Raw genomic sequence first — 43,145 nt, forward strand, 5'->3', positions numbered from 1 at the left:
CCGGAGTTCTCCTCCGGGGGCCGCCGCCCAACTGCCTTGGTACCTCTGTGTAGTTCCTGCTGTTCCTGCAGTTCCTTCCGTGCCTGCCGTGTCTGCTGTTCCGGCCTCAGACCTCGCCGCGCCAGGCGCCCGTGGACCGGCCGTCCCTGGCCTCGATGAAGGTGCGGAACCGGTCCAGGTCCCCGCGGACCTTGCGAGTGATGAAGCCGAGCTTGTCCCCCACGGTCTCCGCGATGCCCTCGGGATCGTGCTCGAGTTGCAGCATGATCCGCGTGTGGCTCTCGTCCAGGCGGTGGAACGTCACCACACCGCCCTGGTCGGGGCCGGAGCGGCTGCGCCAGGCGATGCGCTCGTCGGGGATCTGCTCCGTGATCTCGGCGTCGAACTCCCGCTCGATACCGGCGATCCGGGTGACCCAGTGGGTGCTCGTCGCGTCGACCTGGTCGACCCGCTCGACCCCTTCCATGAACCTGGGGAAGTCGCGGAACTGCGTCCACTGGTCGTACGCGGACCGCACCGGTACCGCGACATCCACCGACTGCTCGATCGTCGTCATAGGCTGCTTCTCTCCTCTGGGACTTCTGCCGACGGGAGTTCAGTCACGACCGCTCAGGCGCTCGCGCTCCTCGTCGGTCCATTTGCGGGTGTCTCGCGGGCGTGCGTACGGCTCGGCGTCCTTGGGGAGCCCGTCCTCGACGATCGCGCGTTCGCGGACCAGTTCGGCGTCGAGTTCCAGACCGAGCAGGATCGCCAGATTCGTGATCCAAAGCCAGGTGAGGAAGATGATGACGCCCGCGAGGGTGCCATACGTTTTGTTGTACGAGGCGAAGTTGGCCACGTAGACCGCGAATCCGCCCGATGCCAGCATCCATATGGCCAGCGCCAGAACGCTGCCCGGAGTGACCCATCGGAAACCACGCCCTTTCGCATTCGGCGTGGCCCAGTAGAGAATCGCGATCATCGCCATGACGATGACCACCAGAATGGGCCATTTCACCACCGACCACACGGTCATGACGTGGTCGCCTATCCCCAGCGCGGTGCCGACCTTTTCGGCGATGCCGCCGGTCAGGACGACGATGAAGGCGCTGGTCGCGGCGAGGACCATCAGGACCATGGTCACCACGAGCCGCAGCGGGGTGGTCTTCCACAGCGGCCGGCCCTCGGGTACGTCGAAGACCACGTTGGACGCCCGGATGAACGCCCCGACGTACCCGGACGCCGACCACATCGCCAGCGCCAGGCCGATCATCGCGACCGTGGACCCGGTGCCGCTCCCGGAACGCAGTTGCGTGACCGCGTCGCTGAGCACGTCACGGGCCGAACCGGGAGCCAGTTGTTGGAGGTTGGTGAGGATCTCGCGCGCCGCCGCCTCGCCGACGATGCCGATCACCGAGACCAGCACGAGCAGTGCGGGGAAGAGCGAGAGTATGCCGTAGTAGGTCAACGCGGCGGCGCGGTCACCGAGTTCGTCGTCCTTGAACTCCGTGACAGTGCGCCGCAGTACCGCCCACCACGACCGCTTCGGCGAATCCGCGGGCCCGCTCATCGGCGGTGCGGGACTACCAGCGGTACCACCGGCGGCGACCGCCGCCGGTGCCCGCGCCCCGGAAAAGGAAGCCGAGCAGCCACACCACGATCACGATGAGGGCGAGCCACCACAGCACCTTGAGCGCGAAACCGGCGCCGAAAAGGATGAGGGCCAGGAGGAGTACGAGTATGAGAGGTATCATGCTCAACCGCTGCCCCGAATTCCCGGTTCAACTCCGATGCCTTTGGGGGGCGGAGTACTCGATTGTTTCCGGTCGTCCCGGACCCGGTTGTCACCGCCGTCATACGTCGTACTCGCTTTCCTCCGGCCTTCTCGGTGCTTTGTGCGGGCCGGTGTTTGCCGTTTCCGACCGAGGGCAGCCTCGCGCATGCGAGACCGGTACGGTCCCGTCGCCGCGACGCGACCGGGAGACATCCGACCGAGAGACACCGGACCCAAGAAAGACGAAAGCAGGTGGCATCCCATGGCAGCGGCACTCGACGGACGCAAGATCGCGTTCCTCGTCGCGCCCGAAGGCTTCGAGCAGGTCGAGCTGACCTCGCCGTGGCAGGCGGTCGAGGGGGCCGGCGGCACACCGAAGCTCGTGTCGACCAAGGGCGGCAAGGCGCAGGGCTTCGACCATCTGGACCGGTCGGACCTGTTCACCGTGGACGCAACGGTGGCCGACACGTCCGCGGACGATTTCGACGCCCTCGTCCTACCCGGTGGCGTGGCGAACCCGGACTTCCTGCGTACCCATGAGGGCGCGGTGGCCTTCGCCAAGGCGTTCTTCGACCAGGGCAAGCCGGTCGCGGTGATCTGCCACGGTCCGTGGACGCTGGTCGAGGCCGGTGTGCTGCGTGGCCGACGGGTGACCTCGTGGCCGAGCCTCGCCACCGACATCCGCAACGCGGGCGGGGACTGGGTCGACGAAGAGGTGGTGGTCTGCAAGGACGGGCCGAACACCCTTGTCAGCAGCCGCAAGCCGGCCGACCTCCCGGCGTTCGACAACGCCCTCGTCCAGGCCGTCGCCGCCGGCTGAGCCCGGCGTCCGCGGCGTGTGCGCTGCCGAAGACGTGCCGCCCTCCAACCGCGAGAACAGCGAAAGGCCCCCTGATGTTTGAGGACAGCAAGGCGTTCAGCGGCTTCGCCGTGCGGGACGTCGCCGCCGCCAAGGAGTTCTACGACCGCCTGCTCGGCGTGTCCACGATCGAGCGGAACGGTCTGCTCGAACTCCACCTGCCGGGCGGCACCACGGTCATGGCCTATCCCAAGGACGACCACACCCCGGCGACGTTCACCATTTTGAACTTCCCGGTGTCGGACATCGACAAGGCGGTCGACGAACTCACCGCCCGCGGTGTGACGATGCAGCGGTACGAGGGGTTCGAGGCCGACGACAAGGGCATCTGCCGCGACCCGGCCGGACCGCCGATCGCGTGGTTCACCGACCCGTCGGGCAACATCCTGTCCGTGCTGCAGGTCGACTGAGCCCCGTGGCGTCGTTGTCGGCGGCTCCGCGCCGCCGCCCTACCGAACGGCCCCGGAAGTCCTGAGCCTCCGGTCAGGCGACCCCGACAGCCTCGTCGGGGTCGCCTGAAGTTCGGTGGGTGCAGCGGGAGACGTACTCCCGATCCGCCTACCCCATCTCGGCGGCAAGCCGGTCGAGGCACTGCCGCCATCCGGCCGCGACCCCTTCGGCGTTGCTCGTGTCGGTCGGCACGTGCGTGAGGACGACGACGCTGCCGCCGCCCTCCCCCGCCCGGACCTCGACGCGCACGTGGTCGTCGAACTCCCGTTCGCTACCGCCGAGGTCGTGCTCGTCGAAGGCGAACACCCGCCGCTTGGGGTCGAAATCGGTGAGCGTCGCCTCGATGACGCCGCCTTCGTAGTCGAACGCGAGGCGGCCGCCGACCCGGGCCTCGAACGCCGCGACCGGGAAGGGGTACCAGCGGCCCAGTCGATCGGCGGTGCTGACCACGGCCCACACCTGCTCGGGATCGTGCGGCAGGCGGCGTTCGAGACGCAGTGCGGAGCGGCCGTTGACGACAACAGTGGACACCATGGGCAGCTCCTTCGACGACGGGTAAGGACGTTCTCATTGTCCGACCGGCAATACCCGCAAACCCGGCCACACCGGATCCCCGCGCGTGTCGCCTCAGTGGCCGGGCGTCCGCGTACCGAATCTGCGCACGTACCGTTTCTGCCAGGGCGTCTCGACCGCACGTTTGGCGTAGTGGGCCCGCACGTAGGAGACCGCTTCGTCGGCGGCGACGCCGTCGAGCACGGCCAGGCAGGCGAGCGCGGTGCCGGTACGCCCGACCCCGCCCCCGCAGGCGACCTCGACCCGTTCGTCGGCGGCCCGCTCCCACGTCTCGCGCAGCGCGTCGACGGCGTCCACCCGGTCGGCCGGCAGGCGGAAGTCGGGCCAGCGGAGCCAGCGGCTGTCCCAGTCCACGGGCGGCGGTTCGTGGCCGAGCAGGTACAGCCCGAATCCGGGGCGCGGGCCGTCCGGGAGCGGGCGCCGCAGGCCGCGTCCGCGGATCCGGCGACCGGAGGGAAGCCGCAGTACACCGTGGGTTTCGGGGTCCCAAGAGGCAGTCATGCGGCCACCCTAGAGGCGCACCGGAGGCGGGTCGGCCGAAGTGCGCGGAAAGATCGCCGAAAACGGATCATTCGCCCGTGATCGGGTAGCCGAAAAGTATGAGGACTCAAGAACTTGCCGCGAGCTTGGCGGTACCGCTGACTCTTGCGTTCATCGCCGCCGTGATTGTGGCGGGCTTGCTCATCTGGCCGGTCGTGAACGGCGTCCGGCAGCGCAGACGTCCGCCCCCGGACAATGCCCGCGAGGTCGCCTGGACCGCGCACGACGACAACGTGAGCCATGCCCGTGAACCCAACGAGATGCCGCGCGACGGACGTCGGCGGCTCCCGCACGAGATCGCCGGGTTCGGGACCTTGAGTTCCCGCCCGCGCCCCGACGAGCCGGCCCCGCCGACCCAGTCTGCCCAGCCGCCGCCCGCGGACGGCGGGTCCACCCGCGAGTCCGCCCCGCGGCCGCCCGAATAGCGGGCGGTCAGCGCACCGACGCGTCCTGAATGCCCACGGTCAGCGAATCGAGCACCGCTTTCAGGTCTTCCTCGCCGCCGTCTTCCTGTCCGCCGAACCGGATCGCGACCGAGTCCTCGGCCGTGAAGGTGTGCAGGTCCTCGAAGGCGACGACGACATCCACGTCGTAGGCGTCCGCTTTCGGCTCGCTGGTGACAGTGCACTCGGCGTGCACACCGGGGATCCGGACGCGGACGTCATCGCGCGCGACTTCGTGCCCCGCCCGCAGGCCGATCAGCAGCTGCGTACCGGTGAGCGGCCCGCCTTCGCCCTCGATCCGGCGCAGTTCCAGTCCTCGGGCCGCCGACCCGCGGCCCTGCTCGCGATCCGGATTCTGATCCGGGCCGATGATCCGCCCCTCGAATCGGGCGGGCCGGACCTCGAAATGCTCTTGTCCCGTGGGCATGTGCCTGTGAACCCTTCTCCCCGAGTTCTCGGTGCGCCGTCCATACGGCGACGCCGGCCGGCCGAGCACGCTCGGACCGGGAGGTGTGTGAGGGTTGCGCGCTACCCACTGGGACGGGGGTGAAGCGGCCTGACCGGCGCAATTTGCGGCGCCCCCGCAAGAAAACGTCGTTGCCGCAGCAAACGGCATCAAACTCCGGCAAAGAGCCGACAATGGGTGGCAGTACCCGGGTAGTCGAGGCCGGGCGATCACGCGCACCGCCCCGGTGGAGTCCAGGAGGCCGCGCGATGCCGCCCACAGCCGATCGCTACGCCGTCACCCTCACGGGCGGCAGCGGCGGACCGCACACGCCACCGACGGTGCTGACCGTGCACCGCACCGAACTCCACGGTCCGGAGGGCCTCCCCGTCTACGCCGACGCAAGCGGGCTGTTCCGCGTCCAGATCGCCGGCGACATCGCGCGGCCGTTGACGGGGACGGACTCCTTCGGGCACAAGCTGCTGCACGCCGTACCGCTTCCGTGAGCGGCCGACACGGCGCGGCGCCATGTGCGGCTCTCCCGGCAAAGGATCACTTGGCCGCATCGGTCCGCCCGACACGGGTAGCCCCGTGGCAAGGCACGCTGTGCGCAGGACTCCGGAAATTCGGAAAGGAGCCACCGATGTCGGACCAGGAACGGGGCGACGACGTCTACCAGCCCGCGAACTCGGACGCGGGGAATCCCCCGAACGACGACCTCGACCTGCAGAACGCCCTGGGCGAACGGACCCTCGACGACACACTGGACGAGGGCTACTCGCCGCCCGAACGCCCTCTCGCGGTCGAGGACTACGGCACGACCCAGGGCGAGCAGGAGGCGGGCGAGTCGTTGGACCGGCGCCTCTCGCGCGAGCAGCCCGAGGTGACACCGGATCCCGGCGACGGCATCGGCGACCTGGCGGGGGGCAACGGCGAGCCGGTCGACGGGCAGGTGGGCGACGAGCGCACCGGACGACTGGCCGACGACGAGGCGGCGTCGCAATACGGATACCGGGGGCTCGGGCACGACGTGGGTATCGACGGCGGCGCGGCGACCGCAGAGGAAGCGGCAGTTCACACGATCCCCGACGAGCCGGGTGCATAGCTGCGTGATCGCACAACTGACCTGCGTGCGTGTGCCACGCAGATGAAGTACCGCTGGCTGCAAGGGTTTTGCGGCGTCTGACCGGGCCGCTCGAGCTGCCGCGGGCCCGGTTTGCCCGATGCCGTCTGCGCCGCTCGCCGAACGGGTCCGCGGGCGCGGCGGGGCGGCGCAGCACCGACTGTCCGCACCGGAGGACGCGCGTGGACCGGGACGCGAGGAGATTCCGCGGCGGGTCCGGGGTGTTTCAGGGGCCTCCGAGGGAGAAGACTCCTGATGCCGGGAGACGCCCTGGGTGCTCCGAGACCACGTCCCAGCAGGTCGGGAGCAGGTCGGAAGCAGGTCGGAAGCAGGTCGGAAGCAGGTTTGACACAGGTCGGAAGCAGGTCCGAAGCAGGTCGGTAGCCGCGCTCTCCACCGAGCCGCCGACGGTCGTCTTGCGCGCACGGTCCCCGACGAAGGGTAGGTCCGAGTACATGCTCGACGAGTCGGCTCCGCCGTGGGACGCGACCCTCGGCGTCGAGGAGGAGTTCCTCATCGCGGACCCGGTGCGGCTCGAACCGGTGGCGGCGGTACCCGACATCCTGCACACCCTTGAAGGGCAGGCCGTGGCCGCGGACCTGAAGCCGGAGTTGCTGGCCTCCCAGGTCGAGGCGGCGACCGGCGTGTGCGGCACGCTGGCGGCGCTGCGGGCCCAACTCGCGCAGTCCCGCCAAGTGCTCGCGGAAGCCGCCGGGGTCCACGGGGCCGTCGTGCTGTCCACGGGCTTCGCGCCTGACTCGCCGGACGGTGCCGCGCACGAGGTGTCCGCGGGTGAGCGCTATCAGAAGGTGGGCGACCTCTACCAGGCCGTGGCCACCGACTATTCGGCCTGCGGATGCCACGTGCACGTGGGCATAGGCGACCGCGAGACGGCGGTCGCCGTCGTGAACCATTTGCGGCCGTGGCTGCCGACACTGCTGGCGCTGTCGGCGAACTCCCCGTTCGCGGGCGGGCGCGACACGGGGTACGCGTCATGGCGCGCGGTGACGCAGTGCCGGTTCCCGGGCTTCGGCGTACCGCCGTGGTTCGCCGATCTGGCGGCGTACGAAGAGGCGTTGGCGCGGCGCTCGGACCTCGGCATCACGGTGGACTCGCGGATGACGTTCTGGTGCGCGCGGCCGTCCGAACATGTGCCGACCGTCGAAGTGCGGGTCGCGGACGCCCTCGCGACGGTCGACGAGACCGTCTTGCAGGCGGGCCTGGTACGGGCGTTGGTGGTCCGGGCGCAACTGGACCTGAAGGCGGGCCGGGAAGCGCAGCCGGGCGACCCCTTCGTCGCGGAGGCCGCGATGTGGTCGGCGGCTCGGTACGGGCTGGACGGTCCGGGCGTCGACCCGCTGTCCGAACGCCGGGTGCCTGCAGACCAGTTGGTGGACGACCTGCTCGCCCACGTCGAGGACGCGCTGACCGAAACCGGCGACCGCGATGAGGTGTTTGACCTCGTCGCGGCGGTGCGGTCGGCCGGGAACGGCGCGCGGCGGCAACGGGACGCGGCGCGGGCGGGCGGCGTACGGCGGGCCGCGGACCTGGTGACGCTCAGGGCCGAACCGGGCGACACCGACGGCTGGTTGAGGTAAGGGTCTCGGGACGCCGCCGCCTCCGAAGTTGCGCGTCCGCGGGTGGACCGGCCAGACGTAGGCGTCAGACGTCGCAGAGTTGCGGGGCAAGCGTGGCGTACATCCACTCCTCCCAGTCCCGCGGCGTCCAGCCGCGTTCGCGCACGAAGAGCAGGTACAACTCCGTGCTGAGCATGGCGTAGAGCAGGTCGGCGGCGTGCGCCGGCGGGACGTCGGGCCGCGCGCCGGGCTTGGCGGTGAGCGCCTCGGCCGCCGCGGACTGCACGATGAAGCGCGGGTCGGTGCCGGCGGGCCACAGGGCCGCCACGTCGGGGTCGGTCGCGACAGCGGCGGCGAGCATCTCGGTGATGGGCGCGACCCGTTGCAGGACCGCGCGGGTCCCGGCGATGTGTGCGCGCAGGTGCGCGGTGGCGGTCGGGGCGGCGAGCGCGTCGCGGAACCACGCGCGGTCCATGGTCGCCACGGGTTCGTCGTCACCGGCGATGGTGACGTCGACCAGTTCCTTGAGCAGCGTGCGCTTGTTGCCGAAGACGAAGTAGATGGTCTGGACGGCGACGCCGGCCTCCTTCGCCACCTCTTGCAGCGTCGTCGCCCCGTAGCCCTGGGCGGTGAAGAGGCGGTGCGCCGCGTCGATGATCCTGCGCCGCGTCTGCCGCGCCTTCTCGGCCTGCTTCGCGCGGCCGCCCTTGACTGGAGTCATGGCTGGAGTGTAGCTCTAGAGCATCCACTAGAGTTCAACTCTAGATATAACCACTAGACACGAGAACTAGCTGTGAGCACTAGTTGTGAGCACTACTTGCAGCCGCCAGAGATGGAGCCCAGTCACCATGAGCGTTGTCCGCATCGTGCGCTTCAAGGCCGACCCCGCCGACACCGAGGAGATGCTGACCCGGCGCGCGGCCATGGTCGACGTCGTCCGCGCCAAAGTCCCCGGCCTCGTCGAGGCCCGGCTCTCCCGCCTCGAGGACGGGACCTGGATGGACCAGTGGCACTACCGCACCCCCGAGGACGCCGCCGCGGCAGTCGCGGACGCCGACCGGCTCCCCGAGGTACGGGCCGCGTTCGCCCTCGTCACCGAGCCGGTCGGCGAAATGGCCGAGATCGTCGACGTCCGCTGACGCAGCGGACACACGGGATTTCAACGGGACCTCAACCGACGCAAAGCGACAAGAAGGGACCGGGGGGAACCGCGCGATGAAGGTTCTTGTGCTCGGCGGCTACGGGGCCGTCGGCCGACACGTGGTGGCGGCGCTGCGCGAGGCGGGCGACACGGCGTACACCGCGGGCCGCGACACCGACCGCGCCGACCGCGTCGTCGATCTGCGGCACGGCGATCTGCCGCCCGCGGCCCTCGACGGCATCGACGTCGTGGTCAACGCCGCGGGCGTGGAGTTGCCCGGGCTGGTCGCGCAGGCAACCGACGCCGGCGCCGCGTTCGTCGACATGACCGCCTCCACCGGCTACGTGTACGCGGTGGAGGCGATGTCCCCAGCGGCGCCCGTCGTGCTGAGCGTCGGGCTGGCGCCGGGGCTGACGACGCTGCTGGCCGCCGCGGCGTACGCCGACTCCCCCGGCCCGGTCGACATCGCCCTCGTCCTCGGCGCGGGCGAGAAGCACGGCCCGGCCGCGACCGCGTGGAGCTACGACCTGCTCGGCCGTCGGTTCCCGGACACCGGCGGCGGTCCGCCCGTACGCAACTACACGCGCGGCCGGCCGTTCGCGCTGCCCGGCCTGGGGCGACGGCGGCTCTACCGGGCGGACTTCTCCGATCAGCACACGCTCACGCGTGACCTGGGCGCTCCGGTCCGCACGTACTTCGGTATGGACTCGCGCGCCGCGACGGCGGCGCTCGCGCTGCTGACGCGCGTGCCGGGCGGCTCGCGGGCCCCGCGCGGGCTGCATCTGCCAGGAAGCGACCGGTGGTTGGCGTACGCCCGCACTGCCACCGGTCGCGCCTGCTGGGCCCAGGGCCGCTCGCAGTCGCGCGCCACCGCCGTCGTCACCGTGCGGGCCGCGCGCCGGGCCGTCGGGCTCGACGCCGGCGTCCACCACGTGACCGGGATCCTGTCCCTCGCGGAACTGGCCGCCGGGGACGAAGGCATCGCGATCCACACCCCGGCTGACTGACTCCCCTGGGGCCGGCCCCGCGGCAACAGCGCCGCGCGGTCGGGCTGCGGCATCAGGTAACCGCGCGTGCCGCGCCTCGGCTCACTCGGGCCAGTCCGAACCTTCGATGACCTCCACGAAGTCGATGCGCCGGAACCCCGGGACGAAGTGCGCCAGCACATCCGCCTTGACGTTCCCGAAGGTCGTCACCGGGCGGTGCGCAATGCCATCGGTGAACGCCGCGAGGATGCGCTTCTTGAAGTCCGGGCGCGGGTGCGCGGCCACGACGGCGTCGCGCGTGGCCGCAGGCAGGTCGGCGTACCCGATGCCGAGCACGTCGAGCTCCACGCCCGCGGTGACCAGCGCGACTTCGGGGGCCATCCAGTGCGGCACCTCCGGGGTCGTGTGAAGGGCGATCGCCTCCCAGACGAGGCGCACCGAGTCCTCCGGTACGCCATGCGACCGCAGGAACGCGGCGGCCTCTTCGGCGCCGTCGATCTCGAAGCGGCGGTCGTCGGTGCGGTACGCGGGGGTCAGCCCGAGGTCGTGGAACATCGCGCCCACGTAGAGGAGTTCGGGATCGAACGCCAGTTCCTTCCGGGTGCCCTGCCAGGCGCCGAACAAGTAGACGCGGCGGGAGTGGTCGTACAGCAGGTCGTCGGTGACGTCGCGGACCAGCGCCGTGGCCTCGGCGGCGATACGGCTGTCGGGGATGGCGATGTCGGCGATGCGCGTCATGGGAGCTCCTCGGTTCGGTTGCGGTTGCGGTTGCGGCTGCGGCTGCGGCTGCGGCTGCGGCTGCGGCTGCGGCAGGGTTTGCGGCAGGGTTTGCGGCTTCGGCCCCGGCCGGGCCGCGGCTTCTGCCGCCGTACGTTCCACCCTGCGCTCCCGCTGCTTCGCACGCGATGTCCGTACGGCCACATATCCCTCGGATCAGGCCATCCCCGCGGCGTAGGCTCGCACCATGACCGCACAACCGCGCCACATCGTCTTCCTCGCTTTCGACGGCGTGCGGCAGCTCGACGTCACCGGTCCGCTCGAAGTGTTCGCGACCGCGCGTGAGTTGGGGGCGCCGTACCGCTGGACGGTCTGCTCGGCGGACGGGGCGGACGTGACCACAGCCTCCGGGCGCCTTGCCGTGGACTCCCGCGCGGACGCCGTCCTGCTCGGCCCGATCGACACCGTGGTGGTCCCCGGATCCGCGGAGCTCGCCACCGGCCCGGCACCACGCGCGCTGGCGGCGCCGTTGGCCGAACTCGCCCCCGCCGCCGGGCGCGTCGCCTCCGTGTGCACGGGAGCATTCGCCCTCGCCGAGGCCGGCCTGCTGGACGGGCGGCGCGCCACCACCCACTGGCGCCACGCGGCGGCGCTGGCGGGCCGGTTCCCGCGGGTACGCGTCGAGCCCGACGCGATCCACGTACGGGACGGGCGGGTCCTGACCTCGGCCGGCGTCACGGCCGGCATCGATCTCGCGCTGGCCCTGGTCGAGGCCGACGCGGGTGCCGCCCTCGCCCGCGACGTGGCCCGCGACCTGGTGGTTTTCATGCAGCGGCCGGGCGGCCAGTCGCAGTTCTCGGCCGCGCTGCGGGGCCCGGCGCCGCGGCATGACGCCTTGCGGGCGGTCCTGGACGCGGTGTCCGCGGACCCCGCCGGGGACCACTCCGTACCGGCGATGGCGGCTCGGTCGGGTTTGAGCGTGCGGCACCTGACCCGGTTGTTCCGGGACCGGCTCGGCGAGTCCCCGGCCGGGTACGTCGAGGCCGTCCGGGTCGAGGCCGCGCAGGCGCTGCTCGCCGACGGCGAGGCCGTGACGGCGGCGGCGCTGCGCAGCGGGTTCGGCGGGGACGAGTCGATGCGGCGGGCGTTCGGGCGGCGCTTGGGGGTGACCCCGTCGGCCTACCGGGCGCGGTTCCGCACAACGGCGACAGGCGCAACCGCCGAGACGGCCGCGGCAGCCGCGGCTGCCGAGACGCCGCCTATCGGCGCGGACCGGGCGACCCGTTGACCGTCCTGCCCCCGAGCCCCGCGTCCCCCGGCCCCGCTGTTCCCGAACCTGGTTCACCAGAACCCGGTTCACCGGGATTCGCGTCGCCAGGACGACCCCCGTCTCCCGGCCCGGAACCGCCGTCCACCGCCGTGCCGTCGCCCGTTACCCGGGTCCCCGGGTGGAACAGGCAGGCCACGAAGCTCAGCACGAGTGCGGCGGCCATCCCGTAGAAGACGGCCTGCGTCGCCTCCGCGTAGTCCTTCTGGATCGCCGGCCAGACGCGCTGCACGAGTTCCGCGGTGGGTCCGCTGCCGGTGTGGTCGCCGCCACCCGCGCCCGTGATGCTGTCGCCGATCGAGTCGCCGACCGCACGGGCCTCGGTGCCCGGGAGCCCCTGGTCCCGCAGCGTGTCGGTGATGCGGTTGGCGGTGGAGTGCACGAGGAGTGTGCCGAGCGCGGCCATGCCGAGGGCGGAGGAGAAGTTGCGTACCGTCTGGGTGATCCCGGTGACCTCGCCGTACGACGCCCCGATCGACCGGTTGACCGCGTCCGTCGACGCGGGGCCGAGCAGCAGCCCGATCCCGGCTCCGGCCATGACGATGTAGATCCACTGCGCGCCGAGCGACAGGTCGGTGGCCTTGTGCCCCCACAGCGCGAACCCGGCCGCGCTGAGGAGTGTTCCGGCGAGCATGGCGGGCTTGGCGCCGCGTTTGTCGAGGATGCGTCCGCCGACCTGTGCCGCGGGTCCGAAGCCGGCGAAGAAGATCAGCAGGTACAGCCCGGCCTCGGAGGCGGACGAGCCCAGCGCGACCTGCGAGTACACCGACGCGAAGAAGAAGACCGGGACGAACGCGATCATCGCGAAGAACAGCACCGCGTTGTCGGCGGCGAAGGCGCGGTCCTTGAAGACGCGCACCTTGATCAGCGGGACCTCGGTGCGCAGTTCGACCACCACGAACACGGCGAGCAGCACCAGCCCGCCGATGATGCACGCCCAGGTGCCGGCGCTCCCCCAGCCCCAGGACTGGGCCTGCTGAAGTCCCAGCACCGCGAGCGCCATTCCGGCCGCCACCAGCGCTGCGCCCGGCAGGTCGAGGCGTTCGCGCCGGTGCTCGGTGCGGATGTCGGCGCGCAGCGTGAGCACGACGGCCACGATCGCGACCGGGATGTTCACCCAGAAGATGGCGCGCCACGTCCAGGTGGTGAGCCAGCCGCCGAGGATCGGGCCGAGCGCGGTGAGTCCGCCGGACAGGCCGAAGAACAGGGCGAGGGCGCGCCCGCGTTCCTCGATCGGGAAGACCGAGACGACGATCGCGAGTGCGGCCGGGAACATGAGCGCGCCGCCGATGCCCTGCGTGGCCCGGAAGACCACGAGCCACGTCTGCGCGATGTCGCCGGACGGCGCGGCGCCGCACAGCGCCGAGGACACCGCGAACACCGCAATGCCGATCAGCACCATCCGGCGGTGGCCGAGGACGTCCGACAGCCGCCCGCCGAGCGCGAACGCCGCCGCCATCGCGAGCAGGTACGCGTTCACCACCCACTGCACGCCCGAGGCGGTGAGCCCGAGTTCGCGCACGATGTCCGGAGCCGCGATCGAGACGATCGACTGGTCGATGAACGTCATCGAGACGGCGAACAGCATGGCCGCGAGCGCGGTGTACTTGCCGCCGCGGGCGGCGAAGCGGTTCATGCGGAGGCACTCCTTCGAGGGCCGCGCCGGGCGGCCGCGGGGCGTGGCGGCGCGCTCTTCCCGGGCGGGCCGTACGGTGTCGAGGCGTGGGCCGGGGGCCCGGACGGTGTGGGCGAAGTCGCGCGGCTGGGCGCTACGCGTTGAGGACGTCCGCGAGGTCGTACCGTGCGGGCTCGGCGAGTTGCGCGTAGGTGCAGTCGGCGGCGTCCTTGTCGGGCCGCCAGCGCCGGAACCGCGTCGTGTGCCGGAACCGGTCGCCCTGCGTGTGGTCGTACGCTACCTCGCACACCAGCTCCGGCCGCAGCGGGACCCAGTCGAGCGTGCGCCCGCCCGTCCAGCGGCTCACCGCCCCCGGCAGGCGGTCCGTCTCGTGCGCCTCGGCCTCGGCCCAGCGTGCCCAGGGGTGCTCCGCGAGGTCCTCGATGCGGTAGGCCGCGAGTTCGTCGACGAGTTCGGCGCGGCGGGCCATCGTGAAGGACGAGCTGACGCCGACGTTCTGCAGGCGCCCGTTGTCGTCGTACAGGCCCAGCAGCAGCGATCCGACGATCGGTCCGGACTTGTGCTCGCGGAAGCCGGCCACCACGCAGTCGGCGGTGCGCTCGTGCTTGACCTTGACCATCGTCCGCTCGTCGGGCCGGTAGCGGCCGGCGGGGTCCTTGGCCACGATGCCGTCGAGCCCGGCGCCCTCGAACCGCTCGAACCAGCCCGCGGCCACCTCGGGATCGGTGGTCGCGGGTGCGAGGTGGACCGGCGCCGGCGTGTCGGCGAGCGCCCGCTCCAGGGCCGCGCGGCGTTCGGTCAACGGCCGTTCCATGTAGGACTCGTCGCCGAGCGCGAGCAGGTCGAACGCGACGAACGAGGCCGGCGTCGTCGCGGCCAGGTGCCGTACGCGCGACTCCGCCGGGTGGATGCGGTCCTGCAAACGGTCGAAGTCGAGGTGGTCGCCGGTCGCGATGACCAGTTCGCCGTCCACCACGCACCGCTCCGGCAGCAGCCGCAGCGCGGCGTCCACGACGTCGGGAAAGTAGCGGTCGAGCGGCTTGGTGTTGCGGCTGCCGATCAGCACCTCGTCGCCGTCCCGGAAGACGATCGCGCGGAAGCCGTCCCACTTCGCCTCGTAGTGCATGCCGGGCGGGATCCGGGCGGCGGTCTTGGCGAGCATCGGCTTGACCGGGGGCATCACGGGAAGACGCATGGCCCCAGTTTGCAACTACAAACCCCTATAAACCCCGATCAACACCAACAATCATTAATTGCTATTAAATACGGCATTCGTCACATGGTCCTGGTTACCCTGAGGCATGAGCGCTGCCGAGCAACTGGAGATCGACGGCAGGTCCGTCCGCCTGAGCAACGCCGACAAGGTGTACTTCCCGGAGCGGGGCTTCACCAAGGGCGACGTCGTCCGGTACGTCATGGCCGTCGGCCCGGGCATGCTCCGGGCCCTCGCCGACCGGCCGACCACGCTGGAGCGCTACCCGGACGGCGTGCACGGCGAGTCCTTCTACCAGAAGCGCGTTCCGAAGTACCTGCCGGACTGGATCCCGACCGCGCGCATCCGGTTCCCGAGCGGGCGTACCGCGGACGAGATGTGCCCGGACAGCGTCGCCGCGCTCGTCTGGGCCGCCAACCTCGGCTGCCTCACCTTCCACCCCTGGCCGGTGCGCCGCCACGACACCGAGCACCCCGACGAACTGCGCATCGACCTCGACCCGCAGCCCGGCACCGATTTCGCGGACGCCGTACGCGCCGCCCACGAGATGCGGGACGTCCTGGCGGACCACGGCCTCACCGCCTGGCCCAAGACCTCCGGCGGCCGCGGCCTGCACCTGTTCGTCCCGATCCGCCCCGAGTGGACCTTCGTCGAGGTACGCCGCGCCGTCATCGCCCTCGGCCGCGAACTCGAGACCCGCATGCCCGACCACGTGACGATGTCGTGGTGGAAGGAAGAACGCGGCCAGAAGGTCTTCGTCGACTACAACCAGATGGCCCGCGACCGCACCATCGCAAGCGCCTACTCGGTCCGTGCCAACCCCAGGGCCACCGTCTCCGCCCCGCTCACCTGGGACGAACTCGACGACGTCCACCCCGACGACTTCGACATCGCCACCATGCCCGAGCGTTTCACCCGCCTGGGCGACCTCCACGCCGACATGCCGAACAACCCCTGCGACCTGGGCCCGGCCCTCGCCCTGGCCGACCGCCACACCCAGGACGACGAACTCGGCGACCTGCCCTATCCCCCGGACCACCCCAAAATGCCCGGCGAACCCCCCAGAGTCCAACCCAGCCGAGCCCGCCACCCCGAGACCTCCTGACCCCCCGCTTCCCGGTGCCGGAGAGCGGGTGCGGTGACAGCGGATCTTGGGGGACGGGCGGGGGGTGTGCGTGACAGGATTGGGGGGTGTTGGGATATGGGCGGTTTGAGACTCCGTTCGTCGGGCGCGGGGCGGAGATCGCCCGGCTGGACGAGGCGCTCGGGCACGCCCGGGCGGGCGACCCGCAGGCGGTGCTGGTCGCCGGCGAGGCCGGGGTGGGGAAGACCCGGCTGCTGACCGAGGCGACCGGGCTCGCGGCCGAGGCCGGGATGACCGTGCTCGTGGGGCACTGTGTCGACCTCGGCGAGGTGGGCCTGCCCTACTTCCCGTTCACCGAGATGCTGCGGACCGTGGAGGCCGACAGCGTTCTGACCGGGACGCTCGACGGGCATCCCCCCGTTCAGCGTCTGCTCTCCCCCGGCGCGCAGGACCAGGACTCCGGGCGCGAGACGGGTGTGCGGCTGCGGCTGCTCGACGACGTCGCCGCGCTCGTCGCCGATCTGGCGGAACAGGCACCGGTGTTGCTCGTGGTCGAGGACCTGCACTGGGCGGACCAGTCGACGCGGGACCTGCTGCGCTTCCTGCTGACCCGGCTCGCCCCCCAGCGTTCCGGCGGCACGGCGAGCCAGCGGGTGGCGCTGCTCGCCTCGTACCGGTCCGACGACCTGCATCGCAGGCATCCGCTGCGGCCGCTGCTGGCCGAGTTGGTGCGGCTGCCTTCGGTGACGCGCCTCGACCTCGGGCCGATGGACGACGACGCGGTGGCCCGGCTCGTACGGTCCTTCGACGCCGAGCCGGTGCCCGAGGAGACCGTGCGGCGCATCGTCGAACGGGCGGAGGGCAACGCCTTCTACGCCGAAGAGCTCCGTGCCGCGGCGGCCGAGGACACCATGGGCGGCGTGCCGCCGGGCCTGGCCGAGGTGTTGCTCACACGCATCGAGCAACTGTCGCCCACCGCGCAGCGCGTGCTGCGCACCGCCGCCGTGGGCGGGCGGCGCGTCGAGCACCGGCTGCTGAGCGACGCCGTCGAACTTCCGGAGGAGGACTTGGAGTCCGCACTCCGGGAGGCCGTCGGACGGCACCTGCTCGTGTCGGACGCGGACGGCACGTTCGCGTTCCGGCACGCGCTCACGCGCGAAGCGGCGTACCGCGATCTGCTGCCCGGCGAACGGGTGCGCATCCACGGCCTGTACGCCCGCCTCCTGGCCGCCGACGACCGCCGCGCCGGGAGCGCGGCGGAGCGCGCGCACCACCACCGCGAGAGCCACGACCTGCCCGGCGCGCTCACCGCGTCGCTGGAGGCCGCCGACCACGCGGCGCGGGTCGGTGCGCCCGCCGAGGAGATGCGCCACGTCGAGTCGGCCCTCGACCTGTGGGACGCCGTGCCCGACGCCGTCGACCTCACCGGCACGGACGACGTCGCGCTCATGCTGCGCGCGTCGGCGGCGGCCGTACGCATGGGCGAGGCACACCGCGCCGTCACCCTCGCCCGCGCCGCCCTCGGCAAGGTCGCCTCGCACGCCGACACCAACCTCGCGGCGAAGGTCCGCTACACGCTCGCGTCGAACCTGATGAGCGTCGACAACCTCCAGGCGGCGTACGAGTTCAGCAGCCAGGCGCTGGCCCTGATCCCGGCCGACCCGCCGTCGCTGACCTGGCTGTGGGCCGCCGCCACCCACGTGCAAGCGGCCTACTACGTCAGCGAGTTGGACATCGCCCAGGAGCTCGGCGACCGCGTCGTCGCGGCGGCGACGGAACTCGGCGCGGACGACGTGCGCGCCGACGTTCTCATCAGCACGACCGGGATGAGCAAGGACAACCGGCAGACCGAGGCCGGCCGCGAACGCCTGCGCTCGGCGCACGACCTGGCGCGCAAGGCCGGCAACGCGGCGATCGAGCTGCGGGCGGTGTTCAACCTGGCCATGGGCTCCTACGAGGCGGGTCGCCTCGACGAGGCCCTCCGCTGGCTCGACGAAGGCCACGAACGCGCCCGTCGGACCGCGCAGTTGACGTCGCCGTACCCGCTGGAGATGCGCTACCTGCGCGCGCTCACTCTCTACACCGTCGGCCGCTGGGACGACGCGCTGACCGCCGCAGGAAAGGCCCCCTCGGCGTTCGGCCACGTCGACGGCGCGGGGCTGTACGTCCCGCTGGGCCGCGGCGAGCCCGGCGTCGCGGAGCGCGCCGAAGCGCTCTTCACCCGAAGGCCGTTCAACTGGATGGCCTCACTCGTCGGCGGCGCGGTCATGACCGAGGAGGCCGCGCTGCGGGGCGACGCCCGCGCGGCGGCCGACTGGGCCCGGCGTACGCTCGCCGCGCTGGAGGAGGACGGCCTCCCCTACCCCGACGTCGGGATCCGGCTCTCCGCGCTGGCGTTGGGCGCGATCGGCGACGAGTCGGCCGCGCTGCGCCGGACCGGCGACGCCGAGGCGGCCGCCGAATGGGCGGCGAAGGCCGACGAGTTCATCGAGCTGGCCCGGACCACCGAACGGCACCCCAAGCGCAACAACAGCACGGGCCCTGAGGGTACGGCGTGGCTGCTGCGGGCGGAGGCCGAACATGTCCGGATCGCGGGCGAGCCCGGCGTGGAGGCGTGGCGCAAGGCGGTCGCGGCGTTCGACTACGGCAACGTGTACGAGCACGCCCGCACCCAACTGCGCCTGGCCCAGGCTCTCGTGGCCGCCGACGAGCGCGACGAGGCGGCATCGGTCGCGCGGGCGGTCCGCGAGACGGCCGACCGCCTCAAGGCCGCTCCGTTGCGCGAGGCGGTGGACGCGCTGCTGCGCCGCGCCCGACTCGGCCCCACGGAGCCCCGCGAACCGTCGGGCGACGCCACCGCGTTGACCGGGCGCGAGCGCGAGGTCCTGGAGTTGCTCGCCCTCGGGCGGACGAACCGCCAGATCGGCGAGGAGCTGTTCATCAGCGCCAAGACCGCGAGTGTGCACGTGTCCAACATCCTGGCGAAGGTGGGCGCGGCCTCGCGGACCGAGGCGGTGGCCATGGCGTACCGGAAGGGCCTCATCGCGGACGCCGGGCGCGGCGGCTCCTGATCCGCCGCGCCCGGCGCGCGCCGTCTGCCCGGCGACCGGTGCTTGCGCCCGTGCCGGGCACCGGCTTCCCGGTGCCCGTGCCCGCGGCGCGTGCCGCCAAGTCCCGTCCCGTGCTCAGCCGTTCGGGAGGATCACGGCGCGGCCGTTGACCTTGCCGTCGTGCAGGCGCTCGTACGCCTTGGGCGCCTCGTCGAGCGTGTACGTCTCCACGTGCACGTCGACCGCTCCCGCGCGGGCGAGGTTCAGCACCTCGATCAACTCGCCCCGGCTGCCCCAGTACGGGGACGTCACGGCGACGTCGTACGGGATCGCCCCGAACCCGACCGGCACGGTTCCGCCGCCGAGGCCGACGATGGTGACATCGCCCTCGACCGCCACGCACGCGGCGGCCGTTGCCGTGGTGGGCGGCGCGCCGACGAAGTCGAAGACGGCCTCCGCCCCGAGACCGCCGGTGAGTTCGCGGACCTTGTCGGCCGCGGCGGCGTCGGACAGCACGGTTTCGTGGGCGCCGACCTGCTTGGCGAGCGCGAGCTTGTCGTCGTTGACGTCGAGGGCGACGACGCGCGCGGGAGTCATGGCGCGCAGCAACTGGATGGCCACGTGCCCGAGTCCGCCGGTGCCGATGACAACGGCGGTGCTGCCCGCGACGAGCTTGGGCACCGAGCGCTTGATGGCGTGGTACGGCGTGAGCCCCGCGTCGGTGAGCGGCACGGTCGTGACCGGGTCGAGCCCGTCGATCGGTACGAGGTGGCGGGCGTTGTCGACGAGCATGTACTCGGCGATCGCGCCGTCCGCGCCGAGACCAGGCGGCCGGATGCCGAGTTCGTCGGCGCGCAGGCAGTAATTCTCCTTGCCCTGCGCGCACTTGGCGCACGTACCGCAGCCCCACGGGCCGTAGACGGCGACCGCGTCGCCGACGGAGAGGCCGGTGACCCCCGAGCCGAGCGCGGCAACCGTGCCGGCTCCCTCATGGCCCAGCGTGAACGGCAGTGGAAAGGACAGCGCTTCGGCGGGCATCGACATGACGGCGATGTCGGAGTGGCAGACGCCGGCCGCGGTCACGCGCAACAGCACCTGCCCCGGGCCGGGTTCGGGATCCGGGACGCTCACCAACTCGGGCGCTCCGCCGATCTGCCGGTACTGCAATGCCTTCATGTGCCTGCCTCCTTGGTGCGGCCTGGTGGTGGACCTTCCGGATCCGCGTGCGACGCGGCACCCGCGGCATCCGGGGCATCCGCGGTTTGCGCGAACGCCCCGCCTCCCGCGGCTTCCCCGCGGGCGTCGACGACGGCCGCGAGTGCGTCGAAGTACGCACCCACCAGCCGGGCCGGCGATTCCGGTACGCCGTGCCGCGCCCAGGCGCGCAGCACGGCCATGAGGGTTCCCGCGCCCGCGCCGACGGCGACCGCCGGGCGCGGGTCGTGGGCGGGGTCGACGCCCATGCGGGCGGCGATGATGCGTACCGACTCCTCTTCGGCGTCGGCGCGGATGCGCTGGTACGCCGCGATCAGCGCGGGCTCCCGGTCGATGCGCCGGAACAGTTCGAGCCGTCCGCGCAGCAGCGCGTGGCGGTCGCCGCCGAACTCCGCGGTGAGCCAGTCGACGACGGCGCGGCGGTACGCGGTCATCGGCCCCTCGCCCGGCGGACGCAGCCGCAGGGCGCCGTTGATGCGGTGCACGTCGTCGGCGACGACGGCCAGCACCGCGTCCTCCTTGCCAGTGAAGTGCCGGCTGAAGGTGCGGCGCGTGACTCCGGTGCGCTCCGCTATGGCCTCGACGGACACCCCGGCGAGGCCGCGTTCCAGCAGCAGGTCGAACGCGGCGGAGCCCATGGCCTCGCGCGTACGGCGGGAGCGCTCCTTGCGGCGGTCCCGGTCCTGCTCGGTCGATGCATCGTCCGCTGCGTCGGCCGACGCGGCAGTCCACCGGGCGGCCGGCACCGCCGACTCCGCCGGCTCCGTCGGCTCCGTCTGCTCCGTCGGCTCCGTCGGCTCCGTCGGCTCCGTCGGCTCCGTCGAGGCCCGCGTACTGGCCCCTCCGGGGGCGGACGCGGAAATCTCGGCGGAAGCGGCCATGGATCAACCATAACCCCGAATCTGTCCCAATGGGACATAACTCCTCCGGGGTGACGCCCGCGTGCCGGTCCGGCCGTCCCGCGGGCCGTCAGTAGGTCAGCCCGTGCCCGAACCGGAACACCGGCTCGGCGGTGTCGAACGGCACGTCCGGCCGGCTCTCGCGGACCGCCCGCATCGACGACGGCATGTCGAACGGCAGCTTCGCCGTCGGGGTGTGCCGCCCGAAGACCACGTCGAGCACGGCACCGTCCTCGGCGCCGAAGTCCGCGAGGAGCGCCGCACACGCGCCGGCCAACTCGGTCGCGACGGCGGGCCGGTCCAGTTGCAGCACGACGACCGTGGGCACCGCGGCCGCGATCGCCAGGAGCCGGTCCCGCTCGGCGTCCGGGAATTCGAGCGAGCCCTGCCGGAACATCGACTCCATGAACCCGTCGCGCGGCTCGAACGGCGCGTTCACCCGCAGGACGGCCACGTCCGCCTGCGCCGGGTCGGCGACGATCTCGCCCGCGTAGCCGGCGGCCACGTCGGGGTCGATGCGCTCGACGTACACGCGCAGGCCGTCGGCGAGCGGCAGGGCCGGGGTCTCGCCGCGGTTGGTGAGCAGGACGGTCGAGCGGCGCTGCGCGTCCAGGCCCCGGGCCCGGTGCTCGGCGTGTCCGACCACGGCTTCGGCGGCGTCGGGGTCGACGTACCGGCGCTCGTCGAACAGTCCGAGCCGGAACTTCTCGCGCAGCACGCGCCGCACCGACCGGTCGACGCGGTCGGCCGTGAGGCGACCGGATTCCAGCAGGTCGACGACCACGGGCGCGCAGCTCTCGCCGCCGAACTGGTCGACGCCCGCCTCCAGCGCCTTCACCACCCGGTCCGGGACGTCCAGTTCCTCGACGCCCCAGCCGCGTGCCTCGATGTCCACCGGCCCGAGGCTCTTGGCCGTCAGCACGTTCCAGTCGGCGCAGACGATCCCGTCGAAGCCGTAGCTGCCGCGCAGCAGGTCGCGGATCACGTCCGCGTTGAAGCAGAACCCGACCTCCTCGTACTCCGTGCCGACCGGCAGCCCGTAGTACGGCATGATCTGCGAGCCGCCGGCCGCGAACGCCGCCTCGAACGGGATCAGGTGGTGCTCGAACATGCCGCCCGGGTAGACCTGTTCCCGCCCGTACGAGAAGTGCGGGTCCTCGCCGTCCAACTGCGGTCCGCCGCCCGGGAAATGCTTCGTCATCGCGGCCACCGAGTCGGGCCCGAGGGTCTCCCCCTGAAGGCCCTTGACGTACGCCGCGACCAACCGCGCCGCCAGGTGCGCGTCCTCCCCGAACGTGCCGGAGATGCGCGCCCAGCGCGGCTCGGTGGCCAGGTCGGCCATCGGGTGCAGGGCCACGCGCAGCCCCACGGCGAGGTATTCGCGGCGCACGATGTCGGCCTGCTCGCGCACGAGTTCGGCGTCCCCGGCGGCGGCCATGCCGATGAACTCGGGCCACCGTGAGAAGTCCCCCGCGAACACGCTCGCCAGCGGGTTGTCGGTGAACGCGTGGCGCGGGTCCGACGACAACGTCACCGGGATGCCCAACCGGGTGTCCGCCGCCCGCTCCTGGAGCCGGTTGTGCCACTGGGCGGTGGTCCTGGGGTCGGCGAGCTTGTGCACGTTGAAGTGTGACAGGCCCAACTCGCCCACGAGCCGTTCGGTGGCGTCGCTCAGCGTGCCGTCAGGCCCCTGCGCGATCGGCGGGTGGAACAGCAGACCCGCCTTCTCCTGCGGCGTCATGCGCGCGATGAGGTCGTCGACACGCGCCTCCACCGGCACGCCCGGGTCCTGGTACGGCAACAGCGCCACCGCTCGCTCCTCACGCCGTGGCGCCCGTCATCCGCAGCCCGCAAGCCTGAGCCCGCAAGCCTGAGCCCGCAAGCCTGAGCTCTCAAGCCTGAGTCCTCGACCCTTCGGCCCGGCGGCGACCCACGCCCGTTCCTTGATGGTGTCAATGGGACCTTAGGCCATCATGATCACGACGGGAACGGTGACGATCGTCATGCGGCATGAGACCGGGGATGCGGCATGGGCCCCGGGCGCACGTGCCCGCTCATCGGCCCCGGGGACCCGCCCAGCCCGCCGCCCGGCGCCTCACACCTCACCAGTCGACGTCGAACGCGTTCAACAGCGCTGCCGTGGACGGGACTTCCACGCCCTGTTCGGTCCAGATCGTCTTGCCCGACCTGCGGTAGCGGCTCCCCCACCGCGTGGTCAGCTGGGCGACCAGGAACAGGCCGCGCCCACCCTCGTCGGTGGCGACCGCGCGGCGCAGGCGCGGCTGCGTGTTGCTGGGGTCCGAGACCTCGCAGACCAGGATCTCGTCGCGGACCAGCCGCAGGCCGACCGGCGCTCCGGCGTACCTGATGGCGTTGGTGACCAGCTCGCTCACCACCAGCTCGGTGGTGAAAGCCAGTTCCTCCAGACCCCATTCGCGCAGTTGACGGGAGGTCAGCTCGCGCGCACGCGACACCACCGAGGGGTCGGCAGGCAGCTCCCACTCCGCGACCGCGGCGGCGGGGATGGCGCGGGTCCGGGCGAGCAGCAGCGCGATGTCGTCGTCCCGGGCCGGGGTCAGCCGGGCGACGACCTCCGGTCCGATCACCTCCAGCGGCCGGTCGCGGTTCTCCGCGAGCACGTCGCACAGCAGGTCCATGTTGTCCCCGACGTCGACGCCGCGGCGCTCCACCAGGCCGTCGGTGAAGAACGCCAGGACCGAGCCCTCCGGCAGGTCGATGTCGACCGCCTCGAACGGCATTCCGCCGACCCCCAGCGGCGGGCCGGGCGGCACGTCCACGAGTTCGGGGGCCTTGCCCGGCCGGAGCACGACGGGCGGCGGGTGGCCGGCACTGGCGATCGAGCAGCGCCGGGCCACCGGGTCGTAGACGGCGTAGAGGAACGTCGCGCCCTGGGCGGCCAGTTCGGAGGTCGGGTCGTCCGGGTCGTGCTCCGGCCAATAGCTCAGCACCAAGTCGTCGAGGTGGCTGAGCAGTTCGTCCGGCTCCAGATCGAGGTCGGCGAGCGTCTGGACGGCGGTGCGCAGCCGCCCCATCGCGGCCGTCGCCCCCAGTCCGTGGCCCACCACGTCGCCGACCACGAATCCGGTGCGCAGCGACGACAGGGCCAGTACGTCGAACCAGTCGCCGCCGACCCCCGCTTCGCCTTCCGACGGGAGGTACGTGCCGGCCGTCTCGGCGGCCGCCGTCCGCGTGACCGGGCGCGGCAGCAGGCTCCGCTGCAGGGCGACCGCGGTGCGGTGCTCGCGGGTGTAGCGCCGGGCGTTGTCGACGCCGATCGCGGCACGGGAGGCGATCTCGGCGAGGAGGTCGGCGTCCTCGTCGTCGAAGTTGCGTTCGGTCCCGGTACGCCACAAGGTGACGGCTCCCAGCACCAGCCCGCGGGCGAACAGCGGGATGGCGAGCATCGAGTGCGCGCCCTCGGGGATGATGCTGCGCAGCCCGGGCCCGTCGAGGCCGAGCGCCTCGGCCAGCACCGCCATGTCGGACACCGCCACGGCCGCGCCCTCGGCCACCGGCCGCAGCAGATTGCTGTCCGCGAACTCGGGCAGGAGGTCGCCGATTCCCGCCACTTCGCTGGGCCATTCGGCCTCCCCCGACGGCGCCACCGCGACCCGCCGCAGTTTGGGCGCGGTGGTGTCGATGACGCCGGGCTCGTCGCCGTGCAGCACGGGCTCCGCCAGGTCCACGGACGCCAGGTCGGCGAGGTCGGGGACGAGCACCTCGACCAGGCTACGGGTGGTCTGGACGAGGTCGAGGCTGGCCCCGATACTCGCGGCGGCCTGATGCGCCAATCGGGTGTAGCGCTGGGTGCGCTCCTGAGCCGCCTCCCACTCCGCGGCGCGCTCGCGCGGCAGCAGCAGGACGAGCCACCCGTGTTCGTCGGCGTTCCCGGCGAGCGGCTGGGCGGCGTACCGGAAGTCGAGCGAGGCGCCGGTTCCGGAGGCGGCCCGGAACGTGGCGGAGCCGGCGCGGGTGGCCCCGGTGCCCGCCACCAGCGCGGCACGCAGCCCGTCGGCGAAGTCCAGGCCCGCGAGCAGACGTCGCGCGGCAGGAGTCGACCACGCGACCGTCCCGTCCGCGCCGAGCACTACCGCGGCAGCCTCGACACCGTCGACCAGAAACGGCACCTCTCCGGTACCGGTCCCGCCGGGTGATCCCATCCTCGCTCGCCTTTGCCGTCGCGTTGCCGGAGCTTCAGTGAATCCCGGTGACCCGGGTGTTTCCACCCGAATGACCCGCTGAAGGACTCGTGCCGGTGGCACCACAGGCTACGTGCCCGATCCGGCGGCGAACGATGCGCGCGGAGCGGACGACTCCTCCTTGCGAGGTGTCCGGCGCGGTTCTTGCAAGGTGTCCGGCGCGGTCCTTGCGAGGTGTCGGGAGCGGGCTCGGGACAGGGGCCCGGCGAGGGTTCGCACCGGGGGCTGCGGAGCCCGCGTCGAGGGGCGGCCGGGCGTACGCGGCGTCAGGCCGTCCGGGTGACGGGCGCGGCGTCGCGGCGGTAGCGCGTCATGGGGCCGAGCAGGCCCGGGACGGTCTCGTAGGGGACAAGGCCCAGACGCGTGACGATCGCGGCCGACGCGGTGTTCGCCTCGTCGACCTCGGCGAGCACGAAGGGCAGGCCGAGGGGACCGAGGGCGTGCCCGACCACCGCCCCCGCGGCCTCGGTCGCGTAGCCCTTGCCCCACGCTTCGGGGGCGACGCTGTAGTACACCTCGAGCCCGAGGTCGTCGAGGGGTCGCAGGCCCGCCGTGCCGATCAGCGGCCCTCCGTCGGTGGTACGCGCGATCCAGAGTCCGGCCCCCGCGGCGGCGAAGTCCCGTGCGCTGTCCTCGATCAGGACGTCGGTCTCCCGCGCCGTGGGCGGTACGCCGTCGAACAGGAAGCGGCAGACGTCGGGTTCGCTCCAGTGCCGGCGCAACTCGTCGCGGTCCGCGGTGCCGACGGCCCGCAACCGCAGGCGCTCGGTGTGCAGATCGTGATCGTGTGGCATGCCGCAGACCCTACGCCGGTTCCGGGCCCGCGCACGTGACCGGAAGGCCGAAGCGGGCGCGTACGCCCGGCGAGTAGAGCACGCTCACCGGCGGGTCCAGGGGCGCGGACAGCCCGGCCGCGGTGATCAAGTCGTCGTCCAAGTGCAGGAGTTCCGCCTCGTGCAGCGGCCAGCGGCGGTGTGTGTTGGGCAGGTAGAGCGTGCGGCCGTGCCAGGCGACGTGCAGGCCCCAGCGGGCGGTGAGGAAGTCGGTGAGCGGGTCCGGGTCCGCGATGCGGTCGTGGACGCGGATGTGCACACTGCCCCCGGCGCCGCGCGGGCGCGGTGCGCGGCGCCGCGTCGTGTAGCGGAACTCGGGCGCCGTGCGCGTGCCGAGGCGGCAGACGTCCATGCGCGCCCACATGTACGGGAGCCCGAACACCCCTCGCGCGACCAGGACGGGCACCAGGCGTGCGGCCTCCAGCGAGCGGAACACCACACCCCGGCGGCCGGCCTCGTCGACCGAGTAGAGGCGTACGTTCGTCTCCGCGAAGCTGCCCAGGTACGGGATGCCCGGCCCCCAGCCGATGCCCACGCGGTCCATGCGGAACGGCACGAGGCCGACGTACGTGCGCCCCTCGAACGTGTCGGGCACGGTTCCGCGCGGCAGCAGCGGCGCCACGGCTGCGGGGTCGACCGGCCAGTGCAGGAAGGTCAGATCCAGCCAGCTCTGGCTGAGCACGACCGGGCGCACCGGCCGCGGCGCGGACCGCGTCACCGGTTCGGGTTCCGGTCCCGGTTTCGCCCCCGGTCCCGGTTCCGGTCGCAGGCCACCCGGTTCGGTCGTCATGACTCCAGTTTGCCGGGGCGGATCAAGTCCCGTGGCCGCGCATCGGCACCAGGTCGCCACCCCACCCGTCGAGCACCGCCCCATCCCCGTCGGTCCTGGCCCCCGACTCCAGTTCGGCGAGCGCGTTGCCGCCACGGGCGTTCTTCGCGGCGCGCTACAGGCTGTCGAGAAAGGCGTCCAGCGCTTCCGCTGCCGTCCGGCGGGATTCCTCCGGGGTCGCCGTCCCCATCTCCGTCACGAGGCTCTGGATCAGGCGGTCCGGGGTGTCGTGCAGGACTCGCGCGTGCGCAAAGGCGTACCGCTTCCATTCGGTTCCGGAGCCGGGCAGGGCGTGCGCGCGTGCGGAAATCGGCGACGGTCATCGCCCACGCGTCCATGCGGTCGTCGCGCCGCGTATGTGCGGCAATATCGCCGGCCTGGCGGCGGACACGGGAAAGCCCCGCGCGCCTTGACGCACGGGGCTTTGCACGAGGTATATTGGGTGATTCTGCATACCGTTGATTCGCCGGTTACGTCACGGTCGAATTCGCGAATGCGGAATGATTAATGTAGTCATTGTAGCCGTCCGGGAGTCGAATTGTCAAACGCGGAATTGCGACACGAACAGGAATTCATCGACGTCCTGTACGCGCGCCTCGCGGACCTGCGTGCCGAGGCCGAGGCCGCGGTTACGCGCGAACTCGGACGCGAAGACGACGGCACCCGGCAGGCGCGCGTGGAGCGCGACATCGCGGTCTTCGAGCAGTCGGCCCTGGTCGCCGCGCTGACCGCCGGCGAGAACGGCCTGTGCTTCGGACGCCTGGTGTTCCGCGACGGCGCGGACCACCACATCGGGCGCATCGGCATCCGCCGCGACGACGCCGAGCACTCCCCGCTGGTGATCGACTGGCGGGCCGAGGTCGCCCGGCCGTTCTACCTCGCGACCGGGCACACGCCGATGGGTCTGCGCCGCAGACGGCACATCACCACGTCCGGCAAGCGGGTGACCGCGCTGCACGACGAGATCCTCGACCTCGCGGACGACACCCGCACCGGCTTCGAGGGGTCGGACGCCGACGCCGTCCTGCTCGCCTCCCTGGACGCGGCGCGCACCGGGCGCATGCACGACATCGTGCAGACCATCCAGGCCGAGCAGGACCGCATCATCCGCGCGCCGCACCGCGGCGTCCTGGTCGTCGAGGGCGGCCCCGGCACCGGCAAGACCGTCGTCGCGCTGCACCGCGCCGCGTTCCTGCTGTACGCCAACCGCGAGCACCTGACCCGCCGGGTCGTCCTCGTCGTCGGCCCGAACCCGGCGTTCCTCGGCTACATCGAGGACGTCCTGCCGTCGCTCGGCGAGACCGGCGTGCTGTTCGCCACGCCCGGCGAGCTGTTCCCCGGGGTCACCGCGACCGCGATCGACACGCCGGCGGCGGCCGAGGTCAAGGGGCGGGCCGCGATGGCGGAGGTGCTCGGCCGCTTCGTCGCCGACCAACAGCGGGTGCCGGAGACGCCGTTGGTCATCGGGCACGACGACGGGGACCTCTTCCTCGACGCGGCGATCGCGGAGGCCGCCCGCCGCAAGGCGCGGGCCACCCTGCTGCCGCACAACCTCGCGCGCCCGGCCTTCGCGTCGCGCGTGATCGACGGGCTCACCGAGCAATTGGTGGACCGGCTGGGCGCGGACCCATACGGCGGACCGAACTTCCTGGGTTCGGAGGAGGTCGCGCAGTTGGCCATGTCGGTCGCCGAGAGCCCGGCCGTGCAGCTGGCCGTCGACGAGCTGTGGCCGCGCCTGACCCCGCAGGGGCTCGTCGCGGACTACCTCGCGGACCCGGTGTACCTGCCCGACGAGGACGCGGCGGCGATCCGGCGCCCGGCCGCGTACGACCCCGTCTTCGGGACGTCGGCGACCGCCGAGACGACCGTCGAATGGACGGTCGCCGACGTGCCGTTGCTCGACGAGGCGGCCGAACTCCTGGGCGAGGACGACTCCCTGGCCCGGGCGGCGGCGGAGGCCGAGCGCCGGCGGCAGATCGCGTACGCGCAGGGCGTGCTCGACCTGTCGTACGGCTCGCGCACCCAGGAGTTCGAGGACCGCGAGGACGAGGACTCCGAAGTGCTGAGCGCGCACGACCTCGTGGACGCCGAACGGCTGGCGGCCCGCCAGGAGGAATTGGACTTCCGCACCTCCGCCGAGCGGGCGGCGGCGGACCGCACCTGGGCGTACGGCCACATCGTGGTCGACGAGGCGCAGGAACTGTCGGCGATGGCCTGGCGGTTGCTCATGCGGCGCAGTCCGACCCGGTCGATGACGCTGGTCGGCGACCCCGCGCAGACCTCGGAGCCGGGCGGCTGCGGGTCGTGGGACCGCATCCTGATGCCGTACGTCGAAGGGCGTTGGGAGCGGGTGCGGCTGGGCGTGAACTACCGTACGCCGACCGAGATCATGGAGGTCGCGGCCGACGTCATGCGGGCGGGCGACCGGGCGTTCGAGCCGCCGGAGTCGGTGCGTTCGACGGGCGTGAAGCCGTGGTCGCGGCACGCCGCCGACGTGCCCGCGGCGGTGGCGCAGGCGGTCGCCCGGGAGGGCGTGGGCGCCGACGGCGGAGGCGCCGCGGGGCGCGTCGCGGTGATCTCCCCGCCGGAGTTCCTCGACGCGGTGGCCGCGGCGGTCCCGCACGCCGAGCGCGGCGTCGAGCCGGACCTGACGCGCCCGCTGGTGCTGCTGGACCCGCGGCAGGCCAAGGGTCTGGAGTTCGACTCGGTGATCGTCGTGGAGCCGGCGGCGTTCGCCCTGGCCGACCTGTACGTGGCGCTGACCCGTGCGACGCAGCGGCTCGGGGTCGTGCACGCCGGCGAACTCCCGGCCGGACTCACCGGACTCGCCCCGGCAAGCTGACCGGACGCCCGTGGGCGGGCTTGCCCCGCCCACGGGTCCCGGCGCAGGTCGGCCGCGCATGGGCCGCACTTGGACTTCGCATGGGCCGCACGTCCGGCACACGCCGGTGGCATCGGCCGCGGAGACGCCCGGTAGCGTCGCGGCATGACCGACGAGTTCGCGTACGCTCCGGGCCAGATCGTCACCGTGTTCCGCTCGCGCCTCCGTCCGGACGCCGCGCCCGACTTCCAGGCCGTCGCCGCCGAAATGCTGGAGACGGCCCGGGCGATGCCGGGATTCGTCGACTACAAGGTCTACGTCGCCGAGGACGGCGAGCGCGTGTCCGTCATCGTCTTCGAGACCGCGGAGCAACAGCGCGCCTGGCGCGAGCATCCCCGCCACCGCGCCGCGCAACAGGCGGGCAGGGAACGGTTCTACAGCGACTACAGCATGCAGATCTCGGTCTGCACGGCCGCGTGGCGCTTCCCGGACGCCTGAGCCGCGCGCACGGCGGCGCTACTCCGTGATCCGCTCCTCAAGGCGTACGGTCACCCTGTCGCCGACCTCTTTGCCGATCACCTTCCGGACGTCCGCCTTGACGGGCAGCATGTGCGTGCCGTCGCCGCGTGCCATGAACGAGCCGCGGAAGGGCTTCCCGTCGATCGTGCCGCGCACCTTGACCAGGCCGCGTGTGCCGAAGAACTCGACCGATTCGGGCCAGACGACGTACGTCCAGCCTCCCGGGCTCGGGCTCTTCACCAGGTCGGCGCTGAACTTCTTGTCGATCCTGTGGTCCGGGGTCATGGCGGCCTCCAAAGTTTCCGTGTCCGGTCCCCATATGACTTCGCGGACCGCCGAAACTCATCGGTCGGCGGGCTGCCCTGACTCGGATTCCGGCCGGACGGCCGCGGGGAACGCGTACTTCTCCATCAGCGCCCGGCGCTCCGGCGGTACGGCGGTCGGACCGGATGAGGTCATGTGGACCAGCACGGATTCGCACAGGCCGACGCATTCGGCGTCGTGGAAGAGTCCGAGGCCGTACTCGAAGGACGACCGGCCGAAACGCGTGATGCCCACGCCGACGCGATACGTGGCGGGGAACGGGGCCTCGCGCAGGTAGCGCGTACGCGTCTCCAGGACCACGAACCGGAATTCGCGCACCTGCGAGAAGAGCCCCTCGCCGAACATGCGCATGTTGAGGTTGGCCCGGCCGTCCTCGTAGAACGAGGCGATGGCGACGTTGTTGACGTGCCGCTGGATGTCCATGTCGCCGAACCGGGCCGGGACCTCGCGGACGAACGGATAGCTGTCCAGGCGCAGACGCGCCGGGTCGGGGACTTCGCGTACCTGTGCCACCGGGCAAGCATGCCGTACGCGTGCCGCGCACCCGTCAGGCGGGGACCAAGGCCCTGCCCGGACGCACGAAGCCCCGCCGGCTACCCGGCGGGGCTTCGAGGCGTGTTCTGCGTCGAGGACGCTTCCTAGAGCATCGTGGCCTTCATGCGTCGCGGCGCGTCCAGGATGCGGCTGATGATCTGGACGATGATCGGCGGCTGCTCGCTGGAGTCGTGGTCGCCGCTCAGCACGTAGTAGACCTGCTCGACCGACGGGGGCCCGACGGCGAGCGTCTGCTTGGCGGCCTCGACGGATCCGGCCTCGCCGGTGCGCATCATGTACGCGGCGCTCATCGAGCCGGTCCGGCCCACGCCGGCGCCGCAGTGCACGTACACCGGTCCCGCCGAGGCCTGCACGGTCCGCAGGAACTCGTCGACCTGCGCGGGCGTCGGGGTCTGGCCGTCGCGGATCGGCAGCCGGACCAGGTCGAGCCCGGCCTGCGTCGGACGCGCGATGTCCTCGGCGCTCATGTGCTCGGCGCGCAGGTCGACCACGGTGCGCACGCCCATCGCGGCGAGTTCCTGGTATCCGGCGTCGCCGGGCGCCGAACCGCGGTAGACGCGGTCGTCGACCTGCTTGAAGTGCTGCATTCCGGCGACGGTCTGGCCGGATCCGCCCGCGGTTTGCGAGGACGCCCAGGCGTGGACGCCGAGCATGCCGAGGAAGGCGAACAGCCACACGGCCGCGTAGCCGAGGGCGGAGAAGACCAGCACCTTGGCGGTGCGCTTGGCGATCCGGCGGGCACGCGCGCGGGGGGCGGGCGGCTTGGGGGCGGGCCGGAGGACGGTGGCCTGGGACGGTATGACGGGGGTGGTGGGTGCTGCGGAGGACTGCAAAGGAAATCACCGGGAGGGGCAGGCATACCGCAGCGCGAGACGCGACGGTCGGGCGAGCCCCGACACTAACCCGCATCGCCGGGGTGCACAATGCTGATCAACTGGAAAACGGCCCCAAAACGGCCTAAATGGCTACGAAACTAGAGAAAACGGCCGTGACATTGCTCACGTCTCCGGCCAAACCGTGCTCCTGTCAGGGCAGCCACGGCGACGGCGTGGCCTGCCCTTCACCGAGGAAACTCGCCTGGATACCGGGGGCGTTGGCGTCCACGAGGCAACCGCGCAACCGGGCGAGGTCGTTCTCGGTGAGCGCGGGGCGGACCACCAGGGCGAAAACATCCGAACCGAGCTGGCTCAGGTCCGCGTTGTCGAGCGATCCCACCGTGATGCCGTGGCGGCAGCCCTCCCACAGATCGCCCGCGGCGCGCGCATTGTGCTGGGCGTCGCCCGGCGACCTGGTGTCCACCCGGAAGACCAGCGTCGTCGCCGCCGAGTCGGGCGGTGATCCGGGACGGGACTGCGTAGCGTCGCCGAGTGCGTCGATTCCCGCCGTGAGGCCGACGACACCGGCCAGGGCCACCGCGGCGAAGGCGGTCGTACGCCCAGGGCGGGGCGGCGGGATCGCCGGGGTGTCCTCCAGCCGCGGACCCGCCCGCAACGCCCCCTCGCTCGGCGCGGCCAGCGCCGCGAGGCGTCCGGCAAGGTGCCGGTCGGCGCCGGGCACGACCGTCATGCGGGCGATGCGCTGCACGACCCAGCTGATGCCGGACAGCACGACCCCGGCCGCCAGCAGCACCGGGATGAAGACCCGCTGCCCGGCGGCCGGATCGGCGAGCCGGGCCGCGTCCAGCCAGCGGAAGCGTTCGCCGGCGGCGTCGCCGGGCTGCTCGCCGGACTGTTCCAGACGGGCCTGCGCCAGGCGGCGGCGCACCTCCTCGCCCCGGCTGTCGGTGTCGGCGATCCGGTGCTCGAGCCGCGACATCCGGCTGAGCACCACGACACCCAGCAGGAACACCTCGATCGCGACGAACAGCACCCCGCAGATCAGCGCCCGGTTCCACTGCCAGCGGTAGAGGTAGACGACCAGGTAGAACAGGGTCGCCGCGGCGGAGAGGCCGCCGATGAGGTAGCTGACGTACTTCACGGCGAAGCTCCCTTCCCGGGCAGGGGACGGGGTGGTCGGGCGGGAACGCGGAGCCGCTCGGGATCCGCCGCACGGGCGGAGTCGCGGGGGCCGCCGGCGCCGGTGCCCTCGGAGTCGTCGGCGGCGTCGGCGGCGGTGACATCAGCGGCGGCGGCGACCCCGGCGACCCTCTCGGCCCTGCCGTCCGTGTGGCCCGCGTCGCCCGCGTCGTCCGGATCACCCGCATTGTCGGCGGTCCAGGTCGTCGTGACGGCCCTGACCTCGCCTGTGCCGCCGTCGACGGCGACCTGGGTACCTGACGGAAACCGCGCGACCGCATCGGGCACGGCCGTCGCGGTGGGGACGTGGTACTCGCGGGCCAGTACGGCGAGATGGGACAACGGGCTGCCGGTCTCCGCGACGAGCCCGGCCAGGCCCGGGAGGAGGGCGGCGAGCGCGGGGTCGAGCACGCGTACGACCAGCACCGCACGCTCCGGCCGCGGCCCCAGTCCGTCCCACACCGTGCCGGCACCGCTGCCGCCGCCCGCGCCCTGCCCCCCGGCGTCTGCCTCGGCGCTCCCGCGCCTCGTGCGCCGGGCGGGCTCCGGCACCGGTTCACCGTCGGCCAGGCGGAAGGCCGCCGGCAGGGCCTCGCGGTCCGGCCGCGGCAGCCGGTCCGCCAGATCGGACGGCACGGTGCCGCCGTCTCCGACAGCCATCAGCTCCGCCCAGCGCAGCAGGCCCGTCCGGTCGACGTCGTCCAGCAGCCCGGCCGCGACGAGACGCGCGCCGAACGCCCGGATCATGCCGGCCTGCATCTCCTGCACCCAGCGAATGCGCAGGCGCAGACCCTCGCGTACCGGCAGAGACGACACACCGCGCGGCACGCCGGTCCAGGCGGTCGCGGGAGGCAGGCGCGCGGGCGCGGTCAGCGACGGCGGGAACAGCGCCAGCAGCACCGGATGGGCGGTGAGCAGTGCCGCGTCGTCCAGCCCGGCCGCGCGCCCCTCGGTGAGCACCGCCAGCGCCTCCGCGGCCACGGTCGTCTCGTCGCCCGGCCCCAACAGGGCCCCGGCCAGCGACTCCTGGGCGTGCAGCGCGGACAGCACGCGGCGGCCCCACGACGCCGCGTCGATCACCTGACCGCTGGACAGCCGGGAAGGCGACGGGAGTTCGGTGAGCTGCCGGTCCACGTCGGCCATCAGGTCGAGGGCGAGCAGCGGGAGCGTCGTCCGCAGCCGCCCGAGGCGCCACGCCGCACGCACCTTGCGGGCCGGCGGCACCGGATTGAGCACGTTGAGGACGCGGTGCCTGGGCGGTACGACGCCGAGCAGCGCCAGGTCCGCCGCGGCCCGGCCGTCGACGGCCACGACCGGCGGAACGGATCGCAGCGTACGCCGCGACGCCGCCCCCAGGATGTCCAGCGCCACGGTGAGCCCGTGCGCCATCGGCTCCAGCCACAGGTCCTGTTCGAGCGGCTGCAGCACGCCCGGGAACGTCTCGGCGACCGGGCCCGGGCCCAGAAGCCGCGCGCCGCGCGGTACCTGTGCGGCCATCGCGGTGATGGGACGCGACTGGAGCAGCCACAGGCGGTCGTCGGCGTCGAACGCGAACTCGATGTCCTGCGGACCGCCGAACAGATCGGCGGCGCGCCGGGCGAGCACGGCCAGGCGCCGCAACCGGCTCGGACCCAGCAATCGCTCTCCGTGCGGCTCGACGGGCTCCCGGTCGAGCAGTCGGCCGGCCCGGGTCATGCGGTAACGGACGCCTTGCGTGGTGCCGTCGACCAGGGCCGCGGGCCCGCCCGCGGCGACGGCGACCACGATCCGGTCGGTGCGCCCGCTGACCGGGTCCGCGCCGAACATCACGCCGCCCAGTTCGGGCCGGAGCATGGGTTGCACGAGCACCGCCATGCCTTCGTGCGGCGGGCGGGGTGTCTCGACGAGGGCGGCGGAGTCGAGGACCTCGCGTACGGCGTCCGTGAACGCGTCCCATCCGCGTACGTCGAGCACCGTGCGGAAGCGGCCGGCCATCGACGATCCTTCGGTGTCCTCGTACCGCGACGACGACCGCACCGCCAAAGGGCGTTCGTCGCTTCCGGCGAGTCCGTGCCACGCGGCCCGCACCGTCGTCGCCGTCGTCACGTCCAGGAGGCGGCCGTTGCCGCCGGGGTTGGTCGCGACGGTGTCGGTAGTGACGGCGTCGGTAGTGACGGCCATGCCCGCCGTGCGGGCCTTGTCGGCGGCGCGGCCCGCGTGGCCGTTCGCGGACAGCCCCGGCACGAGAGCGAATCCGGGGAGTACGGGCAGTCCGGCCGCCGCGGCACGCGCCAGGTTGGCGGCCTTGGCGCCGGTGAGCTCGGGGTGCCTGGCCCGCTCGGTGTCCAGAGGGACCACCGGGGACGTCTGCGCAGCCTCTGCCGAGTCGGGCCGCATGTTCACGGCTCCCTTCCACCGCCGGGTCGCGGCCCGACGCCCGGGAGCTCCCGTCAGGCGTGGCGCGTCGGGAGCCTGGCGTTCAAAAGCCGCGGCCAGACATCAAGCATCACTCTTACCCCCACCTAGTGACAAGAAGTGACAAATAGCGCAAATATCCCGGTCATCACCGGTCTACGCGTGGCCACCCACCGTGACCGGACCGATGGTGAGATCCGGGCGGCCTTCGAGCACGACACCGACCCGATCGACCTGCTCGTCCAGATCGGCGCGCTGCCGTCGCGTGAGGGTGACCAGCGGCTCCACGGTGACGTGCAGCTTGCGGCCGGAGCGGCGCACATGCCACAACCCCGCGACGACACCGTCCACGACGAGGTTCTGGAAGTTGCCGCGCAGCACACGGTCGGCGGCCTTGCCGGGATACAGCAGTTCCGGCGGCTGGTTGCCGACGCGGTAACTGTAGGTGTCGAAGTACGGGAGCAGCCGTACGCCGAGGTGCTCGGTGGGCGGCGCCGCGTCCGCGGCGGCCTCGAACAGGACGTGATCGGCGGGAAGCCACGCTTCGCCGCTCCCCTCGCCGTCCAACTCGACCTGGACCGGCCGGAGACCGTCGCCCGCCTCGGCGAACACCTCGACGGCCCACGGCTTCGGGGCGGCCAGCCAGTGGGCGAACCGCTGCGGGGTGGAAGGGCCGTAGGCGTTGAGATAGGCCCGCAGGACGTGCCCGAGCGCCTCACGTGGCTCTGCGGGCTCGAACGGATTCAGGCGGTGCGGATTCGTGTACGTCACCTTCCGCCCCCTGTTGGGCCCGAAGGCCAGGACACCGCGCAGGCCCGCCAGGTGCTGGGCCTGCCGCCAACGCGGCCACATGGTCTGGAACGCGGGCATGACCAAGTCGCCCGCCCACTCCCCCGCCCGCTCGACAACCGCGTCGCTCAACTCGTCGATGGTCAGGTCGGCCGCCTTGAGGCTGTCCGCAATTGCCTCGATGACAGCCTCGGTCTGGTCGTCTGTCATGCGCACGCCTTCCGGGAAGGCGTTCGACGCCATCGGCGGCACCGACGACAAGGCCCCGACCCAGTACGGCATTTCGGCGGCGGGGAGGAAGTGCACCGTGCCACGCGGGCCATACGTCTTGACGATGCTGTGGTGCTGCCACAGCGCCTCGCGTACGTCCTGCCGGGTGGCCCCTTCGACGCGAAGTCCGATGCCGAGTTCAGCGGCGGACATCACCTGGGCGTGCGCACCGGCCATGGCCGTGACGGCCACCGGCACCAGCGTGGCGGGCGTGTCGCCGGCGAACGGCGTGCCAAGCCCTTGGGCGGCGAAGCGCGCGGCACAGACCTGCCCGCCGGTGAGACGCGGCACTGCTTGCTCGTTCGTCATGATCACATCCGACCCCATATGCCGGCTCCGTGGCCAGCCTGCCGGCCGCTGGACGCGCGGCAGTGCGGCGGATCGGTCCTGGTCAGGCGGGATCCGCGAGGCGTCGTGTCATCCGAAACCCGCCCAAATCGGCAGCGTCCGCGTACTGCTGTGCGGCCGTACCGAGGCGTAGCCTGGGACATGTGAGGAAGTCGGTCGTTCCTCGTTTCGGCTTGCGCGTGCTGCTGATGCTCCTGCTGGCTCTGTTGATGCTGCCGTTGACCGCCGGTACCGCCCGGGCCGCCGGGGTCAGCGAGATCGCGGCGCACTTGCGCGGAGACCCCGTCTACACGGAGCCGGCGGCGTCCGACGTCCTGCCGGCGGCGACGGCGGACGCGCTGCGCGCGACGATCCGCGACTCGGGAAAGCCGGTCTTCGTGGTGGCCGTCCCCGCGGATTCGCCGCTGGCGGCCTCGGGTTCGCGGTCGGCCGTGCTGTCGGCGCTGCGCGAGGAGGTCGGCCGACCTGGCGTGTACGCGGTCGCCGTCGGCCGCACCTTCGACGCCGCCGCGGACGCGTCCGTCATGTCGCCGTCGCGGCTCGCCACCCTCAAGAGCGACAGCATCGCGGCACACCAGGGCGACGGCCCCGGCCTCTTCACCGAGTTCGTGGACGGCGCGGTAGCCGACTCCGGTCCCGGGACGGCATCGTCGTCCGACGGCGGGTCGAGCGGCGGGGCCACGGGCTTCGTGGTGCTCGGAGTCCTGCTGGCCGTCGGGGCGTTCGGCGTCCTGCTGTACCGCCGCCGCGGCCGACGCCGCCGGGCGGACCGCGAGCGGGCGGCACTCGAACAGGTGCGCCTCACGGTCGACGAGGACATCACGGCGTACGGCGAAGCCCTCGACCGCACCGGCTTCGACCCGGGCGCGCCCGCATCGGACGACGCCATGCGGGAGGACTGGGCGACGGCACTCGACGCATACGACCGGGCCAAGTACGCGATGGCCCGCGCCCGCAAACCGGACGACGTACGCGACGTCAGCGAGGCCTTGGACGACGGCCGGTTCGCACTCGCCACGCTCGACGCGCGGCGTATCGGGGAGCCGCTGCCGGAGCGGCGTCCGCCGTGCTTCTTCGACCCGCGGCACGGCGTGTCGGTGCGCGACGTGGAGTGGGCGCCGGCCGGCGGAGCCACCCGTACCGTCCCGGTGTGCAGTGCGGATGCCGCACGGCTCGACGACGGTCTGCCGCCGTTGGGCCGCCAGGTGGAGACGCCGGAGGGCCGGCGCCCCTACTGGGAGGCGGGGCCGGCGTACGCCCCCTGGGCGATGGGCTGGTACGGCGGCATGCTGCTCCCCGGCCTGCTGATCGGCACGACGCTCGGCACCGCGGCCGCGGCACCCGACTCGTACGGCGCGGGGTTCGGCGACGGCGGAGGCGGCGGGGACTTCGGTGGCGGATTCGGCGGTTGGGGTGACGGCGGAGGAGGAGGCTGGGGCGGCGATGGTGGGGGCGGCGGGTTCTGACCGCGTGATGCCCACTGCTCCGCTGCTTTCGCCGAGTCGGTGCCCTCGTCGAGCCGGTGTGATGTCTTGCCGGTGGGTGTTGACGAAGAGGCGGCGGAGGCCTGTTACTTATTGCTGTTGATGCGTACTGCGCCTGTCGCCTTTTACGCTTGCGCGCGCGTTACTCGCTGGGTCGGGAGCGAAACGCGGATGCCTGGGCGCGTGGGACCAGGCGCAGCTTGTCGTCCGGCCCGTCGTGCCGGGTCCACATCAGGATCCAGCCCATCGGCTCCGCGATGCGAGCCACTTCCTCGGCGGTGAGCAGGCGGCGGTCCATCGGGTCGAGCGTCACCACCGGGGGCGGTCCCGTCTTGCCCGGGTCCTTCTTCGCCCGCAACGTTGTGCTGCGCGCGAATGCGTTCGCCAGGGTCTGCGTGGTCCAGATCTCCCACTCTTCGCGGGTCCCGTCCAGTTCCAGGCGCATTTTGCGGCGGCTCAGCCACATCGAACCGGTCTCGACGTCGGCCGAACGTGTCCCTCCCGGGCCGGCAGCGGCGGCAACCAGGGCTACCAGCCACAGCACCCCGATCGCCGCCGAGTAGAGCGGCTGGAGGACGAACTGCGCATACACGCCCGCCCGCGAGCGCTTTTGGAACGGCCCCAGGAGAGTTCCGGCCGGCGGCTCCCCGACCCAATACGGCTTCCTCGACTGCTGGCCCACGCCCCCATCCTGCCCTCACCCGCGCCACTCACGCGGCCCGCCCCCAACACCGATCACCCCATTGCCAACTCGCCCCGGCCGCCGGGCAAACGGCAACGGCCAGATGGCCTGGCCCACGACGCGGGCACCGCGGCGGAGCACATGGGTCGGCACCCAGGGCAGGAGCGCCGTGGCATCATCGTGGCACCACGATCTGGCACCACCTGACACCAGATGACGTCATTGACTAACTACCTTCACCAGCCTGCTAGTTCATCGAGATCGGCCTCTCTCGACGCAGCCGTGACACCATAAAAGCGCCAGAAAATTTGCAAGTGGCGCCATCGTGATGCCATGATGGCGCCATGGACCTGACACCGTACGTCGACCACCTCCGCAACGATCTCGCGGTCGCCGCCGAGGCCGGCGGCGACGAGGCCCGCGCCCTCGCGGACCGCATCACCGCGCCGCTGGAGTCGGCGGCCCGGCTGATGCTGCTGAACGCGCTGTCCGCGGCGGCCGACGAGATCACCCGGGACCTCGCGCCGGGCTCGGTGGACGTCCGGCTGCGCGGTCTTGACCCGGACTTCGTCGTCAACCTGCCGTTCGACCTCGTGGTCGAGGAGCACGGGGGCCCGCACGAAACACCGAGTGCGGCAAAGCCCGTGCCGGCGTCCGAGGGCGACGAGGGCAATACCTCACGCATCAACCTGCGCCTTCCCGCGCATCTGAAGCAACGGGTCGAGGAGGTCGCCGGGCGCGAAGGCCTGTCGGTGAACGCGTGGCTCGTCCGCGTGGCCGCCGCGGCCGTCGAGCCCTCCGACGAACGCAGGCCGCCCCCGCGGCGCGTGGCGCGGGGCGGCGACCGCTTCACCGGCTGGGTGCACTGACCGCGGCCGGCCAGGCGCCCTGCCGCGCAGGGCCGTTCCTCGCGCACGCGGTGGATTCGGCGTGTTGTTCTTCCCGGGGTCCGACCCGAGGTATCCGGTCCGCCCGGTCGGCGGCGGCCGTCAAATCAGCGATCACATCACCGGCGAAAGCCACTTGGAGGGGACCGCTATGCCTACGTTCGACACTCCCAAGCCCATCTCGGTCGACCTGCACCTCGAGGCGGGAATGGTGCGCATCCACGCCGAGGACCGCACCGACACCGTCGTCGAGGTCCGACCGAGCAACGGCGCACGCGACAACGACGTGCGCGCCGCCGAGAACACGCAGGTCGACTACGCCGACGGCAAGTTGACCATCAGGACGCCGAAGCAGCGCTCGCCGTTCTCGCGCACCAACTCGGTCGACATCACCGTCACCGTGCCGTCGGATTCCAGCGTCCACGGCAATGCCGCGCTCGCGCACTTCCACGGCGACGGGCGGCTCGGGGCGGTACGCCTCAAGGTCGCGATGGGCGACATCCGCCTCGAACGCACCGGCGAACTGCACCTGACCACCGGCTCGGGCGAGATCTCGGTGGACAGCGCGGCGGGGCGTACCGACATCAACACCGCCTCCGGCAGCGTGGACGTCCGCGACATCACCGGCGACGCGGTGATCCGGAACTCCAACGGCGAGACCCGGGTCGGCGAGATCCTGGGCGAGCTGCGCGTGCGGGCGGCCAACGGACACATCGAGATCGCGCGCGCCGGCGAGAGCGTCCAGGCCAGGACCGCCAACGGCGACGTCCGGATCAAGGAGGTCGTCCGCGGCAGGGTGGCCCTGGAGACCGCGCACGGCGAGATCGAGATCGGCGTACGCGAGGGCAGCTCCGCGTGGATCGACGCCAACACCAGCTTCGGCAACGTCCGCAGTTCGCTGACCGCTTCGGACACCGCCCCCGGCAAATCGAGCGACAAGGTGGAGGTCCGCGCCCGCACCCAGTTCGGCGACATCGTCATCCACCGCTCCTGACCCCCGGTACGGGGGCCACCGCGCCTGAGGCTCCACTCGTCCACTCGCCCCTCGCCGCGATCCGCCCGTCTCCCCAGGCGAACCGCGCTCGGCTCCAAGGAGACAGCATGGCCCCGCAAGTCGCGTCCGCCTTCGCCGAGCAAGCGCGGATCGGTGTCATCTGGGGAGGCATCTTCGGCCCGCGCCAGTTCTCGGCCCGGCTGTCGGCGGTCGCCGCGCAGGTGCTGCCGAAGCACACCTCGGGCCCGGGTACGTGCCCGGCCGCCAAGATCGCGTCAGGAACGCCCGGCTAGTGGTCAAGACCGCGCCAGGACCCGCTTGTGCGGGGGAAAACTCCTGGTCAGACGCCTACCGTCGAAGTCGTCAGGCCCACCGGCGGACCCCGGTCCGCGGGCCCGCCAACCCGACGGAGGCAACCGTGTTCCGCACCGCCAACCCCGACCCCCGCAACGAGGACCCCGACGATCGTCGGCGGGACCGGACCGTGTTCGCCCCCGGCCGCCCCGGGCCCGCGCCCGCCTGGCAGCCGATGTGCGCACGACGCGCCGCCTGCGCAATCACCGCGGACAACGGTGTCGAGCCCAAGGCCGGGTACGACGCCTCGGCCGCGCCGTCCTCCACTGCTCGGTCCGACGCTCGGTCCGACGCATCGTCCGCCGCAAAGACGGTGAGCCGATCGGCACCCCCGTCGAACCCGCAACCCGCCGCCGAGGCCCTCCCGCAGCGCGTGCCGCTGATGCCGCATGTGCGGACCGCAGGAGCGCGTCACCTCCTGGTCCCGGTGCACACGACAAGCCACGGCACTGATGTGGTGCGCTTCTTCAAGGATCCCGTGGGACATCGGGTGGCCGTGGCGTTCACCTCGGTGGCCCTGCTGCGCAACGTCTGCGGTGCCGACCAGCGTTGGACGGAGATGGCGGAGGAATGCCTGCGCGAGACCATCGCCGGCCTCGGCGTCGGAGCCATCGTCCGCGACCCGCGCCTGAGCGCGGCCCCGGTGAAGAGCCCGGCCCCCGGCACACCTCGGCCGCCCGCCGCCTGATCCGCGGCCGGGTTCCACCCGGCAAACCCGGCGCTCCGCACGAGCACGGCGCACACCGGGGCACGGGAACACGAGGTACGAGATGACAAGGCTCACCACGCCCGGAACGCGTCTGCCGCGGCCCATCCGCCTGTCGTCCGGCTGCCCGGCGGACCCCGCAAGGGCAGGCGACAGGCGGCGGGGCCGCGGGCAGCCGGACGACAGGCGGATGGGAACTCCGCCACCCGCAGGCGTACAGGTCAGGAACTCTTCTCCAGGAAGCCCAGCATGTCGTCGGCGTGCTCCTCCTCGACCGACAAGATGTCCTCGAAGACGCGGCGCGTGGTCGGGTCGGCGTCGCCGAGCCAACCGATGATCTCGGTGTACGACTGGATCGCGATGCGTTCCGCGATCAGGTTCTCCCGGATCATCTCGGTCAGGTCCGTGGACGTCTCGTACTGCGAGTGGGACCGCTGGGCCACCGTCGCGGGGTTGAAGTCGGGTAGGCCGCCGAGTTGGGTGATCCGTGCGGCGAGCTTGTCGGCGTGCTCCTGCTCCTCGTTCGAGTGCACCAGGAACTCCTCGGCGACCGTCTCGCCGTGCACGCCCTTCGCCGCGAAGTGGTGCTGCCGGTAGCGGAGCACGCAGACGATCTCGGTCGCCAGCGCGGTGTTGAGCACGTCGATGACCCGCTCCAGGTCCGCACCGTAGGCGGCCGTCACCGGCCCCTTGCCGATCTCCTGCCGGGCCTTCTCCCGCAGTGTCTGCACATCGCTCAGGAACTCAGCCATTTGCTTCAGCGCCCTCTTTGCTCGGTGGTCAGCGTCCGGCGCCCGGCCGGGTGCACCGCACCCGCCGCACGCGATCTCGCGACTACCCGTTGGACCGTGAAGCAATCACGCCCGCACCTGCACCCCCGTCCGTGTCACGTGTCGGCTCGCGCACGGTCACATCCCCGACAGCGGTCGCCAGATCTCGCGGGAGACCCGCTGCGGGTCGCCGGCCACGCGCGGGGGCAGGTCCCACATCCGCGTCTTCCGCCGACCGGGGTGAAGGCGGGCCAGCCGGGGTCGCCGTCGGTGGCGAACCCGGTCCATGACGCCCGGACCTGCGCGGAGAGCTCCTCGAC

General features: G+C 72.2%; 43 protein-coding genes. 18 read left to right on the plus strand and 25 right to left on the minus strand.

The genetic code is table 11. The annotated features are described in order from the left end of the window. Window positions 1-106: 106 nt before the first annotated feature. From AB0C36_RS26810 to AB0C36_RS26820, 3 genes are read right to left on the minus strand one after another with little or no spacing between them, the layout of a single operon-like run. Window positions 107-556 carry an SRPBCC family protein gene (locus AB0C36_RS26810; RefSeq protein ID WP_358358533.1) on the minus strand — a complete coding sequence of 150 codons (450 nt, stop codon included), beginning with the start codon at window positions 554-556 and terminating at the stop codon, window positions 107-109. Window positions 557-595: 39 nt separating this feature from the next. Continuing rightward, entirely contained in the window at window positions 596-1,549 is a 954-nt protein-coding gene (locus AB0C36_RS26815) for a YihY/virulence factor BrkB family protein (RefSeq protein WP_358358535.1), read from the minus strand. Between the two features lie 13 nt (window positions 1,550-1,562). Then, window positions 1,563-1,733 (minus strand): hydrophobic protein, encoded by a 171-nt coding sequence (locus AB0C36_RS26820; RefSeq protein WP_358358538.1) that lies wholly within the window; start codon window positions 1,731-1,733, stop codon window positions 1,563-1,565. Window positions 1,734-2,015: 282 nt separating this feature from the next. Between AB0C36_RS26820 and AB0C36_RS26825 the strand changes: the two genes are divergently transcribed. Further along, the gene (locus tag AB0C36_RS26825) at window positions 2,016-2,573 is read left to right on the plus strand and encodes a type 1 glutamine amidotransferase domain-containing protein (protein ID WP_358358541.1); all 558 of its coding nucleotides are present in this window, start codon (window positions 2,016-2,018) and stop codon (window positions 2,571-2,573) included. A gap of 74 nt (window positions 2,574-2,647) precedes the next feature. After that, window positions 2,648-3,022, plus strand: coding sequence for a VOC family protein (locus tag AB0C36_RS26830; RefSeq protein ID WP_358358543.1), 375 nt, complete (start codon window positions 2,648-2,650; stop codon window positions 3,020-3,022). Between the two features lie 148 nt (window positions 3,023-3,170). Here AB0C36_RS26830 and AB0C36_RS26835 read toward each other — a convergent pair whose 3' ends face one another. After that, complete coding sequence (locus tag AB0C36_RS26835; RefSeq protein WP_358358545.1) at window positions 3,171-3,596, minus strand: SRPBCC domain-containing protein; 426 nt, start codon at window positions 3,594-3,596, stop codon at window positions 3,171-3,173. A 93-nt stretch (window positions 3,597-3,689) separates the two neighbouring features. Then, window positions 3,690-4,136, minus strand: coding sequence for a protein-tyrosine phosphatase family protein (locus AB0C36_RS26840; RefSeq protein WP_358358547.1), 447 nt, complete (start codon window positions 4,134-4,136; stop codon window positions 3,690-3,692). A gap of 98 nt (window positions 4,137-4,234) precedes the next feature. On the opposite strand from AB0C36_RS26840, the gene AB0C36_RS26845 reads away from it, so the two are divergent. Next, window positions 4,235-4,600, plus strand: coding sequence for a DUF6479 family protein (locus AB0C36_RS26845; protein WP_358358549.1), 366 nt, complete (start codon window positions 4,235-4,237; stop codon window positions 4,598-4,600). Window positions 4,601-4,607: 7 nt separating this feature from the next. Here AB0C36_RS26845 and AB0C36_RS26850 read toward each other — a convergent pair whose 3' ends face one another. Next, on the minus strand, window positions 4,608-5,114 hold the full coding sequence (locus AB0C36_RS26850) for a hypothetical protein (protein ID WP_358358551.1): 507 nt from the start codon (window positions 5,112-5,114) through the stop codon (window positions 4,608-4,610). A gap of 218 nt (window positions 5,115-5,332) precedes the next feature. Between AB0C36_RS26850 and AB0C36_RS26855 the strand changes: the two genes are divergently transcribed. From AB0C36_RS26855 to AB0C36_RS26865, 3 genes are all read left to right on the plus strand, one after another. Continuing rightward, on the plus strand, window positions 5,333-5,569 hold the full coding sequence (locus AB0C36_RS26855; protein WP_358358553.1) for a DUF6296 family protein: 237 nt from the start codon (window positions 5,333-5,335) through the stop codon (window positions 5,567-5,569). Window positions 5,570-5,706: 137 nt separating this feature from the next. Next, window positions 5,707-6,168, plus strand: a complete 462-nt coding sequence (locus tag AB0C36_RS26860; RefSeq protein ID WP_358358555.1) for a DUF5709 domain-containing protein — start codon at window positions 5,707-5,709, stop codon at window positions 6,166-6,168. A gap of 473 nt (window positions 6,169-6,641) precedes the next feature. Beyond that, a complete protein-coding gene (locus AB0C36_RS26865; RefSeq protein ID WP_358358557.1) occupies window positions 6,642-7,784 on the plus strand; it encodes a carboxylate-amine ligase in 1,143 nt (380 codons plus the stop codon). A 64-nt stretch (window positions 7,785-7,848) separates the two neighbouring features. On the opposite strand, the gene AB0C36_RS26870 is transcribed toward AB0C36_RS26865, so the two are convergent. After that, window positions 7,849-8,484 carry a TetR/AcrR family transcriptional regulator gene (locus AB0C36_RS26870; RefSeq protein WP_358358560.1) on the minus strand — a complete coding sequence of 212 codons (636 nt, stop codon included), beginning with the start codon at window positions 8,482-8,484 and terminating at the stop codon, window positions 7,849-7,851. 127 nt (window positions 8,485-8,611) lie between these two features. Between AB0C36_RS26870 and AB0C36_RS26875 the strand changes: the two genes are divergently transcribed. Together AB0C36_RS26875 and AB0C36_RS26880 are read left to right on the plus strand one after the other, a co-directional pair. Further along, entirely contained in the window at window positions 8,612-8,902 is a 291-nt protein-coding gene (locus AB0C36_RS26875; protein ID WP_358358562.1) for a hypothetical protein, read from the plus strand. 76 nt (window positions 8,903-8,978) lie between these two features. Continuing rightward, window positions 8,979-9,911: an NAD-dependent epimerase/dehydratase family protein gene (locus AB0C36_RS26880; protein ID WP_358358565.1), complete on the plus strand. Its 933-nt coding sequence runs from the start codon at window positions 8,979-8,981 to the stop codon at window positions 9,909-9,911. Between the two features lie 81 nt (window positions 9,912-9,992). On the opposite strand, the gene AB0C36_RS26885 is transcribed toward AB0C36_RS26880, so the two are convergent. Beyond that, entirely contained in the window at window positions 9,993-10,628 is a 636-nt protein-coding gene (locus AB0C36_RS26885; RefSeq protein ID WP_358358567.1) for an HD domain-containing protein, read from the minus strand. Between the two features lie 226 nt (window positions 10,629-10,854). Between AB0C36_RS26885 and AB0C36_RS26890 the strand changes: the two genes are divergently transcribed. After that, window positions 10,855-11,895 (plus strand): GlxA family transcriptional regulator, encoded by a 1,041-nt coding sequence (locus tag AB0C36_RS26890; RefSeq protein WP_358358570.1) that lies wholly within the window; start codon window positions 10,855-10,857, stop codon window positions 11,893-11,895. Here the strand turns inward: AB0C36_RS26890 and AB0C36_RS26895 are convergent. Both AB0C36_RS26895 and AB0C36_RS26900 read right to left on the minus strand, forming a co-directional pair. Further along, complete coding sequence (locus AB0C36_RS26895) at window positions 11,867-13,570, minus strand: MFS transporter (RefSeq protein WP_358358572.1); 1,704 nt, start codon at window positions 13,568-13,570, stop codon at window positions 11,867-11,869. The two genes, AB0C36_RS26890 and AB0C36_RS26895, sit on opposite strands and share 29 nt — an antisense overlap. A gap of 133 nt (window positions 13,571-13,703) precedes the next feature. Beyond that, window positions 13,704-14,765 carry an ATP-dependent DNA ligase gene (locus AB0C36_RS26900; protein WP_358358575.1) on the minus strand — a complete coding sequence of 354 codons (1,062 nt, stop codon included), beginning with the start codon at window positions 14,763-14,765 and terminating at the stop codon, window positions 13,704-13,706. Between the two features lie 106 nt (window positions 14,766-14,871). Here AB0C36_RS26900 and ligD point away from each other — a divergent pair, with 106 nt between their 5' ends. Further along, complete coding sequence (ligD, locus tag AB0C36_RS26905) at window positions 14,872-15,888, plus strand: non-homologous end-joining DNA ligase (RefSeq protein WP_358358578.1); 1,017 nt, start codon at window positions 14,872-14,874, stop codon at window positions 15,886-15,888. Window positions 15,889-15,977: 89 nt separating this feature from the next. After that, window positions 15,978-18,938 carry a helix-turn-helix transcriptional regulator gene (locus tag AB0C36_RS26910; RefSeq protein ID WP_435839122.1) on the plus strand — a complete coding sequence of 987 codons (2,961 nt, stop codon included), beginning with the start codon at window positions 15,978-15,980 and terminating at the stop codon, window positions 18,936-18,938. 114 nt (window positions 18,939-19,052) lie between these two features. Here AB0C36_RS26910 and AB0C36_RS26915 read toward each other — a convergent pair whose 3' ends face one another. From AB0C36_RS26915 to AB0C36_RS26940, 6 genes are all read right to left on the minus strand, one after another. After that, the gene (locus AB0C36_RS26915; protein ID WP_358358582.1) at window positions 19,053-20,093 is read right to left on the minus strand and encodes an NAD(P)-dependent alcohol dehydrogenase; all 1,041 of its coding nucleotides are present in this window, start codon (window positions 20,091-20,093) and stop codon (window positions 19,053-19,055) included. Further along, entirely contained in the window at window positions 20,090-21,013 is a 924-nt protein-coding gene (locus tag AB0C36_RS26920) for a TetR/AcrR family transcriptional regulator (protein WP_358358584.1), read from the minus strand. The genes AB0C36_RS26915 and AB0C36_RS26920 overlap by 4 nt, the downstream gene beginning before the upstream one ends. A gap of 88 nt (window positions 21,014-21,101) precedes the next feature. Beyond that, window positions 21,102-22,841, minus strand: a complete 1,740-nt coding sequence (locus tag AB0C36_RS26925) for a glycoside hydrolase family 3 protein (RefSeq protein WP_358358587.1) — start codon at window positions 22,839-22,841, stop codon at window positions 21,102-21,104. A gap of 292 nt (window positions 22,842-23,133) precedes the next feature. Further along, window positions 23,134-25,212 (minus strand): ATP-binding SpoIIE family protein phosphatase, encoded by a 2,079-nt coding sequence (locus tag AB0C36_RS26930; RefSeq protein ID WP_358358590.1) that lies wholly within the window; start codon window positions 25,210-25,212, stop codon window positions 23,134-23,136. A gap of 305 nt (window positions 25,213-25,517) precedes the next feature. Continuing rightward, a complete protein-coding gene (locus AB0C36_RS26935; RefSeq protein WP_358358592.1) occupies window positions 25,518-26,045 on the minus strand; it encodes a GNAT family N-acetyltransferase in 528 nt (175 codons plus the stop codon). Between the two features lie 10 nt (window positions 26,046-26,055). Further along, complete coding sequence (locus AB0C36_RS26940) at window positions 26,056-26,874, minus strand: YqjF family protein (RefSeq protein ID WP_358358595.1); 819 nt, start codon at window positions 26,872-26,874, stop codon at window positions 26,056-26,058. A gap of 592 nt (window positions 26,875-27,466) precedes the next feature. On the opposite strand from AB0C36_RS26940, the gene AB0C36_RS26945 reads away from it, so the two are divergent. Further along, complete coding sequence (locus tag AB0C36_RS26945) at window positions 27,467-29,755, plus strand: HelD family protein (RefSeq protein ID WP_358358598.1); 2,289 nt, start codon at window positions 27,467-27,469, stop codon at window positions 29,753-29,755. Between the two features lie 144 nt (window positions 29,756-29,899). Then, window positions 29,900-30,232 (plus strand): antibiotic biosynthesis monooxygenase family protein, encoded by a 333-nt coding sequence (locus tag AB0C36_RS26950; protein WP_358358600.1) that lies wholly within the window; start codon window positions 29,900-29,902, stop codon window positions 30,230-30,232. 18 nt (window positions 30,233-30,250) lie between these two features. Here the strand turns inward: AB0C36_RS26950 and AB0C36_RS26955 are convergent, their stop codons facing one another. The 6 genes from AB0C36_RS26955 to AB0C36_RS26980 form a co-directional block, all read right to left on the minus strand. Further along, window positions 30,251-30,538 carry a DUF1905 domain-containing protein gene (locus AB0C36_RS26955; protein WP_358358604.1) on the minus strand — a complete coding sequence of 96 codons (288 nt, stop codon included), beginning with the start codon at window positions 30,536-30,538 and terminating at the stop codon, window positions 30,251-30,253. A 57-nt stretch (window positions 30,539-30,595) separates the two neighbouring features. Next, window positions 30,596-31,090 carry an acyl-CoA thioesterase gene (locus AB0C36_RS26960; protein WP_358358607.1) on the minus strand — a complete coding sequence of 165 codons (495 nt, stop codon included), beginning with the start codon at window positions 31,088-31,090 and terminating at the stop codon, window positions 30,596-30,598. 125 nt (window positions 31,091-31,215) lie between these two features. Further along, entirely contained in the window at window positions 31,216-31,965 is a 750-nt protein-coding gene (locus AB0C36_RS26965; protein ID WP_358358610.1) for a protein-tyrosine phosphatase family protein, read from the minus strand. Between the two features lie 193 nt (window positions 31,966-32,158). After that, on the minus strand, window positions 32,159-33,109 hold the full coding sequence (locus tag AB0C36_RS26970) for a hypothetical protein (RefSeq protein WP_358358611.1): 951 nt from the start codon (window positions 33,107-33,109) through the stop codon (window positions 32,159-32,161). Continuing rightward, window positions 33,106-35,523, minus strand: coding sequence for a PEP/pyruvate-binding domain-containing protein (locus AB0C36_RS26975; RefSeq protein WP_358358614.1), 2,418 nt, complete (start codon window positions 35,521-35,523; stop codon window positions 33,106-33,108). The genes AB0C36_RS26970 and AB0C36_RS26975 overlap by 4 nt, the downstream gene beginning before the upstream one ends. A 174-nt stretch (window positions 35,524-35,697) precedes the next feature. After that, window positions 35,698-36,909, minus strand: a complete 1,212-nt coding sequence (locus AB0C36_RS26980; protein ID WP_358358616.1) for a DNA glycosylase AlkZ-like family protein — start codon at window positions 36,907-36,909, stop codon at window positions 35,698-35,700. 182 nt (window positions 36,910-37,091) lie between these two features. Between AB0C36_RS26980 and AB0C36_RS26985 the strand changes: the two genes are divergently transcribed. Beyond that, on the plus strand, window positions 37,092-38,414 hold the full coding sequence (locus AB0C36_RS26985) for a hypothetical protein (RefSeq protein ID WP_358358618.1): 1,323 nt from the start codon (window positions 37,092-37,094) through the stop codon (window positions 38,412-38,414). Window positions 38,415-38,574: 160 nt separating this feature from the next. Here AB0C36_RS26985 and AB0C36_RS26990 read toward each other — a convergent pair whose 3' ends face one another. Continuing rightward, a complete protein-coding gene (locus tag AB0C36_RS26990) occupies window positions 38,575-39,114 on the minus strand; it encodes a hypothetical protein (protein ID WP_358358621.1) in 540 nt (179 codons plus the stop codon). 344 nt (window positions 39,115-39,458) lie between these two features. Between AB0C36_RS26990 and AB0C36_RS26995 the strand changes: the two genes are divergently transcribed. From AB0C36_RS26995 to AB0C36_RS27010, 4 genes are all read left to right on the plus strand, one after another. Then, window positions 39,459-39,983 carry a hypothetical protein gene (locus tag AB0C36_RS26995; RefSeq protein ID WP_358358625.1) on the plus strand — a complete coding sequence of 175 codons (525 nt, stop codon included), beginning with the start codon at window positions 39,459-39,461 and terminating at the stop codon, window positions 39,981-39,983. A gap of 169 nt (window positions 39,984-40,152) precedes the next feature. Next, complete coding sequence (locus AB0C36_RS27000; protein ID WP_358358628.1) at window positions 40,153-40,995, plus strand: DUF4097 family beta strand repeat-containing protein; 843 nt, start codon at window positions 40,153-40,155, stop codon at window positions 40,993-40,995. 107 nt (window positions 40,996-41,102) lie between these two features. Then, window positions 41,103-41,288 (plus strand): hypothetical protein, encoded by a 186-nt coding sequence (locus tag AB0C36_RS27005; RefSeq protein WP_358358631.1) that lies wholly within the window; start codon window positions 41,103-41,105, stop codon window positions 41,286-41,288. Window positions 41,289-41,413: 125 nt separating this feature from the next. Beyond that, on the plus strand, window positions 41,414-42,037 hold the full coding sequence (locus AB0C36_RS27010) for an SAV_915 family protein (RefSeq protein WP_358358633.1): 624 nt from the start codon (window positions 41,414-41,416) through the stop codon (window positions 42,035-42,037). A 239-nt stretch (window positions 42,038-42,276) separates the two neighbouring features. On the opposite strand, the gene AB0C36_RS27015 is transcribed toward AB0C36_RS27010, so the two are convergent. Then, window positions 42,277-42,807: a ferritin-like domain-containing protein gene (locus AB0C36_RS27015; protein WP_358358636.1), complete on the minus strand. Its 531-nt coding sequence runs from the start codon at window positions 42,805-42,807 to the stop codon at window positions 42,277-42,279. Window positions 42,808-42,963: 156 nt separating this feature from the next. Further along, the coding region (locus AB0C36_RS27020; protein WP_358358640.1) for a hypothetical protein at window positions 42,964-43,145 on the minus strand (182 nt) is incomplete at its 5' end.

The sequence above is a fragment of the Streptodolium elevatio genome (assembly GCF_040649515.1).
GTDB classification, from domain to species: Bacteria; Actinomycetota; Actinomycetes; order Streptomycetales; family Streptomycetaceae; genus Yinghuangia; species Yinghuangia elevatio.

Bases quoted from the DNA above. Each gene is read 5' to 3' on its own strand.
- AB0C36_RS26885 (WP_358358567.1), bottom strand. From the start codon at position 10,628: ATGACGCGCATCGCCGACATCGCCATCCCCGACAGCCGTATCGCCGCC.
- AB0C36_RS26835 (WP_358358545.1), bottom strand. From the start codon at position 3,596: ATGGTGTCCACTGTTGTCGTCAACGGCCGCTCCGCACTGCGTCTCGAA.
- AB0C36_RS26840 (WP_358358547.1), bottom strand. From the start codon at position 4,136: ATGACTGCCTCTTGGGACCCCGAAACCCACGGTGTACTGCGGCTTCCC.
- AB0C36_RS26955 (WP_358358604.1), bottom strand. From the start codon at position 30,538: ATGACCCCGGACCACAGGATCGACAAGAAGTTCAGCGCCGACCTGGTG.
- AB0C36_RS26860 (WP_358358555.1), top strand. From the start codon at position 5,707: ATGTCGGACCAGGAACGGGGCGACGACGTCTACCAGCCCGCGAACTCG.
- ligD (WP_358358578.1), top strand. From the start codon at position 14,872: ATGAGCGCTGCCGAGCAACTGGAGATCGACGGCAGGTCCGTCCGCCTG.
- AB0C36_RS26950 (WP_358358600.1), top strand. From the start codon at position 29,900: ATGACCGACGAGTTCGCGTACGCTCCGGGCCAGATCGTCACCGTGTTC.
- AB0C36_RS26810 (WP_358358533.1), bottom strand. From the start codon at position 556: ATGACGACGATCGAGCAGTCGGTGGATGTCGCGGTACCGGTGCGGTCC.
- AB0C36_RS27005 (WP_358358631.1), top strand. From the start codon at position 41,103: ATGGCCCCGCAAGTCGCGTCCGCCTTCGCCGAGCAAGCGCGGATCGGT.
- AB0C36_RS26895 (WP_358358572.1), bottom strand. From the start codon at position 13,570: ATGAACCGCTTCGCCGCCCGCGGCGGCAAGTACACCGCGCTCGCGGCC.
- AB0C36_RS26900 (WP_358358575.1), bottom strand. From the start codon at position 14,765: ATGCGTCTTCCCGTGATGCCCCCGGTCAAGCCGATGCTCGCCAAGACC.
- AB0C36_RS26870 (WP_358358560.1), bottom strand. From the start codon at position 8,484: ATGACTCCAGTCAAGGGCGGCCGCGCGAAGCAGGCCGAGAAGGCGCGG.
- AB0C36_RS26830 (WP_358358543.1), top strand. From the start codon at position 2,648: ATGTTTGAGGACAGCAAGGCGTTCAGCGGCTTCGCCGTGCGGGACGTC.
- AB0C36_RS26920 (WP_358358584.1), bottom strand. From the start codon at position 21,013: ATGGCCGCTTCCGCCGAGATTTCCGCGTCCGCCCCCGGAGGGGCCAGT.
- AB0C36_RS26825 (WP_358358541.1), top strand. From the start codon at position 2,016: ATGGCAGCGGCACTCGACGGACGCAAGATCGCGTTCCTCGTCGCGCCC.
- AB0C36_RS26820 (WP_358358538.1), bottom strand. From the start codon at position 1,733: ATGATACCTCTCATACTCGTACTCCTCCTGGCCCTCATCCTTTTCGGC.
- AB0C36_RS26930 (WP_358358590.1), bottom strand. From the start codon at position 25,212: ATGGGATCACCCGGCGGGACCGGTACCGGAGAGGTGCCGTTTCTGGTC.
- AB0C36_RS26855 (WP_358358553.1), top strand. From the start codon at position 5,333: ATGCCGCCCACAGCCGATCGCTACGCCGTCACCCTCACGGGCGGCAGC.
- AB0C36_RS26980 (WP_358358616.1), bottom strand. From the start codon at position 36,909: ATGACGAACGAGCAAGCAGTGCCGCGTCTCACCGGCGGGCAGGTCTGT.
- AB0C36_RS26845 (WP_358358549.1), top strand. From the start codon at position 4,235: ATGAGGACTCAAGAACTTGCCGCGAGCTTGGCGGTACCGCTGACTCTT.
- AB0C36_RS26865 (WP_358358557.1), top strand. From the start codon at position 6,642: ATGCTCGACGAGTCGGCTCCGCCGTGGGACGCGACCCTCGGCGTCGAG.
- AB0C36_RS27015 (WP_358358636.1), bottom strand. From the start codon at position 42,807: ATGGCTGAGTTCCTGAGCGATGTGCAGACACTGCGGGAGAAGGCCCGG.
- AB0C36_RS27000 (WP_358358628.1), top strand. From the start codon at position 40,153: ATGCCTACGTTCGACACTCCCAAGCCCATCTCGGTCGACCTGCACCTC.
- AB0C36_RS26935 (WP_358358592.1), bottom strand. From the start codon at position 26,045: ATGCCACACGATCACGATCTGCACACCGAGCGCCTGCGGTTGCGGGCC.
- AB0C36_RS26915 (WP_358358582.1), bottom strand. From the start codon at position 20,093: ATGAAGGCATTGCAGTACCGGCAGATCGGCGGAGCGCCCGAGTTGGTG.
- AB0C36_RS26995 (WP_358358625.1), top strand. From the start codon at position 39,459: ATGGACCTGACACCGTACGTCGACCACCTCCGCAACGATCTCGCGGTC.
- AB0C36_RS26880 (WP_358358565.1), top strand. From the start codon at position 8,979: ATGAAGGTTCTTGTGCTCGGCGGCTACGGGGCCGTCGGCCGACACGTG.
- AB0C36_RS26940 (WP_358358595.1), bottom strand. From the start codon at position 26,874: ATGACGACCGAACCGGGTGGCCTGCGACCGGAACCGGGACCGGGGGCG.
- AB0C36_RS26975 (WP_358358614.1), bottom strand. From the start codon at position 35,523: ATGCGGCCCGACTCGGCAGAGGCTGCGCAGACGTCCCCGGTGGTCCCT.
- AB0C36_RS26890 (WP_358358570.1), top strand. From the start codon at position 10,855: ATGACCGCACAACCGCGCCACATCGTCTTCCTCGCTTTCGACGGCGTG.
- AB0C36_RS26815 (WP_358358535.1), bottom strand. From the start codon at position 1,549: ATGAGCGGGCCCGCGGATTCGCCGAAGCGGTCGTGGTGGGCGGTACTG.
- AB0C36_RS26875 (WP_358358562.1), top strand. From the start codon at position 8,612: ATGAGCGTTGTCCGCATCGTGCGCTTCAAGGCCGACCCCGCCGACACC.